Origin of the sequence: Bacillus cereus group sp. MYBK216-1 (genome assembly GCF_051916495.1) — a bacterium.
GTDB classification, from domain to species: Bacteria; Bacillota; Bacilli; order Bacillales; family Bacillaceae_G; genus Bacillus_A; species Bacillus_A thuringiensis_K.
The window spans coordinates 922,743-964,614 of the sequence record NZ_JBQAGT010000002.1 but is presented as its reverse complement, the minus strand read 5'-3'; the positions used below and the strand labels follow the sequence as shown (position 1 = coordinate 964,614).

Sequence of the window (41,872 nt, the reverse complement as noted above, 5' to 3'; positions counted from 1 at the left end):
TACCATCTAAATATCGTTTCACCGCTTGGATTTTTTCTTTTGAAGAAAATTTAGCCATAAAAAATGCACCTCCAATTGTTAGACTGTGTCTAACAATTGGGGTGCACTTCATATTGGATGTGGCTTTTAAATTTTAAACAGTATAAATTTTAAACAGTATAAATTTGAAAAGATTATATTAAGATAAAGAATTAAAATATGATGATACAAAATACTTATAAAATTATTCGTGTTATTGAAAAATGATAAGAAAAAGGTGTTTAAAATAGAACCATTTTCATTAATAGTTCAAGTTTTGAAGAATAGTGCATACAATATAAAGTGTTTTCCTTTCTTCATTTAAGTTTTACGTATATAATTTAAAAGTACTATTTTTATTTTATTATTTTATATTTATAACAGAATAGAGGTTTAAAAATGAGTGTTAAAATCATTACGGATAGTGCGGCGGATTTACCAGTAGAATTGCTGCAAGCATATGATATTGATTTAATTCCACTCCGTGTATATGATGAAGCAGAAACAGAGTATTTAGATGGAGTAACATTAGAGTCAGTTACATTATTGCAAAAAATGAGAGAAGGCGCTGTTTATAGAACGTCATTGCCTTCACTTGAAACTTTCCAAGAAAAATTTGTTTCTTATGCAAAAGAAGGTAATCCTTGTATATATTTAGCTTTTTCATCTGAACTGTCTGGTACATATCAATCATCAGTTGTCATTAAAGAGGAAGTAAAAGAAACATATGCAGATTTAGATTTAGAAATTATTGATACGAAATGTGCTTCGCTTGGTCAAGGTCTTGTCGTTTTAGAAGCTGCTAAAATGGCAAAAGACGGCGCATCAAAAGAAGATATTTTAAACCGTGTCGCTTTTCTAATGAACCATATGGAGCACATCTTCACTGTAGCTGACTTACAGTACCTTGTTAGAGGTGGACGTTTAAGTAAAGTAGCTGGTTTTATCGGTGGTTTACTAAACATTAAGCCTATCTTAAACGTGGAAGAAGGAAAACTTGTACCACTTGAAAAGGTAAGAGGGAAAAAGAAAGTATTAAGCCGAATTGTTGATATTATGGAAGAGCGTGGTAAAGACCTTAAAGGTCAAACAATCGGTATAACTCATGGTGATGACATAGAAACAGCTGAAGCATTAAAATCATTAATTACGGAAAGATTCGGCTGTGAAGTATTTATCGTAAATACAATTGGTGCAGCAATCGGTGCACATACAGGACCTGGCGTTATAACGTTATTTTTCTTAAATGAAGTAGAGTAAAGGATTGATCATTTGATCAGTCCTTTTTTCTTTAATCTGTGATTACCGGTCGATATGGTATTGGTAAAGATAAAATCTTTGAAGTTTTCCTATATCAATTGCTCTCTTGTAGAGGGAGTATTTTTTATATGTGGAATGATACTTAATGGTAGAAGAAAAGAGTATAAATAAGAATGTATTTATAGGAATTTAAATATTTGAAGATAACAAAATTTTGCCATTTCATATATAATTGTGTAGGAAGAAATATCTGTAACTATTTGTAAAAATAGGAGGCGGCTATAAAAATGCATGAAATTGCTAGATGGGATTTAAATCGCTTGTATTTGAATGAGGATATTCTATTTCCAATTTTGGAGTTGAAAGAGCAATATTTTGTAACAAAAGATGTAGAGGTTCTTTCAAAGCTTATACAAGCTATTGAAAAAGCAGAATACTATTTGTACTGTAGATCAGTTGAAGAAAGTGTACCACCTGATCTTACTAAATTGACCGTGAAAGTGAAGGAACTAAAAAATGAATTACAGCAAGTAATAAAACATAATGAAGTGGGAACTTCAGATAATACTAAGTTTATAAAAAATGAACTTAGTGCGTGGGAAAATATGTACATACAATTACGGGATAGGATCGAAATAGAGCACAATAATAAACAATTATCCTTTGGACAAGCAAATACTATTGCAATGAATAGTGATAATGAAAAGGAAAGATTAGAAGTATTCGAGTTACTTACAAGTACTTTACATAAGGAAAAAGAAATCTTTGCTACTGTATTAAATCAAATAGGGAGATTGCGTAATGCAAAGAGTAATGAAATAGAAGATAGAGAGATTTTAACACAATCTTTTCATGCGAATGGCATTTCAGAAGCTGTATTATTCCAAATGTGGAATGCGACAGAAGAAAACCTTGATAAATTAGTAAGTGCTTTAAACGTGTATAAGAAGGGAAAAGAGTCAATTACATGGCATGAACTTATGACAGTAAAGGAAAGTAATGAGGTTATAATTCCTTTTTCAGTAGCAGTACAAAACGTTTATGATGCATGTAAGAATATTGATGAAGAATTAGCAGAATTTGCACGTAATGCGATAGAAAGTGGATGGGTAGATGCTGAACCGAGAGAGAATAAACCACCAGGTGGGTTTTGTGCTCCATTTTTCAGTGAGAAAGAATCACGAATTTCAATGCGCTATGATGGGAGTATAGATAGTGTAAGAGTGCTCGCTCATGAATTAGGACACGCTTGGCATTTTTATAATATGAGTTTCGAACAATCTATATCTTTTTTAGATGATAATTTGCCAATGAGTACGGCTGAATCAGCATCTATTTTCTTTGAAACGGTACTCTTAAATTATCTAATTGAAACAACGGATAGTAAAGATATGAAAAAGTCATTACTTAGCTGGAAAATAAGAAATAGTTTTAATTATGTAATGGCAATACGAGCATCGTATCAGTTTGAAAAAACATTTTATGAAAAATGTAAAGAGGGTCCTTTAAGTGCTGATGAAATTGAGAAATTATCTATAATTGCACAAAAAGAAGCATATGGAAATGCTTTAAGTGAATACCAGCCGTTTGTATGGATGAAATATATTCAATTTTATATAGCAGATGTTCCTTTTTACAATTATCCATACACATTTGGATATTTAGTAAGTTTTAGTTTATTAGAAATAGTTCAAGAAGGTAAAAGTACTTTTCATTCGAAATATAAAGAGTTTTTACGAGAAACAGGAAAGGCTCCAGTAGATGAGCTTATGAAAAAACATTTTGAAATAGATATAAGAAATTATGAATTTTGGAATAAAGCTTTTATTCAAATTTCTAAAGACATTGATGAATATTTGCAGTTTATGTAAGGAGAGAGTATAGTGGATCAGCAGTTTATAAAAGGTATACCTTTTTCAACTTTAGAATATGCAAAAGCTATAAGTTTATTAAAAGGTTGGCTACATGAACAACAAGAGAAACCAAGGTTTGTAGTAACTGCCAATCCTGAAATTGTTATGTCTGCAAAGGAAAATACGGAAAAATCAAAACAGTTTAAAAAGATGTTACTATCTGCGGATTTAATAACAGCAGATGGGATTGGTATCATAATTGGCTCGAAAATATTAAAAGGAACTTTGAAAGAACGTGTTACTGGGGCGGATTTAACTCACGATTTAATAAAATATTGTAACGACAATGAATATCGTGTCTTTCTGTTTGGAGCTGCGCCAGAAAGTAATAAAAAGGCATTAAAAAAATTAAATGAGCAGTTTCCAGGAGCACATTTTAAAGGACAGCATGGATTTGTAAATGGTGAAGAAATAGAAGAAATAAAAATGAAAATTAAGCAGTTCAAGCCACATTTACTACTCGTAGGACTAGGTTCACCAAAACAAGAAGAGTTCATCTATGAAAACATACAAACATTAAACGTCCCGCTATCTATTGGTATCGGAGGCATGATTGATATAATATCTGGTACTGTAAAAAGAGCACCAAAAATAATGAGGGATACTGGAACTGAATGGCTGTATAGGTTACTCTCACAGCCGAAAAGATTAAAGCGACAACTTGTACTTCCGAAATTTTTATTATCGGTTATGTCTGAGAGGATTAAAGGGATTAATTAATAAAGGGGACTAACCTGAGCATGGAGAGAGAAAAAATGATAACACTCCTTGCAAAGTACAGTTTTGTGTTAATGAGTTATCTATAATTATGAACTACGCAAAAGATCATTGGAAAGAAATAAACGTGTTTGCATGTAGTATGGGATTGGACTTGAAAGATATACATATTCAAAAAATAGAAAATTTAATGGAGTATGAATTCAGTCATCTCGTTCAAGACAGTGAAGAAGAAGGTTTTAATTTCCTTATAAGACTAATAAATGAATATAAAAACAAAATAAATGTATTCAATAAAACTGGAGAATGTTTATATGGTGTTTTCCAAGGTGATATGTTAATTGGAGTTGGAGGTTTAAATGAGGATCCGTACACAAAAGACAATAAGATTGTGCGGTTAAGGAGATTTTATATTTCAAGGGATTATCGGCGTATAGGGTTAGGGAATTTATTATTAAATCAACTATTATGTCATGCGGAAAAGTATTTTGAAGTGATTGTTTTACATGCTGACACGAAGCAAGGGGATGTGTTTTATACTTCAAATGGATTTGTAAAAGGGGGATTATATAAGGGATCGAGTCACTACAAACTATTATAGAGTTTGCTATCCAAAGAATAGCTACGGAAAGGTATTTTCGTTGATAAATCGATATATCTTAAAAAATCGCTGATATATATGAAGGTGCTACCCTTATATTAGAAACAACTTTTATAATTTCATTTACCAAATTGTTATTATAAAAAAGAGCACCTTAGCTTTTAAAATTTAGCTTATAAGGTGACTCCTTTTCAGTCAATTACGTTTTAACCTTCATTTGTTTCAATAATAATCCTGGTTTACCTTTTACATAATAAAAATGCGGATTATTTTCATCATCATAAAGCATAATATAAGGCTTATCTTTTAGTGGGAGTAGTATAAGTACTTCGTCTATTGTAGTGTGTAACCATTGATTAGTAATAGAAACCGGCTTAGATAAAGGGATTTTTATCATATAGCCATCTTTTGGAACGACATTTAAGTTTTTAAATGGACCAGTAATTGATTTAGCGTATTGAACTGCTTCTTTTTGGATTACTGGATCTAAAGATTGTTTTTGAATGACCATTTCTTTTTGACAATCAAATACTTCAATTTGTTGATTTGTATTTGCGAACGCATTTGTTGATAATAGAAATAGAAGAAGAGAAATGACCCCGATTTTTTTTATCATAGTACAACACCTCACCATTACTATCCCCTCAAAAGCTTTAAATATTTTTCTGTCACATTCATGTAACAAAGATGTTGTATGATACAATTGGTTTTTGTTTAAAAGCAATGGAGGAAAAAATATGAAAGTTTTAATTGCAGATGACGAACAAGATATGTTAAGGATTTTAAAAGCTTATTTTGAAAAAGAAGGCTTTGAAGTATTATTAGCGAAAGACGGAGAGGAAGCACTTCAAATATTTTATGATGAAAAAATTGATTTAGCTATTTTGGATTGGATGATGCCGAAACATAGTGGTATTACTGTCTGTCAGGAAATAAAAAAGAATTCAAGCGTAAAAGTATTAATGCTTACGGCGAAAAGTGAAAGTGAAGATGAATTAGCAGCGCTTCAAAGTGGGGCAGATGAGTACGTAAAAAAACCATTTCATCCAGGAGTACTAATTACACGAGCGAAAAAACTTATTCAGCATGATGATATTATTCAAGTACAAGATGTAAAGATAAATTTCGCCAAAAATAAAGTATATAAAAATGATATAGAGTTAGAAATTACAAAAACAGAGCTCGAATTAATAAAATGCTTTTTAAATCATAAAGGAACTATTTTAACTCGTAAAAAATTGTTAGACATTGTATGGGGATTTGACTATTTTGGAGAAGAGAGAACGGTTGATACACATGTAAGAAGGCTGCGTAAAAAAATTGGAGAAAATATTATTAAGACGCATCGTGGGCTGGGTTATAGTTTGGAGGAACAAAGTGAATAAACTTGGGAAAAAGCTATTTCTCAGCATTTCTTTAACCGTTATTCTTATATTTACAATTTCTTTATTGTTAATTAACTATCTCCTGCCGAAATATAATATTTATAAAACACGTGAGAACTTAAATGAATTTACAACTCAAATACAAAATGCGCCAGTCAATGACTTAGAAGATGTTATCCATATAATTGAAAGTGAAAATAACGTTACAATTGCGTATACGCCAATTAATCAGTCAGAAGATGCTATGAACGACGCGTTACGCATGCAACTTACGAAAAAGAAAGTAACGTTAAATAAGCTTTGGATTACGAAAGACGAAGTCATGAAAGTGAAAACGGAAGGGCAATCGAATAAACTGTACGATCAAGGAAAGGTAAAAGCGAGTTTTTTTGCTAAATATATTGCGAAAGATGATACGATAATTTTAATTGGTACTTCCATTGCGAATTCAAATGAAATTATAAATACGTTAAATACATTTTACTTATACATCGTATGTTTCTCGCTGCTTCTTATTATTTTACTTGTGTGGATACTTTCAAAAATAATAACGACGCCACTGAAAGAGCTAAGTGATGTAGCTCAGGATATTTCACATTTACAGTTTAAAAGAACGAAAGTGAAAACGAATGATGAAATAGGAGAGTTGGCCAATAGTATTAATATCATGAGCGAAAAACTACATGAAGCACATCAAGATTTAACTGATCGTAATGAACATTTAAAACGATTTATGGGTGATGTAACGCATGAATTAAAGACACCGATCGCATTAGTAAAAGCATACTCTATGGGGATTAAAGATGGATTAGATGATGGGACTTATGTAGATACAATTATTAAACAAACAGATCAAATATCAAACTTAATTGAAGAACTATTACGATTTTCTAAACTAGAAAGAGATATTTTACAAAAAGAAGAATTCCCCATTGAACCACTGGTCCAGAGTATATTAGATAAGCATCAGATTGAACTGGATTCGAAAGAAATTAACTTGCAAGTAAATTGTAATGCGGGCGATACAATCGTTTATGCAGATTTAAATAAAATGAGAATGGTGTTTCAAAATTTAATTTCTAATGCGATAAAATATACAGCAAATCAAAACATAATAATTACATTAGAAGATAGAAATAAAAGTATATATTTCCAAATAAAAAATGGCATTCCTACGGATAAAATTAAGGATATCGAGAAAATTTGGGAGCCTTTTTATGTACTAGAATCTTCTCGTAGTAAAGAAAAATCAGGTACAGGATTAGGTTTAGCGATAGTGAAAAGTATTTTAGAAAGGCATGGTTTTGAATATGGAGTTTCCTCTATAGATGGAGAAATTCAATTTTATATAAATGTGAAAAAGGACTAATGAAAATATTAGTCCTTTTTGCAGCTTTAGAGATTAGCGATACAGGATGAATCACCATAATGTTCAAAATTGATGTATTAAATGGAGAATTAGCAAATGTTCTACTTTCATTAAATTCACGTGAAGTTCACAGGAAAACGTTATATTTAAATGGTTATATTTGAATTTAATGAAGTGAGGTATTCAGATTTGAAAAGAAAGAAATTAGTAATTGGTAGCATTTTAATGGGTATGACGTTATCTTTATCTGCATGTGGTTCATCAGATAATATTGTAACGACAAAATCAGGAAGCATTTCAGAAAGTGATTTTAACAAAAAATTAAAAGAAAACTACGGTAAACAGAATTTATCTGAAATGGTAGTAGAAAAAGTATTAAATGATAAATATAAAGTTACGGATGAAGAGGTAACGAAACAACTAAAAGAATTAAAAGACAAGATGGGCGATAATTTTAATACATATATGGAATCCAATGGTGTGAAAAATGAAGATCAGTTGAAAGAGAAATTAAAGCTTACTTTTGCTTTTGAAAAAGCTATTAAAGCAACCGTAACGGAAAAAGATATTAAAGATCATTATAAGCCAAAGCTTCAAGTTAGCCATATTTTAGTAAAAGATGAAAAGACAGCAAAAGAAATTAAAGAAAAATTAAATAGTGGCGAAGATTTCGCGGCATTGGCTAAACAATATTCAGAGGATCCAGGTTCTAAAGAAAAAGGTGGGGAACTATCTGAATTTGGACCTGGTATGATGGTGAAAGAATTTGAGGATGCTGCGTATAAGTTAGAAGTTGGTCAATTGAGTGAACCTGTTAAATCTTCTTTCGGATATCATATTATTAAGCTAACGGATAAAAAAGAGCTTAAACCGTATGAGGAAGAGAAAGAGAATATTCGTAAAGAATTAGAACAGCAACGTATACAAGATCCTCAATTCCATCAACAAGTTACTAGAGAACTGCTTAAAAATGCAGATATAAAGGTATCTGATAAAGACTTGAAAGATACCTTTAAAGAGTTAGAAAAATAATAAATGGAATGTAAGGCAAGCGATAGAAATATCGGTTGTCTTTTTCTCTATTTATCCCGCTATTTGCCGGGCAGTAAGACCTCACCTCAAAATTCAGCGAAAGCAAAGAAGTGGCCCTGCTGATCGTAAACGCCCAATTGGTGAGGGCTGATTAAAGTTTCACTTTATAAAGAAGGAGGAAGTGGGAAAATACTTTCATACCTGCATTAAATTTTACTTAATAAGAAATCTTTGAGTTTCTCAACTTTTATATAAAATAAAACTGAATTTTCAGTTATTTTGTTATATAGTAAAAGAGAACGAATAAGGGGAGGGAACATTTTGAGTAAAAAGAAAATGGCAATTACACTGTCAGCAATGCTATCTGCAACAATTATACCTAGCTTTACTATGGATGTGCATGCAGAGAAGAAGGAAGAGACTAAAAGTACGAAAATTGAATTAGAAAATGGGATGACAAAACCGATTTATTCTCTCGATGAAGCTATTATCGAAAATTTATATGTAGAGACAGAAGTTGATAGTGATCGAGACGGTAAGAAAGACAGAGTATCGATAAAAGTTATGCGTCCAAAGACAGATCCGAATGTGAAAGTTCCTGTTATTTATGAAATGAGTCCATATCGATCTGGATTAAAAGATGTTCCTGTATATAATGTAGATGAAGAATTGTATGCGTATGAAGGAAAACCGTATGGAGCGGTTAATCTTGGTTCGTATGGGAACTATTACGTGCCAAGAGGTTATGCAGTTATTCTAGGCGAAAGTATTGGTACTGGAAAATCAGATGGATGCCCTACAACTGGAGATGAACAAGAGATACTCGGGACAAAATCTGTTATTGATTGGGTAAACGGTCGCGCGAAAGCATTTACAGAACAGGGTGAGGAAGTTCAGGCAAATTGGTCTACAGGAAATGTAGGTATGACTGGAGTTTCCTATAATGGTACATTACCAAATGCTGTTGCGACTACTGGAGTTGAAGGTTTAAAAACAATTATTCCAATCGCAGCAATTAGTAGTTGGTATGATTATTATCGTGCAAATGGTGCAGTCATTGCTCCAGGCGGATATCAAGGGGAAGATACAGATAATATGGCAGAAACAGTACTGACAAGGGAAAACCCTGAAGTTTGCCGACAAGTTATAAAAGAGTTAACGGCTGGACAAGACCGAAAAACAGGTAATTATAATGATTTTTGGGATAAACGTAATTATGTAAAAGATGCTAAAAATGTAAAAGCGAGTGTATTTGTTGTTCATGGTTTAAACGATTGGAATGTTAAAACAAAACAGTTCGCGCAATGGTGGGAAGCACTTGGAGAAAATAGTGTTCCGCGTAAAATGTGGCTACACCAAGGTGGTCATGGTGGGACATCAAGTAATAACTGGCAGCAAACACAAAATAAATGGTTAGATTATTGGTTGTACGGAATTGAAAATGGAATTATGGATGAACCAATGGTTGATGTGCAAAGAGAAAATAAAACGTGGCAAAAGATAAAAAATTGGCCAGATCCATCAGCTGTACCTTCAAAAATCCGTATGTATTTAAGTAATAAATCAGTCAATTTACCATTAAGTATGGGATCGGCTAATAAAGTTTTCTCATTCTTAGATGATGCACAAATGAAATCAAACCAATTAGTAGCAAATCCAGAATTAGAAGTAGCAAATCGATTAGTATATACAATGCCTGTACTGCAAAAAGATACGCGTATAAGTGGTACACCAAAGATTTCAATTACAGGAAATATTGATCGATCTGTATCAAATTTAACAGCATTACTTGTTGACTATGGAGGAGCGAAGCCGGAAATCGTAACGAGAGGCTGGATGGATCCACAAAACTTAAAGAGTATAGGAAATTCAACAGCGATTCAACCGGGCAAAGATTATACATTTACATGGGACATGCAGCCAGATGATTATGTATTTAAAGCGGGGCATCAAATCGGAGTTGTTTTAATTGCAAGTGATTATGATTATACAATTAGACCGAAAGCTGGCACGAAACTTACAGTGAAATTAAGTGAAGTGACATTGCCGATTGTGAAATAAATACTTTTTCTGAAGAGCCTACTAAAGTAAGCTCTTTAATTTGTAGTCTGAATTTTTAATTTTTACATTTCAAATTGGAAGGTTATGTAATACAATATCATTATATTCTATGGAAAGTGAGTGATATATTATGACAGTCAGCTCTTTCGAAATCTCATTAAAATTAGAGGTACAGGAAGATTAGTTGAATTGAAATCTTCCGTACGTAAAAACGGAGGAGAAAATAAATGTTTAGCTTTTATAGTACACTTTGTACGGAACTGTATGATTACACAAAACCAGTCGGTTATTCTTTAAATGGTGATATTGAGTATTACAAAGAACGTTTAAAAGATTGTAGAGGAAGAATCCTCGAAGCCGCAGTAGGTTCAGGGCGTATCATCATTCCGCTTCTAGAGGCTGGTTTTAAAGTGGATGGGATAGATTATTCACCTGAAATGCTAGATTCTTGTCGTAAGCGCTGTAAAGAGAGAGGCTTACATCCTAATTTATATGAAGGAAGCTTGCAACAATTTTCACTTCCGTATAAATATGACGCAATTATCATTCCTACTGGATCTTTTTGTTTAATTGAAAATCGTGTGGATTCTATAAATGCATTGAAATGTTTTTATGAACATCTTAATCCAGATGGACGATTAATCGTAGATATTATGCTTCCGCATGACTGGAAGACTGGGGAAATTCATACATCGACTTTCTCTTTGCCGAGTGGAGACGGAATCACATTAGAAAATAAATCAATTGAAATAGATTGGCTGAACCAAGTTACTGTATCATATTTGAAATATGAAAAGTGGAGTAAAGGACAGTTAGTACAAACAGAACTACAACGCTTTGCACTGCGTTGGTATGGAATAGAAGAGTTTAAACTTCTGTTAGAAAGTATAGGTTTCTCTAACATTACTTGCTCTGCTGAATATGATTATGAAAAAGAACCGTCAAATGCAAATCAAATGATTACTTTTGAAGCTATGCGAAAAGAATAGAACTAAAAATATGAATAAAAAATAAGGCAATCGATTTAAAATCGGCTGCCTTATTTTTAATTTTATGTAATGGTTTATAGAGAAAGATTGGAGGGAAATAAATGAAACTTATATTAATATTTGGCCCACAAGCAGTTGGAAAAATGACAGTGGGGCAAGAATTAGCAACATTAACCGGTTTAAAACTTTTTCATAACCACATGACAATTGATTTAGTAAGTCCAATTTTTGATTACAGTACGAAAGAAGCAAAAAGACTAGTAAGTTTATTTCGTAATGAAATATTTGAAGAAGTATCTAAAAGTGATTTATCTGGAATGATTTTTACGTATATATGGGCATTTGACCTCCAAGCGGATTGGGATTATATACATAATGTAGAAAGTATTTTTGAATCAAAAGGTGGGACAGTGTATTTTGTAGAGCTGGAAGCGGAATTAGATGAAAGATTAGAACGAAATAAAAGCCCGAATAGATTAGAACATAAACCGAAAAAAAGAGATATTGAGTGGTCTGAAAATAATTTGAAAGAAACGATGAAAAAGCATAGATTAAACTCTCTTCATGGTGAAATTGAAAAAGAAGAGTATATAAAAATTAATAACACGTATTTGAGTGCAAAAGAAGTGGCGGAAATGATTAAAGAGAAGTTTCAATTGTGAAATTTTTGAAGTCTATTTCGTTTTCGTTGTCCAAGCATTCTCCTACTAATTACATATACTATTTATGTTAAAGTCGGCTACTATTTAATATAGGGCTGTTATTTTCCTATAAATGCTATTTTAGTGAAGTGGGAGGAATCAATTTGGAAAACGTAGAACAAGATAGAATTGAAAATCAAGTGTATTCAAATCGTGTAGTAAGATCAGAATTTGATTCGAATTGGGAAACTTGTATATCAAAGAGTGGTTATGTAATTTATGTAGCAACAAGTAATAATGCTGAAGTAATAGTGCTTCTTGCAGATGGTTCAAGTAAATTATTAATTTTCGAAAAAGGTGGTAAAGTAGTAGTTGGTGGCGGTGGAACAAGTCATTACAGTAAGCCGCATATTGCAAGAAATATTTAAGATAGAACATGTTAATTAAGAAGAAGCTGGAAAACGGTTGTCATTCATGTTTAGGGCATGATAGACGAACCGTTTTTTATTTGTTTATAAATTTAGAAGAACTTCATTGATTACAAATACATCAGGATGAGCAGCGAAATTAGAAGAAAACTTGGCGGGTAATGGTACAAAATATTATGTACGTTTGCAAGAATCTTACAGCGATATAAAAAAGCATTTCCTATTTGGGGAAACACTACTTCTATGTTATAGTATAATAGTGTTTTTAGATGGTGCTATTTTAATATATCTATAGTTTTGTTATGTATTATTTTTATATTAAATTAGCACCTAAAGTATTTTTTTTATAAGGAGTAGTAATTAGAGAAATGAAAAATATAGACTTTATACTAGAAAGTGACGAGGCATTAAAACCGTCTGAACGATTAGTACTATTATTATTAGAGAAGCATAGAATGTTATATACAAACGATCTATTGGCATTATCAAATTTATCATATAAAACATTAACAGATTCATTAACGGCGCTAGTTTTAAAATCGTATGTGTTAAAGGAAACAGGTAAGGGAAGAAGACAGAATTGCTATAGATTAGTATGATAAGGCAGCTGTTTTAGAAACTTTTACGTATGTTTTTTCAATTGTAAGGTGAAATTGTATTTTTGTTTTCAAACGAAAAACTTACTATAAGAGGGGCTAAGATAGTAGCGTTTCATTTTTGTAAATGTAATTATTCCATCATTGAAAATACAAAAATAAAATAAACCGCATAAAACAGAAATAAAAAAACAATCCATTTTAAAAATGGATTGTTTTTTTATTGGAATAATATTATTTGATATGTTGAAAGCATAAATAGCAGAATAAACATTACCTGTTTTATTTCATGCAACTGAACAAATATGATGAAAACTATGAGTATAGTTTTTTGCTTGCTTTTTCAGTAACTCTAATGAAATCATGGTCTTCATTGTTTAAAGGCAGTATTTTTAACATTATTGCTATTCAGCATTAAGCACAAAAAGGGATATATAATATTATTATGTAAACTTAAGGTTTTAAAAGGAAAATATAATAATTAATAGAACATGTAGAAGGAGATGCTTAAATAGTTTGAAGGATGGGAGATTATTATGGAGCATTTACAATCAATAGCACAAGCTGTTATAAGTGGTCATAAGGGAAAAGTAGTGAAGTTTATAAAGGCGAGTCCAAGTATTGTTAACGAATGTAGTGAAGATGGCTGGACACCACTTCATTTAGCAGCTTATTTTGGACAAAAAGAAATAGCGAGTTTTCTTTTAGAAAGCGGTGCAGATATACATAGTAGAGCGAAAAACGAAAATGAAAATACGCCTTTGCAAGCAGCAATCGCGAACAAGCAAAGTGAACTTGTTGCTTTCTTAATTGAAAAAGGATCAAATGTAAATATTATGCAAAGTGGTGGCTGGACAGGACTTCACGAAGCGGCATTATTAGGAAATGAAGAAATAATTATGCTACTCCTTAAAAATGGAGCTAATAAGATGATAAAGAAAAATGATGGGAAAACAGCGTATGATATTGCATTAGAAAAAGGATATGATCACCTTTTACATCATTTGAAACAGGAAGTGAACTTATGATGAATAAATGGAGTGTTGGTATATTTTTATTTAATGAAGTAGAAGTGTTAGATTTTGCAGGACCATTTGAAGTTTTTTCTGTAACTGAGGTGAATGAAGAAAAACCATTTACTGTTTATACAGTTAGCGAGAATGGAGAAATGATTACAGCAAGGAATGGATTGAAGGTACAGCCAGATTATAGTATTGAAAATTTACCACCAGTGGATATTTTAATAATTCCGGGTGGGCTAGGTGCTAGAAAATATGAAATAAAAAATGAAATAGTAATAAAATGGATTCGCCAACAAATGAAAGAAGTAAAGCTGATGACTTCAGTTTGTACAGGAGCGTTATTACTGGCGAAAGCAGGTTTACTGGAAGGGTTAAAAGCAACAACACATTGGGCTAGTATTGAAAAGTTTAAAAATGAGTTTCAAAATGTTGAAGTTATAGAAAATGTAAAGTTTGTAGATGAAGGACATATTATAACATCTGCCGGAATTTCAGCTGGAATTAATATGGCATTTCATATTGTGAAAAACTTGTTAGGTGTGCATGTTGCGGAGGACACAGCGAAGCGAATGGAGTATGATATTAGTTTGCCAAATTAAAAAGCCCGGATTGGGCTTTTTATATTGAATGAATATAGTTAAGCTCTTCATCACTCAAAATAGGGCGAACAGATGCATTTGCATTTTCTTGTGCTTGCGTTCCTGACTTCGCACCAGGAATTACAACACTTACTGCCGGATGAGAGAGTACATAGCGAAGTGCAAGTTGCCCTAGGGTCTGATTTTTATTTGAGAGCAACCGAAGTTTCTCTACGGTTTGTAAGTCTTCTTGAAACCAAGTTTCATTTGGCCAATCTTTGCGTAAATCTCCATCTGGAAAAATTGTTTTATTTGTAAATTTTCCAGTTAAAATGCCCATTTTTAATGGACCACGAATAACAGCCCCTAGATTTTTCTCTTGTAAGAATGGTAATATATCTTTTTCTGGTTTTCGATTTAATATATTGTAATCAAGTTGTACGATATCAATTTCGTTGTTGTTATTGAAATGATGAATGTATTGTAAATCATGAGTCGAAACACCGACTGCTCTTACTTTGCCATCACGTTTTAATATGTCAAATGCACGTAGAAATGCTTCTGTTTCTCTACGATTATGCCACCAAATATGACAAAAATAAAGATCAATATAATCTGTTTGAAGACGTTGTAAACTTGTTTCAAATACGGCGATGATTTTTTCAGGAGTATCATATACAGGAACGCCATTAGGGTCGTAGTGATGTCCGATTAAACCACCTTTCGTTGATAGTATAATATCATTACGATGTCCTTTAATCGCGGTAGCCACCAACTTTTCACTATGTCCTAAACCATACACATCCGCAGTATCAATAAAATTCACACCACACTCAATGGCTTTTTTTATAGCAGTTATAGATTGTTTATCGTTAACAGGTCCCCATTCATCACCACCGATTGCCCATGCCCCAAAACCTATTTCAGAAACAGTTATTCCAGTGTTACCTAATGTGCGGTAATGCATATTTCCCCTCCTTGTAAGCATGTTATAACATGGATATGTAGGGAAGGAATTTTGTGTGTGAAAAAACTCTTCTACAATAGTAGAAAAAGAATTACAGAAACTACTATTTTATAGCAGCATGTATAAAAAAAATCGGTGTAAATATGGAAATGTCGTCGAATGCTATCTTTAATTGGTTAATTTATGGGATATTTTTGTGAAGGAGTTTATTTTATAAGAATAGAATTTAGTTTAGTAAGAAAACGTGCCGATGGTAGTGAAAAATATGGGTTAGGGGGATTTGAATGAGGAAACTCAAACGAGTAAATGTTCCTAATATACCAGAGCAGTTATCACAACCTAGTGACAAGCGTAGGATAAATAAAAAGAAGTTAAGGCGACTTATTTTAATGGTCCTTTTTATTGCAGCAACTACTCTGTACGTTCAATATATTTTAACGAAACAACAAGAAGTAATTGATAAGAAGAAAGGTACGATTACGGATCAAAAGGAACAATTAGTATCTTTAAAGAAAGATAAAGATTCTTTAAAGACTAACATAGAAAATTTAACAGACGATGAGGAAGAAATTTTGAAGTTTGCGAGAAAAGAGTATCAATTTTCTAAGTCAAATGAAACTATATTTGTGATGCCCAAGTAATGAAAAAAATAGTTAGCCGTCGCTAACTGTTTTTTTATGTATGAATGTAATGGTACAAGGAATAATCACATATTGTAAAAATGAAGAGTTTAAGCTATTTTCATAGATATGGAATATGCACTAAAATAAATGTTGTTAAAATTTTGTCAATTATATTATAATACAAGGTAAGTGGATACATTTTTTAATCAACGTTGAGTTCCTCGCTCATACGACTATTAAGAAACCCGTTATCCTCGTATACGAAAGGAAGATAGCTGTGTACGCTTCAAATACAATTTATATCGTAGGGGATGCGAAAGCACCTCAAAATAATCCCATTACTGAAAAGTTTAAAAGCTATTTCGTAGCATTTGTACTTGTTAAGGATACAGGGGAAATTGTAGATGCAGACTGCTCAGCGACAATTGCATTAACATCTCAATTTGTTAAATATTTATTTCTACATAAAAATATAAATGACCCGGCATTAGTAATGGAAGTAAAGAACCGATATTTCGGTTCTTCTCAAAAAGCGTTACTTGTAGCGCTAAAAGATGCACAGAAAAAATATAATCAGATTGCTGCTTTGTCTACTCAATCATAGACAAAATCCAGCCGTAAGAATCATTCTTATGGCTGGATTTTTTTATTTCACATTATCGTTCTACATCAAAAGTAAACGAAAACAAAGTAGAGTGATAGAAGAGTAAATGTCCAATGGGTTTACCTAATAATTCGTGGGTATAAATCTCCGGTGGATTAAGATTTCACTTCATTGGGGAACGAAAGGATGAACAAAATGAAAATTACAGATGTAAAAGTAAATCGTAGACGTGTAAAACTGCATACACCGTTTAAAACCGCACTTCGTACTGTAACAGAAATTGAAAGTATAGATGTTTATATTCATACAGACGAAGGAGTGATTGGTAAGGGGGCTGCAGCCGCAACGCCAGTTATTACGGGGGATTTCACCAGCGGAATGGAAGAAGCGATTTTAGGACCGATGCGTTCATGTTTAATTGGTCAAAATATCATTCAGTTTCAGCAGTTACTACAGGGCATTCAAATGAGTTGTATTGGAAATTCAAGTTCGAAAGCAGCGGTAGATATCGCTTTATATGATGTATATTGCCAATATCAAAATGTGCCGTTATATGCATTGTTAGGCGGGAAGAAAGAAATTCATACCGATATTACAGTGAGTGTAGATGAGCCTGTATTAATGGCAAAAGAAGCGAAGAAACATATAGAAAAAGGATTTCAAACATTGAAGATTAAAGTGGGTAAAGAGGCGCATTTAGATTTGGAACGTATTGAGGCAATTCGAAATGTGGTACCAAGAAATACGACATTACGTTTAGATGCGAATCAAGGTTGGAGTCCAAAAGAAGCGGTCTCTATCATTCAAGAGATGGAAAATCGTAATTTAAATATAGAATTTATTGAACAACCAGTACACGCGAAAGATTGGGATGGGTTAAAGTACGTCAAAGATCGTGTGCAAACGCCAATTATGGCCGATGAAAGTATATTTTCAGCAAGTGACGCATTAAAGCTCGTTCAAGGAAGATATGCAGACTTCATTAATATTAAATTAATGAAATGTGGTGGCATACGTGAAGCATGGCGTATTGCAGATATCGCAGAAACAGCTGGTGTGAAGTGTATGGTGGGCAGCATGATGGAGTCTTCACTTTCCGTTAGTGCTGTTGCGCATTTAGCGGCAGCGCATCCTAATATTCATTATTTTGATCTTGATGCACCGCTTTGGTTAATGGAAGAGCCAGAAGGAATGACTTATTCTGGATCAAAGATAAACCTTCAATCGACAGTGAATAGTAAGTTTTAGGAGAAGAGACTAGTAAACTATCTTTTAAGGGGGATAAATATGAAAAAAGTAGGAACTGCATTTTTAACAACTTTATTTATATTTTCATCGTTTACATCGGCAAATGCTGAAGAAAAGAAGGATAATAAAGCATTTATAGATGTATCTGCTGCAACGTTATGGACAGTACCTGATTCATTAAGGCCAATCGATACACCGAGTGCAACAAATCCAGTGGATCTATGGAAATGGACGAAATCAATGACACTTGACGAGAAACTATGGTTAACAAATGCAAATAAATTAGAAACACAAGCGTTACTCGGTCAAGAAGTAACTGTTATTGATAAGAAAGGTGAATGGGTGAAGGTATTAGTGCATGGACAGCCAACGCCACGAAATGAAGAAGGTTATCCGGGCTGGATGCCTGAAAAGCAATTAACATATAATCAAGAATTTGCAGATAAAACAAATGACCCTTTTGTGTTAATAACAAAGCCAACAGCGATTTTATATATAAATCCTTCTGAAAAACATAAATCACTTGAAGTCAGTTATAATACAAGACTGCCGCTATTAAGTGAAGACACAATTTCATACCGTGTATTGTTGCCAAATGGTCAGAAAGCTTGGCTACGAAAAAATGATGGAACGGTTTACCGTTCTCAAAATGATATTCCAACCCCGGCGGCCGATGATTTAATAAACACAGGGAAAATGTTTTTAGGTTTACCGTATATATGGGCTGGTACAAGTGGTTTTGGATTTGATTGCTCTGGCTTCACGCATACGATCTATAAATCGCACGGCATTACAATTCCGCGAGATTCTGGACCACAATCAAGAGCAGGAGTTGCAGTTGATAAAGAAAATCTACAAAAAGGAGATTTAATTTTCTTTGCACATGATCAAGGGAAAGGTAGTGTCCATCACGTCGCAATGTATATTGGTGATGGCAATATGATTCACTCACCAAGAGCTGAAAGATCGGTAGAGATTATACCGCTAAATACACCAGGATATATAGAAGAATACGCTGGTGCTCGTCGTTACTTACCTTAAAAATAGAGGAGGTTTTTAAATGAAAAAAGTTGTTCGTTACTCATTAGTTAGTATTCTATTCGTTTCTTCATTTTTAGTTGGTTGCGAAAAAGAAAAAACAACGACAAAGCCGAAAGATGACAAGAAAGTATTACAGTTACTAGAAACGGGTGAAATTCCGTCGTTAAACTCAGTGAAAGTCACAGATGCAATCTCGTTTAACGTTTTGAATAACGTAATGGAAGGACTATTCCGTCTATCGAAAAATGATGAAGTAATTGAGGCAGGCGCACAAAAATATGAAGTGAGTAAAGATGGAAAGACATATACATTCCAATTGCGTGATGCGAAATGGTCTAACGGAGATCCAGTAACCGCCCATGATTACGTATACGCTTGGAAGCAATTGATTAATCCAGATACAGCTTCTCAATATGCATACATTGCGTACGATGTAAAAAATGCTGAGAAGATAAATAAAAAACAACTAGGTCTAGATGAATTAGGAGTAAAAGCGAAGGATGATAAAACATTCGTCGTAGAGCTAGAACATCCTGTACCGTATTTTACGAAATTATTAATTTTACCATCCTTCTATCCAATTAAAGAAAAATATGCGAAAGAGCAAGGTGATAAATATGGATTAGAAGCAAATAAAGCGGTATATAATGGACCGTTTACATTATCAGAGTGGAAGCATGAAGCTAGCTTTACAATGAAGAAAAACGATAAGTATTGGGATAAAAAAGAAGTGAAGTTAGATGAAGTAAACTATCAAATTGTAAAAGAAATTTCAACTGCGGTAAATTTATATGAAACAGATAAAGTTGATAGAGCTGTTATTTCTACAGAATTCGTAGATAAATATAAAAATAATAAAGAGCTAAAACAATATACAGATCCAGTTATGTACTTCTTCCGATTTAATGAAAATGTACCGATTCTTAAAAATAAAAATGCACGTCTTGCGCTAAGTACAGTTTTTGATAAGAAGGGACTCGCAGATTCATTTTTAAATGATGGGTCGGTTGCAGCAAACTATTACGTACCAAAAGGATTCTTAAAGGGCCCAGATAAGAAAGATTTTAGAAGTACGGCAGGTGAGTTTAATAAAACTGATGTAAAAAAAGCGAAAGAATATTGGGAGAAAGCAAAACAAGAGACAGGTACAAATGAAGTGACGTTAGAACTATTAAATTATGACTTAGAAAACTTTAAAAAAGTTGGAGAGTACATTAAAGAGCAGCTTGAGAAAAACTTACCAGGCTTAAAAGTGAATGTGAAATTACAGCCACATACGCAAAAATTAGCACTTGAGAAGAAGAAAGAATATGAAATGTCGTTATCACGCTGGTTACCGGATTATCCAGATCCAATGACTTATTTAGAAGTATTTCTTTCTGGAAGCAGTGTTAATAATACAGAATATGCAAACCCAGAATATGATGCGTTAATTAAGAAGATTAAAACAGAATTAGGTAATGATGAAAAGGCTCGCTGGAAAGCAATGCAAGATGCTGAAAAAATGCTACTTGATGATGCAGTAATTGCACCGGTATTCCAGCGCGGATTATCTTACTTACAAAAACCATATGTGAAAGATTTATATGTACATCAATTTGGTCCAGCTACAAGTTTAAAATGGGCAGATGTACAAAAATAAAAGAATGGGGAAACAGACTTCACGTATGTGATAGTCTGTTTTTTTGTACAGTTCCGAATGAAATATAGACATTTCATATGTTTTTTTACGACTTAAAAATAAAATTATTACTAAAATTCCAGTGTGAAATTTATGTAGAATCTTGTATAATTAACGTGTTTCTATGGAAACATTTTCTTGCGCTATTTCTATAGGATTTAATAGAACAAGGAAGGAAATACATACATGTATATAATAGACAAATAGAATGGAACATGTATAGAGAAAAAGGAGAGAAAAGATGGCGTGTCAAAGACAAGGGTTACAAGTTAATAACGATAGAAAGAGGGACAGAAGATGAAAATGAAGCATGCTTTTGGTCCTATAATTTTAGCGTGTGTGCTTTTTTTCATTATCATTCTAATCCCATCGAAAAGTTTAGTATCGCTTATTAGTGATAAGAAGGTAGAAGATGCGGCTACTTCTTTACAAAAAGAGAAATTACAAAGTGTTTTCTTACAGCAAAAAATGTTAGAGAATTCACAGTATTTACCGATGTACGGTTCATCAGAATTTTTACGAATGGATGCATATCATCCGTCTAATTATTTCAAAGTAAATCCAGCTGGTTTTACACCGTTTTTAATTGGAACTGGCGGTACACAAAGTTTAGCTCATATTTTAAATATGACATCTACTATGGATGAATTAGAAGGTAAAAAAGTAGTCTTTGTTCTTTCACCACAATGGTTTACAAAGACTGGTGTATCACAAGGGGATTTCACTAATAATTTCTCCAAACAACAAGCATATCATTTTATTTTTAATGATGAGATAAATCCAGAAATGAAGAAGCAAATCGCGAAACGGCTATTAGATTATAAAGTTGTTCAAGAAGATGATATATTAAAAAATTCATTAGAAGGTATTGTATATAATGATACGAAACATAACATAAAAGCAGGTTTAGTTAAACCACTTGCTTATATGCATCGAAATATTTTAGATCATAGAGATTTATTTAACTCTTTATTTAAAATCGAACCGATGAGAGAGAAAACAAATATCGGACTTCGTTCAATTTCTTGGGAAGACGCACGTAAACACGCAGAACAAGAAGGGAAAGCAGAGTCTACTACAAATACATTCGGAATTGAAAATCCGTATTATCATAAGAATAATCTGAAGAAAAAACTAAAAGGTTTAAAAAACTTTAGAGCAAATGAAACATATGATGAATCACCAGAATACGATGATTTACAAATTATTTTAGATTTATTTAAAGAGAAAAATGTCAAACCACTCTTTATTTCTGTACCTGTCAATGGGCCTTGGTATGATTATACTGGATTCCCGAAAGAACGCCGTGAAGTGTATTATAAAAAAGTTCGAGAACAGGTTGAGAAAGCAGGATATCCAGTAGTTGATTTCTCTGGTCATGAATATGATAAGTATTTCTTAAAAGATACGATTCATTTGGGCTGGAAAGGTTGGATTTATTTTGATGAAGCAGTGCAGAAATTTAATTCTGAGAAATAAAGTATAGAAATCGGAATGGCTATGAGCCGGTCCGATTTTTTTAGTATAGAGGATTTTGGTGAGGACAATTTGGGAATGCATGTATATCTTGAATCTGTCTATAATCATAATGTTTCATTGCGAACTGGGCTTGATAAAGGTATTCATACACATATAATTGACCATCATGAGCTGAACATAATACACCAGAAGTTCCTTGCCCATTTATGAAGGAAATACCGATAGGGCGTCCGATTAAGTATAGTATTTTTTGCTGCCAATGCATAGGGGAATCACTCCTTTTTGAGATAATATACGAAAGAAATGATCAAACGGTTGCTTATCCATGTAAATGTAGATGGAAAGGTGTTATATAATTCTTGAAGATTAATTCATATATAAATAAAAAACCGCTATAACTCCGAATGAATTTATAGCGGTTTTTATTATATTCTTAAGCAAGATTTTTGCGCTTTTTTGTCCATTTTTTTATAACGAAGTATAAAAGTATAAGTACGACGCCACCAATTGCAAATGATTTCACATACGGACCAGCAATATCGTTTATATTCTCCCAATTTTCACCTAGTTTTTCACCTAAATAAATGAAAATAATAGACCAAGGGATAATCGCAAGTGCTGTTAATGTAGTGAAACGTAGTAAAGGCATTTTTGTAATACCAGCAGGAATTGAAATCGCATGACGCACTACTGGAATGAAGCGTGCTGTAAAAATGACGCCAGTTCCGTAACGATTAAACCAATCTTCTGCAGCATCTATTTGTTTTTTATGTATGAAAATATATTTTCCGTAACGTTCTAATATAGGGCGTCCGCCGTATCGTCCAAGCCAATAAATAAAGATTTGGGCAATAACACCGCCAATTGTACCGAATACAACTGCGCCTATAAATGAGATACTTCCATTGAATACTAAGTATCCTGCATAAGCAAGGACAATTTCACTTGGGATAATTTCAATCATAAGTCCAAGCATAATGCCCCAATAACCTAATCCTTCAAAAAACGTTAATACTGAATGAATAAAACTACTTAACATTGTTGCACCTTCTAGTTTATGAATTTTTGAGTATAAGAACCTTTTATTTAATTACATAAAAGGTTCACTATATGTAGATTATACCTTATTTACATAGGGGATTGCTATTTCAATTCTTTTATGTCTCTCATAAGTATTATAGTAAAGTATATAAGCTACGTTTTCATGAAGGGTTAATGAAAAGATTATTAAAAATTTCTCATATATCAATGATAATAGACTGAAAATTAAGTATAATGTTATAGATCTTTCATTTACAAAAATAGGAGGAGAACGTATGTATATTACAGATCCGATTTATGGACCAATCTCTATTCGTGATAGAGATATCCTTCGATTGATAGATACAAAAGCATTTCAAAGGTTGGCGAATATTAAACAACAAGGACATACTTATTTTTTACATGAGAACGCAATACATACGAGGAAAGAACATTCGATAGGTGTATATGTGCTAGTAAATAAAGTGATAGAACATCTTACTGAGATTGGTGACATACATTTATCGAAATATGAACGAAAGCTAGTATCTACTGTAGCCCTTCTACATGATGTTGGACATGGGCCATATTCACATTGTTTTCAGCAAATATCGGGTGAAGATCATAGTGAGTGGACGGTACGAATCATTCAAGAGGACGAAGAAATACGTACGATTTTAAATCAAACACCTAGATTATTAGATGATGTAACGAAAGCTTTAACAGAAGATGGAGTTTTTCCAATTATAGATGAGCTCTTATTTAATTCATTAGGAATGGATCAATTAGATTTTTGGAATAGAGATTTATATTACTCGTCGCTTGAATTAGAAGGTTTACAGATAGAAGAATTGATTGCTAACATGCGTTTAATTGACGGTAAACTTGTTATTGAAGAATCGGGAATCCCCTTCATCGAACAATTAATGAAAATGAAAGAAGGGCTTTACAATAATGGATTTGGCCACCCGTTTGTGATAGGAAAAGACGTATTGCTGCAAACAATTTTTAAAATGATAGAGGAGAAAAATCTTTCGTTCTATACTCCTGAACTTCAAAACTTCTTTCATAAAGGAGAGAAGTTAGAAGTAGAAGACTTTCTTCCGTTACAAGATGAAATGATTTTAAATGAAATACAGTGCTTTGCAAAATCAGATGATGTTGAAATAGTATCTTTAATTCAACTTTATGTTTCACCAACTAAAAGTTTATCATTTCAAAAAGGAGTGGAGGGTGATTTTAAAAAGGAAAATAACAATTTAGCGATAATAACTGAGAAAAAGGCGTACAGTTCATATGCAGGTGGTATTTACGTCCATAGTGAGGGGCAGTTAGAGGACATTTTAGAGAAATCAAATTTCATTCAAGAGATAGTAAAATTGCCTAAAAAAGAATATGCCTATTCTTTTTAAAGTGGTTTGAAAACATAAAATAGATGGGGTGGAAATGTGAACTGGAAAGAACGTCTTCTAGAATTAGATGATTTATCAATTATATTAGAATGGTATAACGATGAAGAATTACATAACATAGCAGATGTGAAACCATTTAAGCGATATACAATAGAAGAACTTCGGGAGTATTGGACTGAAAAATTAGCGCGGTCTTATGCAAGTTATCATGTAATAATAGTGAGAGATGAAGTAATAGGAAGAGTCGGATTAAAAAAGACGAAATATGATGATACCTATGTGATGGAATACTCTATTCTTATTGGCGTTTCGAATTTATATTCAAAAGGACTTGGAACAGAAATTACAAAGTATTTCATAAGTAAATCGTTTTTAGATTCCGATATACAAGCAGTTGTATTACAGGTAAGAGAAGACAACAAAAGGGCAATTCGTTGTTATGAGAAAGCTGGATTTAAAAAAGTAAAATCATATATAGAGAATGAAGTGAAAGTGTATGATATGCATAGAATTAAGAATGAGAAAATAGCACGGTAAAAAACAGTTAATTCTGAATGTAATGAGGGTTAGGGGGATATATGGAACCTTAAATGACACTACTTATAGATATGCGTAATACTACGGTTTTATATGAAACTTAAATTTAAATAAATCAAGCAAGCATTTGTTGTATATTTGGAACAGATGGTTGCTTGTTTTCGTTGTAAAAAAATAGAAGCATTTCTGCTCCTATTTTTTAAGGCTTCACATCTAAGTTCTGTAAAAATAAAGTTGCTGTTACGTAACGCTTTGCTAACATTTGTACATAAGCGGTATGTACAGAAAGGGTCGCAATAATAATAGCGTTACGAATTGCTTCGCGTTGTTCGTTATTAATTTGATCGAACTTACTTGCGATTTTATCAGCTTTTTCTTTTACGATGTTTTCAATTGTATGAACGGTATCTGTTGCATTTAATTGTAAGCAATTCCCTTGATTGAGTTCTTCAAATAAAGAAGAGTATGCTACATATAAATGAACAGGATTGATTAAATCATCACTTCGATCAGCTGGATCATTTACAATAAGGCGTAATAGCTTACGAATGGATTCAAAATCAAGTGCTGTTTTTAAATCTTCGACAATAAATAGTAAGGCTGCTTGTTCAATTGAATATTTTTTCCCTTTTTGAGGAGAGCCAATCATTTCTTTTATATCTCGTTTCACCCAGTTTTGCATAGCAGTTACAGAGAAACTTGTGTTTTCAATCTGATTGCCAAGCGCAACTATTTCATTTAAAGAAAAACCGACATCAGTATCGTCAATTTTAATCAGCTTTTCAAAAATAGGTGAAAGTGCGGTAGTAATAAAAGCTGTAACGCTTTGTCCGCTTTCAATATCTTTTTTATGTGACTTTGCCCAAGCTTCTTGTAAAATACCGAGAGGCTTTTTCGTATTCCATCCTCTTAGTGATAGAAGAAGGGTAGCCATTTCGTTTCGTGTGAGATGAAATGTTTCCATCTTTTCACCTCCAAAATAATAAAAAGTTCTTATGAACTTATAATATGTTTTGTTTCATTTAAAGTCAATTCTGTTTTGCTTAATTTTTCCTTTGTGACCAAACTGTTGAAAGTAAATAATACTTGCATATTTCGACAAAAGTTCATATAATAAGTTCATAAGAACCTTTAAAATGTTCTTAAAAACAAATCTATCATTCTGAATTTACTAGAAAGATAGATTTCACATATATCTATATAAAAGGAGAATGGATATAATATGTTGAAAAAACTTGTAGCAGTAATGACAGCATTCATGGTTATCTTTGGGGCTAGCAGCTTTATGTTCGTAGATCATGCAGCAGCGAAAAGTTACAAATCTGGTAAAAAATCATTTACACCAAGTTCAGGTCAAAAGTCAAAAGTTGATTTAAACAAAAAAGACTCAAATGTAAATTCCCAAAAAACGACTCCAGATTCAAAAACGAAAGCAACAAACACGGCACCAAAAAGTAATAAAGGAAGCTTTATGAAAGGTTTATTACTAGGTGGTCTTGGTGGTTTACTAATGGGTAGCTTATTTGCAAATATGGGAGCTCTTGGTTCTGTATTAGCGTTTATGGTAAATATGTTAGTAATGGCTGGTATCGTAATGTTAGCAGTTCGTGCATTTAAATACTTCAAAGACCAACGTAAGAAGAAGGCAGATGAAGTAGCATGGAAACAATAAAAATTTCTGAACAAGAGCTTATAAATGCGCTTTGTATATATATCGCTGAAAAAAGACAAGTGGGTCCAGAAGAAGTATTAGTTGAACTCATGTATGATGACGACTACGGTTTCTCTGCGGAAGTAGAGGTAAATGGTCGCCAGCAAATTTTAATTCAAGCAAACTTAATCGAAGCTTTACGCTTATTGCTTGACAGAGAATATAATGTCAATTCATTCGCAGCGAGATTACAACTTGAATTAGATGACGAAGAAGGTATTTACGCATTAGCGAAATTTAATAACTCAGATGAGTAGAGAAGAGAGCTGTTGAGAATAATCTCAGCAGCTCTTTTTAGTATGTGCATATGTAGATGAGTAATCACGCCAAATTTCATTCATTTTTCGTCTACCGATATCTACCATCGGATTAAACTGAATTGCAGATTTCTGACGAACAAAGTGAACGTTTTGAATGGCGTGAGATAATTGTTGGTCGACTATATCACGTTTTTTGCTTGCATATTTAGCAATAGATAGACCTGCAACTGTTCCTTGCGCCATCGCAATTTTTCCGCTTTCAATGCCTGTAATATTGCCGGCTACTAATAAACCGGGAAGAGGGGTTTCCATTGTTTCGGAATGGAGAGGAACGTGTCCGCCTAATTCTGAAATGTAATGGAAGGGACAACCAGCTACAGCTGCAAGTTCGGCAAGTGGGTATAATCCCCCGGCAATACATACAAAATCTGCTTCATATATTTTCTCTGTTCCATTGATAACCTTTCCTTTAGAGTCAATATTAGCAATACGTACACCTTCAACTTGATCTGTTCCGATAATTTCAAGAGCTGCTTTCCGAAGGTGAAGTGGCGTTCCGTTTATTTTCATTCCGTTGTTTGGATAGAATGTTAATCCAGCTTTTCGAATCCAATCAAATTTCATAAAGTGACTACCTATTCGTAAGAAAGCAGAAGGAGCGAGGTGAGCTACATTTAAAAGAGAGTTTAAAACTTCTTCAGGTTCACCAGCTTTTTGACTTAACTCGCTTTTCTCAGGGAGTACAATATGATCTACTGTAATTCCCGCTAATTGCAATTCACTTAAAATGGCGAAAGACAAAATGTTAGCACCAATAATAATTCCTTTTTTTCCAACTTGCACGCGATGAACATTTGTCATAACTTGAGCTGCTCCAATTGACATCACTCCTGGAAGTGTCCAGCCAGGAAGGGGAATAGAATATTCCGCAGCTCCAGTAGCAAGTAGTACGAAAGGTGCTTCTAACGTACCGATATTAGTATGTACAAACCAATTGTTTTCATCTCTATCTAAATTATAGACCGAAACACCGCACCTGATATGTACTGAAAGTGATTCTGCTTCTTCATGAAGTCGCTTCGATTCTTTTATTCCGTTCCACCATTCTCCAGTAGGCTCTTGATGCAACTGTCCTAACAATCTCCCGCCCGGCTTCATAAATTCATCAATAACGAGCACTTTTAGTCCGAAACGAGCACAAGAAATAGAAGCAGATAATCCCGCTGGCCCTGCACCAATAATAATTACATCACTCATCGTTTTTTCACCATCTCTCTCACGATATTCGGATGCTGTTTCCCGCTTTCAACAACCATGTTTTCTTCTACAACAGTTAAGCATGCGCGTACATTTGTTTGATTATTTACTGTCATGCGGCATTCGGAACAGTGCCCGATATTACAATAAATACCTCGCGGTGTTCCGCTATCTTCATGAACTCTTAATGTCCTTATTCCATTTGCTAACAGGGCAGCAGCTATCGTTTCATGTTCATATGCTCCGTATTGATGACCGTTAAATTGAAAGGTAATACGCTCACTACTTTGTAAAGTACCTAAAATAGGGTGATGTGTAATTCTACTCATTTACTTTCACCTACCGATCCAAAAGTAACTGCACGTATTGGTGGTTGATATTTTAACGGTAGTTCATTAAGAGTTACGTCAGGATTCGCATTTTCAATCATTCGATCTATCATTATTCTGCATGTGCGACCACCGCAAAATCCCATGCCAGCACGTGTTCTTAGTTTTAATTCTCTTGCCGAGCAGTTATATTCAGCAATTGTCGATTGAAGTTGCCCATATGTAACCTCTTCACAACGACAAACGATTAAGTTGTTTTTATTTGTCATATGTATTCCTCCTCTAGTTCGGTTTTCATAAATTATATATGCAAAAATCATGCCAATATAGAGGAGGGAGAGAGGGCTACCTGTAAACGCCTGATCGGTGCATACTGATTCTTTATTGAAGTCCAAGTTTCTTTAAACGGTTATATAAAGTAGCCCTTGTTACACCAAGTTGTTTTGCGCATTCTAATTTATTCCCATTTAAAATTCGTAAAGCCCTTTCAATAACTTTTTTCTCATGCTCATCCATCTCTTCTTGTAAAGAAAGGATTGTATTATTGTTGCTGAGTAATAGGGAATGGGCTGTATGGTTGTCTAAAGTTTCAGTCGTATGAAATGGTAAATATTCTTGTTTTATAATTCCGTCTGTTGCGAATACCACAAGCCGCTCAACAACGTTTCGAAGTTCGCGAATATTACCTGGCCAATTGTAATGAAGCAGTTCATGCATAATGCTTGAAGGTAAGTCACGAATTGGTCTGTTATAGTTGATTGAAAAATCGTTTAAGAAAGAATAGGTTAATTCAATAATATCCTCGCGTCTTTCGCGCAGCGGTGGAATCTGCAAGCTAACTACATTTAAGCGGTAATATAAATCTTCTCGGAAAGTTCCTTTTATCATTTCTTCTTGTAAATCACGATTTGTAGCAGCGATAATACGGAAATCAATATTAATTTCTTTTTCACCACCAACTCGGTAATACTTTCGCTCTTGCAGTACACGTAACAGTTTTACTTGCATATCAAGTGGCATTTCACCTATTTCATCAAGAAATAAAGTACCGCCTTGCGCGAGTTCAATTTTACCTTTTTTTCCTTTACTATTTGCTCCAGAAAACGCCCCACGCTCGTAACCGAATAATTCACTTTCAAATAATGCTTCTGGAATTGCCCCGCAGTTAATCGAAATGAAAGGCGCCTTCGCTGCTTCACTTGCTTCATGAATTGCTTTCGCAAATACTTCTTTTCCAACTCCGCTTTCCCCAAGTATTAAAACAGTTGATTTCACCGAACAAACTTTTCTAGCTAATTGTATCGTTCTTTGTATAACAGGACTTTTTCCATTCATCGCAAGGAATGGATCGGATTCATCTTTATACTTTGCCACTTCTTGTTCTAAACGGTGCATTTCATGTGACATATTAAATAGTTTTTCATTTAAAGCGACTTGATTTGTAACATCTGTTTCTGAAACGACTGCTCCTATAATTTCATCATTACAATAAACTGGATTTGAATTAATTAATACGAATAAATCGGGGCGAGGCTGATGGAACTGAGCGACTATGCTTTTTCCATCATGTAAAGATTGTAAAATTTCCAAGTCTTTATAATCAAAAAAACGAGTAATCGGTTGCCCAATAATCTCATTATGGTTGACTGAAAATATTTTTTCAGCACCATCTGTCCAAGTTCGAACGCATTCTTTACTATCAATTACTGTAACAGAAGAGTCAGTTGTTTGTATTACAGTGTCATAAAATGACTGTAGTTCATTGTAGGACTTATAAAGAAATGGAATCATTTGCTGAGAAGTTATACAGCATATCGGCTCATCGTTTTCGTTAAGGATGATAACAGCTAATTCATAAGAAAAAGCGTCAATTAATGCATTGAATGAGTCATCTACATAAATAATTGCGCAATTATATTCTTCTGTAGTAGAAGGGAGATAATAAAACCTTTCGTTTATTTTCTTAATGCGATCAAGGCAACATGTATGATTGATTAAAACGCTTTCCAAAAATTCTTGTATAGTCGGAAATGAAAATTCCATAATGTCCTCCTGTTATGTATAAAAATTTTGACAGTGATAAAAAAATAATACACCTATTTACTATAAATTTAAAATATTTTTACAAATAAAAATATTATTTATAAAAATTGTATATGTACAGAATTGGCACGTCAATTGCATGAAAAGAAAGTGAGAGGGCTAGGAAAGGAGGAGTATATTGTGAGGCACTGCGACGTTTTAATTATAGGTGGTGGAATAATAGGGTGTTCTATCGCTTATTACACTTCAAAATACGGAAGAGACGTAACAATCATTGAAAAAGGGGAATTTGTCAGCGGGACGTCTTCACGGTGTGATGGGAATATTTTGGCCATTGATAAAGACCCGGGATTTGATAGTCAAATGTCTTTAGTAAGTCAAAAATTAGTAACTGATTTAAGTGAAGAATTAGAGCATTCATTTGAATATAGGGCACCAGGAAGTATTCTCGTATGTGAGTCAGACGAAGAGATGGAAGCTGCGCAGCAATGGGTAAATCGGCAAAAAGAAGCTGGATTACCGTTTCGAATGCTTGATAGGCAAGATATAAGGGAAGAGTCGCCTTTTTTTGCTGATGATTTATTAGGTGGTTTAGAATGTGCGACGGATTCAACTGTGAATCCATATCTCCTTGCTTTCTCGCTTGTGTCAGAGGCACAAAAGTTTGGCGCAAAAGCTTTTAAGCAGACGGAAGTAAAGAGTATGGAAATAGAGACGGATGGTTCATTTGTTGTAGAAACTACGAATGGAACTTTTACAGCACAACAAGTTGTAAATGCAGCCGGTGTGTGGGCTCCTAAGATTGGTCAGATGTTAAATATAAATATACCAATTGAACCGAGAAAAGGGCATATTATTGTAGCTTCAAGGCAACAACACGTAGGATGCCGTAAAGTAATGGAATTCGGTTATTTAATTTCTAAATTTGGCGGAAAACGAAAAGTGGATGCTTTAACTGAAAAATACGGGGTTGCGCTCGTATTTGAGCCTACTGAAAGTCAAAATTTCTTAATTGGTAGTAGTCGTGAATTTGTAGGATTTCATACGAGGATAAATAATGAAGTCATTAAATGTATCGCAAATAGAGCAATTCGTTTTTATCCCAAAATGGCAGATATGATGGTAATTCGTTCTTACGCTGGTTTACGTCCGTGGACGGAAGATCATTTACCGATTATTTCACGAGTGGAACATATTCCGAATTATTTCATTGCCGCTGGACATGAAGGTGATGGGATTAGTCTTGCAGCAGTTACTGGAAAAGTAATTGAAGAGTTATTAAATGAAAAAGAGACAATTATTCCTATTGAACCACTTCGTTTGAGTCGTTTTACAGAAAGGGTGTTAAACGGATGAGGTCACAAAGAGCCTTTACGACGATTGATACACACACAGGTGGGAATCCAACGAGGACATTAATTAGTGGACTTCCAAAGTTGATTGGAGAGACGATGGTAGAGAAGATGTTACATATGAAAAAGGAGTATGATTGGATTCGAAAATTGTTAATGAATGAACCGCGTGGTCATGATGTAATGTCAGGAGCATTATTAACAGACCCGTGTCATCCTGAGGCTGATATAGGTGTTATATACATAGAGACAGGTGGATATTTACCGATGTGTGGTCACGATACAATCGGTGTATGTACAGCGTTAGTTGAATCAGGTTTAATTCCGGTAGTTGAACCGATTACTTCTTTAAAACTAGATACACCGGCTGGCTTAGTTGAAGTAGATATTGCTGTTCAAGATGGAAAAGCAAAAGAAGTATCTTTCTGTAACATACCAGCTTTTTTATTGAAAAATATTACTGTACAAGTGAAAGACATTGGAACTATAGAGGCTGATATTGCGTATGGAGGGAATTTTTATGCCATTATTGATGCGAAATCAGTAGATCTACAATTAGTACCAGAAAATGCATCTACAATCATCGATAAGGCGATTCATATAAGGAACACAATTAATGAGAAGTTTGAAATCACTCATCCAGAGTATTCGTTTATAAGAGGATTAACACATGTTGAATTTTATACAGATCCTACTCATGAATGTGCGCATGTGAAAAATACAGTTGTTGTACCACCAGGCGGAATAGATCGATCTCCATGCGGTACAGGAACATCTGCGAAGCTAGCTGTATTATACGCTCAGAAAGAAATCGAAATTGGTGAAGAGTTCATTCATGAGAGTATCGTTGGTTCTTTATTTAAAGGATATGTCATGAATACGACACATGTTGAAAATATTGAAGCTGTCATAACGAAAATTACGGGATCAGCTTGGCTTATGGGTATGCATAGATTTTTTTACAATGAAATGGATCCACTTAAAGAAGGATTTTTGCTAATTCCGCCGATGGAACATGAAACGGAGGATATAAAATGAACATTCAAAAAATGTATACAGCAGTAGACGTACATGTAAATGGCGAGGCATTTCGTGTAATGAAAGACGTACCATGCAAATACTACTACAGTTTGGAGCAATTAAATGAACAATTTTCAGGTGAATTAGCAGAAGAGATGAAGCTTTTATTAAATGAACCACGTGGTTTTATCGGTTTGAATGGGTGTATTGTCGTTCCATCTATCTATAATGAAGTGGATGCAGCTGTATTATTTTTTAATCATGAAGGTTCGATTCCGCTTCATTATGGAGGCATTGTTGCAGTAATAACGATGTTACTCGAAAGTGGGTATTTAAAAAAGAGAGAGTCCAATCAATACAAAATTGAAACGTTATGTGGAATATTTTTAGTTCATGCGTATGTAGAGAATGATGAAGTTATATCGGTTTCGTTTGAAAGCAAACTATGCTATATGATTGAGAAAAATTTACAGGTTGGTAATGTAAGTTATTCTCTTATACAAGCAGATAAAGTATATGCAGTTGTAGAAAAAGGTGCGTATTCGCCAGAAATTCGCATGGAAAACATTTCTGAATTGAAAAGATGGGGAGAAGCTACACTGCAGGCTATACAAAAACAGTCGCTAATAAAAAGGCTTATTTTAGTAGATCCTTCGCAAAAAGAAAAGAACCATATAAAATCGATTACATTTCATGAAGATAACTTTATCGTACGTTCGCCAGGTTTTGTTTCTACTATTGTTTCCTATGTTCATGCGTTATTTAAAAATGATTATATGGCGGATAAACCTTTTAAAAATGAAAGTATATTTAATAGTTTTATAACTGTGGAGAAAGTGAAGAAGGAGGAACTAGGATACATTTTCCGTTTTGAAAGTAGAGGGTTTATTACAGGGATGCAGACGTTTCTATTAGACCCTACGGATCCGTTTCCGGCAGGTTTCTTATTAAAATAAAATGTGATAGGGAGAGATAAATATGCAAAAAATTAAAGGGGCATTTCCAGTATTAATAACACCGATGGATGAATTTCAGGAAATTAATTGGGATGGGGTAAAGCAAAATGTAAATTACTTTATCGAACAAAACGTTGCAGGTATCATCATTAATGGAAGTACAGGAGAATTTGTAAGTTTATCAAAAGAAGAACGATTTAAAATGGTAGCAACCGTGTTGAAAGAAATTGATGGCCGTATTCCAGTTATTGTTGGAACTGCAGCAGAGACGACGAAAGAAACAATTGAATATACGAAACATGCAGAAGCGCACGGAGCGGATTGTGTATTAATTATAAACTCTTACTATTGTAAACCGAAGGAAGAGGAGATTTATTTTCATTTTAAAGAAATCTCAAACTCTGTAAATATACCAATTATGTTATACAATAATCCATTTACTTCTGGTGTTGATATGAGTACAGAGCTAATGCTCCGTATTGGAAAAGAGTGTGAAAATGTTACACATATTAAAGAATCTAGCGGAGATATTCGAAAAGCGAGAGATTTAGTAAGACAAAGTGAAGGGGCTTTCCAAGTCTTCTGTGGTTCTGAAGATTTAGTTATGGAATCATATTTAGTTGGTGCCTCGGGATGGGTTTCAGTAGCAGGAAATATCGTTCCCGGTCTCGTTACAAAAATGTATGAGCATTTTCAAAATGGTGAATTAGAAAAGGCGTGGGAAATAAACGATGCTATTTTACCACTTTGCGAGTTTCTTGAAGGATCAGGGAAATATGTTCAAATCGTTAAACGTTCTATGGAATTACATGGGCAAGCGGGAGGACCTTCTCGCTATCCAAGACTAGGGTTAACTGTAGAAGAAGATCAAAAGCTTCAAACGATTTTATCAAATATTGCAGCTCATGCAGCTGTTTAAATAAGGAGGAGAACATAATGTTAAAGACAAATATTGAGCTGAAACCAAAAGTGGAAGCGTTTTTAAATGAAGAAATTAAAATGTTTATTAATGGCGAATTTGTTTCTGCTATTGGCGGAAAGACGTTTGAAACGTACAATCCAGCAACAGAAGAGGTTCTAGCAGTCGTATGTGAAGCGCAAGAAGAGGATATTGATGCTGCAGTAAAAGCGGCAAGATCTGCATTTGAATCTGGCCCGTGGGCAGAAATGACTACTGCTGAAAGAGCGCATCTTATTTATAAATTAGCAGATTTAATTGAAGAACATAGAGAAGAATTAGCGCAACTAGAAGCTTTAGATAATGGAAAGCCATATCAAGTAGCACTTGATGATGATATTTCAGCGACTGTAGAAAATTATCGTTATTACGCAGGATGGGCTACAAAAATTATTGGGCAAACAATCCCGATTTCTAAAGATTACTTGAATTATACGAGACATGAACCTGTTGGTGTTGTAGGACAAATTATTCCGTGGAATTTTCCGCTTGTTATGTCTTCTTGGAAAATGGGAGCTGCACTGGCGACAGGTTGTACGATTGTATTAAAGCCAGCAGAGCAAACGCCTTTATCTTTACTATATACAGCGAAACTCTTTAAAGAGGCTGGATTTCCAAACGGCGTTGTAAACTTTGTATCAGGCTTTGGTCCTGAAGCAGGGGCTGCAATTGTAAATCATCATGACATTGATAAAGTTGCTTTTACAGGATCTACTGTTACAGGAAAGTATATTATGCGTCAATCTGCAGAAATGATTAAGCATGTAACGTTAGAGCTTGGCGGAAAATCACCAAATATCATTTTAGAAGATGCGGACTTGGAAGAAGCGATAAATGGTGCATTCCAAGGTATTATGTATAACCACGGTCAAAATTGTAGCGCAGGATCACGTGTATTTGTTCATCGTAAACATTATGAAACTGTAGTAGATGCACTTGTGAAAATGGCGAACAACGTAAAACTTGGAGCAGGTATGGAGAAAGGAACGGAAATGGGTCCACTCGTATCTAAGAAACAACAAGAGCGTGTGTTAAATTATATTGAGCAAGGGAAGAAAGAAGGTGCTACAGTTGCGGCTGGTGGCGAACGTGCGCTTGAAAAAGGTTATTTCGTTAAGCCAACTATATTCACAGATGTTACAGACAATATGACAATCGTTAAGGAAGAAATATTTGGACCAGTTGTTGTCGTACTTCCATTTGATTCGACAGAAGAAGTAATTGAACGAGCGAACAACTCATCCTATGGCCTTGCTGCGGGTGTATGGACGCAAAATATCAAAACGGGTCATCAAGTAGCAAATAAATTAAAAGCAGGAACAGTGTGGATTAATGATTATAACTTAGAAAATGCAGCTACACCATTTGGTGGATATAAACAATCTGGTATTGGCCGCGAATTAGGTTCATATGCGCTTGATAATTATACAGAAGTGAAAAGTGTTTGGGTAAATATAAAGTAATAGGGCGTTTTACTGATAAAAATTGAGGGATGAAATAATGAAAGATGCGGACAACTAGAAAGTTTGATAATAGTTGTCCGTTTTTTTTATATACAAAATTGCTTTTCCAAAGAATGATAAGGGGGATTTGGATGGAGAATTTAGTAGAATGGTTAGTAGGGCAAGTGTGGGGTATCGGTTTAGTTGTTTTTGCATTAGGGGCAGGCGTATATTTCACGATTGCAACACGCTTTTTGCAAATCCGTTATTTTAAAGAGATGATTAAACTATTATTTGAAGGAAAGAGTTCAGAGACGGGAATATCATCTTTTCAGGCATTTTGTTTAGCCTTATCAGGAAGAGTTGGAATTGGTAATATTGCAGGGGTAGCGACAGCAATTGCTTTCGGCGGTCCTGGAGCTGTATTTTGGATGTGGGTAATGGCTTTGTTAGGGGCAGCGAGCGCGTTTGTAGAATCAACATTATCTCAAGTATACAAAAGTAAAGTAGGGAATGAATATCGCGGCGGTACTCCATATTTCATTGAGAAAGGTTTGAAAATGAAATGGTTTGCAGTCATTGTAGCAGTAGTTGTAACACTTTCATATGGCGTGTTATTAGCAGGTATTCAATCTAGTAGTATCGCAGTTGGATTTGAAAACTCTAATGGTATTAGCAAATATATAACTGGTATATTTTTAGTCGTGTTACTAGCAGCAATTATTTTTGGTGGTGTAAAGAGAATTGCTGGCGTTTCTCAAATGCTTGTTCCATTTATGGCAATTGGTTATGTAATTGTTACATGTATCATATTAATTGCGAATGTAACGGAGATTCCAAGTATGTTTGCTTTAATTTTCTCTAGCGCATTTGGTGTAAATGAAATGTTTGGTGGAATTGTTGGTGCAGCTATTGCATGGGGCGTAAAACGCGCTGTATTTTCAAACGTTGCTGGTGTCGGAGAAGCGACGTATAGTTCGGCGGCTGCTGAAGTATCGCATCCCGCAAAACAAGGATTAGTTCAAGCGTTTTCCGTATATATCGATACAATTGTCGTATGTACAGCGACAGCTCTTATGATTTTAATAACAGGTATGTATAATGTTATACCTGAAGGGAAAACCGCCATTGTACAAAACATAGGAAATGTGGAAGCTGGTCCAATTTATACACAACAAGCAGTTGAAACTGTGATAACAGGGTTTGGTCCAATATTTATTTCAATTGCGATTTTCTTTTTTGCATTTACAACGTTACTCGCTTATTACTATATCGCTGAAACGACACTTACTTATTTAGATCGTCAACTGAAGTATGGCTGGTTAAAACCAGTTTTAAAATTTGGATTTTTAATTATGGTTTACATCGGTAGCGTTGAATCAGCGTCGCTTTTATGGAATCTTGGAGATTTAGGAATCGGTAGTATGGCATGGTTAAACTTAATCGCAATCTTACTTTTAAGTAAAACCGCATTAAAAGTGTTAAAAGATTATGAAACGCAGAAAAAAGAAGGGAAAGATCCAGTATTTAATCCTAAAAATGTGGGGATTGAAGGATTAACATTTTGGGAAGAAAGAAGTAAAGAGGTTGAAAGAAAAAGTTCTAGAGAAAAAGTTATTGTCGATGATAATTTAAAATTATAACTAAAATTAATTGAAAATTCTTAATTTAAAAGAAGGTATATTGCCTCCATTTCATCACATACTACAATAAGTATGGATAATATGACTGGAGGGAATAAGATGGAACATGAGCAACATAGTTCGATAAATGATATTCTACATCATTATAAAGAAGGTATAGGTAGTTTTACAAATCAAATTCCTGAAATCGCTGAGACATATAATGCGTTCACGCAAGCTTGTTTTCAAGAGGGTTCTTTAACAAAAAGAGAAAAACAACTTATTGCATTAGGAATTAGTTTAGCAACGCAAGATGAGTATTGTACAATTTATCATACAAAAGGTTGTCTTGATCAAGGATGTTCGGATAAAGAGATTCTAGAAGCATGTGGTGTTTCAGCAGCATTTGCTGGCGGAGCTGCGATGAGTCAAGCGGTAACTTTAGTGCAAGAGTGTTTAACAGAATTGAAAAATCAAAAGCATTGAATAAAAAAACGTTTTAAACTTTATGTTTAAAACGTTTTTTATGTGAAATTAAATTTGAGTATAAAAATTATCTAGGATGGGTTCAATTTATGGTTATACAATAATGGGAGAATTTTAAATTTAGTAGGAATGAGAAATAACAACTATTTATTTAATTTTAAGGTTTTGTAAAAAGCTTCAATTGCTTCATATAATCAATGGCTTTTGTTTTATTTTTCTGTTTAGAAACATAATGTGCCTCATTAAAATCTCTATAGTAACTGTTAACTACTTCTTCAGAAAGAGCACCGTCAGAGATAGCTCTTTTAACCGCGCAGTTTGGTTCGTTTGTATGTGAACAGTTAGAAAATTTACATCTTATAGAAATCTTTTTTATATCTTCATATCCAAATTCAAAATTCCCCTCAAGGTTTATCAAGTCAAATCCTATTTTACTAATAAGAAATCCCTCCATTTTTGAAAGAGTCTTTTAGAAACATACATACAAAGTTTATCGTTTTCAATTTGTATTTACTTTAATATTCTATATCTTCATAAATAGATTTTTCTACATCAGGAAGAACTGTGTATATACTCTTACCGATTAAAGCTTCTAATTCTTTCTTAATCGCATAAAACCCTTTCCAATGTAAAGATGTATGAGATGTTGTACCATGACGCAAACCAACAGAAATTAATCTTCTTTCCAGCGTAGTAAAGCCATCCGCATCAGCAAGAGCGTCAAAAAGAGTAATTACTTTATTGTATAAGTCGTAGTTACAATGTTCATTTAATATTTCAACTAACCGGCTTCTCATATGGTCAGGAACGAGACTCCATTCCGCTGCGATATCTATATGTTCATTTTTGCATGGGAATGAGTGTGTCACACAAATAACAGCGTTTCCTGTATACCCTAAATCATTCATATACATATAACCATCATAGGAATGAATGACCGATTTGGTAAAACCTTTGTATCTTCCGATATCATGCAAAAGGGCAGCGTTATATGCTATGTCAGCATCTAGCTTGTACCCTTTTTTTATAAGTTCTATAATTATGTTTTCAGTTGCATGAGCAACATGTAGTGAATGTTCAAACCAAGGGCCCGGGTTTTGTTCATATGCCCATTCGAGTAATTCTTTTGCGTACGTTCTATCTAATATATATTTCATATCGTTATCCTTTCACAAAAAATCATATCTTAACTATAAATTCCTCTTATTATTTCATTATTCCTTCTTTAAAAATTGTTACAATGAAACAAAAGGGGGAAAAGTAATGCGGAATTTAGTAATTGAAGAAATTAAGAAACTAGAAAATGATATAGAAGAACTTTCGAAACTTTTGAAAATGGTTGTAAATGATGGGGCATCAATTGGTTTTTTGCCTCCACTGGAACAAAAAGATGCAACAAAGTATTGGCAAACAGTATTAGCGCCAGAAGTGATATTGTATGTGGCTAAAATAAACAACGAAGTAGCAGGGAGTATTCAATTACAATTAGTTACTAAGCCTAACGGAATTCATAGAGCCGAGATTTGCAAATTAATGACTCATCCAAACTTTAGACGAAACGGTATTGGACGATCGCTTATGCAAAAAGCAGAGGAACGAGCAAAGCAAGAAAACAGGTCTCTTTTAGTATTAGATACAAGAGAAGGAGATCCTTCCAATAAATTGTACAAATCACTAGACTACCAAGAAGTTGGAACAATACCAGGGTATGCAATTTCTACGAATGGAAAGTTAGATGCTACGGTTCTTTATTATAAAAACATTTAAGTTATAATCAAACGGGGAGAGTGCTTAATTATTAGTAAGTGAATAATAAACGACTATTTTTAACACCGTCTATATTTTTCTGGCGGTGTTAAAATAGTTAATTATAATCTAATTAACGCACTAAATGAATTTGAGAAAGTTTTTAGAGGGTTCTTTTAGTAATGATTCTCGTCTTATAATAAATGTAGAGAAGATGACTAGCCAACTATAGTTATTTTCGCTTTATTATGGGAAGGGGATGAAAGAATGAAAAAGAATAGTTTACAAAAGATGAAGAAAGTTATTTTAAGTGGTGGCGTATTACTTACGGGATTATTAACATTTGGATTTTCAGAAAAGGCTTCAGCTCATGGATATGTAGAATCACCAGCGAGCCGATCTTATTTATGTAAGCAAGGGGTAAATGTAAATTGTGGACCGATTCAATATGAACCTCAAAGCGTAGAAGGAATAGGTGGATTTCCGCAACTAGGACCTTCTGATGGACAAATTGCAGGGGCTGGTCATTTTCCCACTTTAGATGTTCAAACTGTAGATAGGTGGAAGAAAGTTACGTTAAATGGCGGGACGAATACATTCAAGTGGAAACTAACGGCTCCTCATAGTACGAAAGAGTGGAAATACTATATTACGAAAAAAGGTTGGAATCCCAATAAACCTTTGACGCGATCAGATTTAGATTTAGTGCCATTCTATGTGAAAAATGACGGTGGAGCTAGACCAGGGACAACAGTAACGCACGAAGCGAATGTACCAACTGACCGTAGTGGATACCATCTTATTTTAGCTGTTTGGGAAATTGCAGACACTGGAAATGCGTTTTATCAAGTTATAGATGTAAACCTTTTGAATAATGGCTTATCCTCAAATTTCGCTTTTAACAATGTAGTGCAAGCTCCTACATTATTTTAATTGAAACATACATTTCGATCATCTAATTCATTTTAGATGATTTTTTTTATGAAAATGATGAAAAATATAGAAGAAAGTGCAATTATTTATAAAAAAATATGCTTTAAATATTGTCATATTTGCTTCTTTAAGATATCCTTTTCATGAAGAGGTGGAAAACATGGAAAAAGTACTAGTTTTCGGGCATAAAAACCCAGATACAGATGCAATTTGTTCTGCAATTGCTTATGCAGAATTGAAAAAAGAATTAGGAATGAATGCTGAGCCTGTACGTTTAGGCGAAATCAGCGGTGAAACTCAATTTGCGTTAGACTATTTTAAAGTAGAAGGACCGCGTTTTGTTGAGACAGTAGCAAGCGAAGTGGACAACGTTATTTTAGTTGACCATAACGAGCGTCAACAAAGTGCTAACGATATCGAATCAGTTCGTGTGTTAGAAGTTATTGACCATCACCGTATTGCTAACTTTGAAACAAGCGATCCTATATACTATCGTTGTGAGCCAGTTGGCTGTACAGCTACAATCTTAAACAAA

At 33.8% G+C, this 41,872-nt stretch carries 45 protein-coding genes (1 of these 45 running past the window's edge); 34 read left to right on the top strand and 11 right to left on the bottom strand.

Annotated elements, in window-relative coordinates:
* Positions 1-417: 417 nt before the first annotated feature.
* The 4 genes from ACTFRH_RS10445 to ACTFRH_RS10430 all read left to right on the top strand — a co-directional run bounded on the left by ACTFRH_RS10445 (position 418) and on the right by ACTFRH_RS10430 (position 4,509).
* Positions 418-1,278, top strand: a complete 861-nt coding sequence (locus tag ACTFRH_RS10445; protein WP_000111644.1) for a DegV family protein — start codon at positions 418-420, stop codon at positions 1,276-1,278.
* 287 nt (positions 1,279-1,565) lie between these two features.
* Positions 1,566-3,149, top strand: a complete 1,584-nt coding sequence (locus tag ACTFRH_RS10440; protein WP_000544336.1) for a M3 family metallopeptidase — start codon at positions 1,566-1,568, stop codon at positions 3,147-3,149.
* 12 nt (positions 3,150-3,161) lie between these two features.
* Entirely contained in the window at positions 3,162-3,911 is a 750-nt protein-coding gene (locus ACTFRH_RS10435; protein ID WP_000372658.1) for a WecB/TagA/CpsF family glycosyltransferase, read from the top strand.
* 139 nt (positions 3,912-4,050) lie between these two features.
* Positions 4,051-4,509 (top strand): GNAT family N-acetyltransferase, encoded by a 459-nt coding sequence (locus tag ACTFRH_RS10430; protein WP_420042254.1) that lies wholly within the window; start codon positions 4,051-4,053, stop codon positions 4,507-4,509.
* Positions 4,510-4,708: 199 nt separating this feature from the next.
* Here ACTFRH_RS10430 and ACTFRH_RS10425 read toward each other — a convergent pair whose 3' ends face one another.
* The gene (locus ACTFRH_RS10425) at positions 4,709-5,125 is read right to left on the bottom strand and encodes a hypothetical protein (protein WP_000591768.1); all 417 of its coding nucleotides are present in this window, start codon (positions 5,123-5,125) and stop codon (positions 4,709-4,711) included.
* Positions 5,126-5,246: 121 nt separating this feature from the next.
* Here ACTFRH_RS10425 and ACTFRH_RS10420 point away from each other — a divergent pair, with 121 nt between their 5' ends.
* The 10 genes from ACTFRH_RS10420 to ACTFRH_RS10375 all read left to right on the top strand — a co-directional run bounded on the left by ACTFRH_RS10420 (position 5,247) and on the right by ACTFRH_RS10375 (position 14,631).
* A complete protein-coding gene (locus ACTFRH_RS10420) occupies positions 5,247-5,894 on the top strand; it encodes a response regulator transcription factor (protein ID WP_000865979.1) in 648 nt (215 codons plus the stop codon).
* A complete protein-coding gene (locus ACTFRH_RS10415) occupies positions 5,887-7,263 on the top strand; it encodes a sensor histidine kinase (protein WP_001037265.1) in 1,377 nt (458 codons plus the stop codon). The genes ACTFRH_RS10420 and ACTFRH_RS10415 overlap by 8 nt, the downstream gene beginning before the upstream one ends.
* A 189-nt stretch (positions 7,264-7,452) precedes the next feature.
* Positions 7,453-8,295: a peptidylprolyl isomerase PrsA gene (locus ACTFRH_RS10410; RefSeq protein ID WP_002103226.1), complete on the top strand. Its 843-nt coding sequence runs from the start codon at positions 7,453-7,455 to the stop codon at positions 8,293-8,295.
* Between the two features lie 321 nt (positions 8,296-8,616).
* Positions 8,617-10,356 carry a Xaa-Pro dipeptidyl-peptidase gene (locus ACTFRH_RS10405; RefSeq protein WP_000038308.1) on the top strand — a complete coding sequence of 580 codons (1,740 nt, stop codon included), beginning with the start codon at positions 8,617-8,619 and terminating at the stop codon, positions 10,354-10,356.
* A gap of 227 nt (positions 10,357-10,583) precedes the next feature.
* Entirely contained in the window at positions 10,584-11,345 is a 762-nt protein-coding gene (locus tag ACTFRH_RS10400) for a class I SAM-dependent methyltransferase (protein ID WP_000490903.1), read from the top strand.
* 101 nt (positions 11,346-11,446) lie between these two features.
* On the top strand, positions 11,447-12,007 hold the full coding sequence (locus tag ACTFRH_RS10395) for an AAA family ATPase (protein ID WP_000767063.1): 561 nt from the start codon (positions 11,447-11,449) through the stop codon (positions 12,005-12,007).
* Between the two features lie 143 nt (positions 12,008-12,150).
* Entirely contained in the window at positions 12,151-12,414 is a 264-nt protein-coding gene (locus tag ACTFRH_RS10390) for a hypothetical protein (protein WP_000432429.1), read from the top strand.
* 368 nt (positions 12,415-12,782) lie between these two features.
* Positions 12,783-13,013: a hypothetical protein gene (locus ACTFRH_RS10385; RefSeq protein ID WP_000789031.1), complete on the top strand. Its 231-nt coding sequence runs from the start codon at positions 12,783-12,785 to the stop codon at positions 13,011-13,013.
* 533 nt (positions 13,014-13,546) lie between these two features.
* Positions 13,547-14,038 carry an ankyrin repeat domain-containing protein gene (locus ACTFRH_RS10380; RefSeq protein WP_000400677.1) on the top strand — a complete coding sequence of 164 codons (492 nt, stop codon included), beginning with the start codon at positions 13,547-13,549 and terminating at the stop codon, positions 14,036-14,038.
* Positions 14,035-14,631 (top strand): DJ-1/PfpI family protein, encoded by a 597-nt coding sequence (locus ACTFRH_RS10375; protein WP_000981426.1) that lies wholly within the window; start codon positions 14,035-14,037, stop codon positions 14,629-14,631. Before ACTFRH_RS10380 ends, ACTFRH_RS10375 begins: the two co-directional genes overlap by 4 nt.
* Before the next feature lie 19 nt (positions 14,632-14,650).
* On the opposite strand, the gene ACTFRH_RS10370 is transcribed toward ACTFRH_RS10375, so the two are convergent.
* Positions 14,651-15,577: an aldo/keto reductase gene (locus ACTFRH_RS10370; protein WP_000559371.1), complete on the bottom strand. Its 927-nt coding sequence runs from the start codon at positions 15,575-15,577 to the stop codon at positions 14,651-14,653.
* Between the two features lie 284 nt (positions 15,578-15,861).
* Here ACTFRH_RS10370 and ACTFRH_RS10365 point away from each other — a divergent pair, with 284 nt between their 5' ends.
* From ACTFRH_RS10365 to dltD, 6 genes are all read left to right on the top strand, one after another.
* A complete protein-coding gene (locus tag ACTFRH_RS10365) occupies positions 15,862-16,218 on the top strand; it encodes an FtsB family cell division protein (RefSeq protein WP_001228728.1) in 357 nt (118 codons plus the stop codon).
* Between the two features lie 259 nt (positions 16,219-16,477).
* Positions 16,478-16,804, top strand: a complete 327-nt coding sequence (locus tag ACTFRH_RS10360) for a DUF3870 domain-containing protein (protein WP_000271314.1) — start codon at positions 16,478-16,480, stop codon at positions 16,802-16,804.
* A gap of 186 nt (positions 16,805-16,990) precedes the next feature.
* The gene (locus tag ACTFRH_RS10355; RefSeq protein ID WP_001038461.1) at positions 16,991-18,052 is read left to right on the top strand and encodes a dipeptide epimerase; all 1,062 of its coding nucleotides are present in this window, start codon (positions 16,991-16,993) and stop codon (positions 18,050-18,052) included.
* Between the two features lie 39 nt (positions 18,053-18,091).
* Positions 18,092-19,093: a C40 family peptidase gene (locus ACTFRH_RS10350; protein WP_000755428.1), complete on the top strand. Its 1,002-nt coding sequence runs from the start codon at positions 18,092-18,094 to the stop codon at positions 19,091-19,093.
* A gap of 19 nt (positions 19,094-19,112) precedes the next feature.
* On the top strand, positions 19,113-20,735 hold the full coding sequence (locus tag ACTFRH_RS10345) for a peptide ABC transporter substrate-binding protein (RefSeq protein ID WP_000758239.1): 1,623 nt from the start codon (positions 19,113-19,115) through the stop codon (positions 20,733-20,735).
* A gap of 336 nt (positions 20,736-21,071) precedes the next feature.
* Positions 21,072-22,253, top strand: coding sequence for a D-alanyl-lipoteichoic acid biosynthesis protein DltD (dltD, locus tag ACTFRH_RS10340; RefSeq protein ID WP_000782301.1), 1,182 nt, complete (start codon positions 21,072-21,074; stop codon positions 22,251-22,253).
* A 40-nt stretch (positions 22,254-22,293) separates the two neighbouring features.
* Here dltD and ACTFRH_RS10335 read toward each other — a convergent pair whose 3' ends face one another.
* The gene (locus tag ACTFRH_RS10335; protein ID WP_000558686.1) at positions 22,294-22,518 is read right to left on the bottom strand and encodes a hypothetical protein; all 225 of its coding nucleotides are present in this window, start codon (positions 22,516-22,518) and stop codon (positions 22,294-22,296) included.
* A 168-nt stretch (positions 22,519-22,686) separates the two neighbouring features.
* Complete coding sequence (locus ACTFRH_RS10330) at positions 22,687-23,292, bottom strand: DedA family protein (RefSeq protein WP_000952913.1); 606 nt, start codon at positions 23,290-23,292, stop codon at positions 22,687-22,689.
* 277 nt (positions 23,293-23,569) lie between these two features.
* Here ACTFRH_RS10330 and ACTFRH_RS10325 point away from each other — a divergent pair, with 277 nt between their 5' ends.
* A complete protein-coding gene (locus tag ACTFRH_RS10325) occupies positions 23,570-24,685 on the top strand; it encodes an HD domain-containing protein (RefSeq protein WP_000275990.1) in 1,116 nt (371 codons plus the stop codon).
* Between the two features lie 36 nt (positions 24,686-24,721).
* Positions 24,722-25,222, top strand: coding sequence for a GNAT family N-acetyltransferase (locus tag ACTFRH_RS10320; RefSeq protein WP_001104067.1), 501 nt, complete (start codon positions 24,722-24,724; stop codon positions 25,220-25,222).
* A 199-nt stretch (positions 25,223-25,421) separates the two neighbouring features.
* On the opposite strand, the gene ACTFRH_RS10315 is transcribed toward ACTFRH_RS10320, so the two are convergent.
* On the bottom strand, positions 25,422-26,186 hold the full coding sequence (locus ACTFRH_RS10315) for a DUF1836 domain-containing protein (RefSeq protein WP_000447231.1): 765 nt from the start codon (positions 26,184-26,186) through the stop codon (positions 25,422-25,424).
* A 258-nt stretch (positions 26,187-26,444) separates the two neighbouring features.
* On the opposite strand from ACTFRH_RS10315, the gene ACTFRH_RS10310 reads away from it, so the two are divergent.
* Positions 26,445-26,894, top strand: coding sequence for a hypothetical protein (locus ACTFRH_RS10310; RefSeq protein WP_000914478.1), 450 nt, complete (start codon positions 26,445-26,447; stop codon positions 26,892-26,894).
* A complete protein-coding gene (locus tag ACTFRH_RS10305; RefSeq protein ID WP_000447750.1) occupies positions 26,882-27,190 on the top strand; it encodes a YxcD family protein in 309 nt (102 codons plus the stop codon). The genes ACTFRH_RS10310 and ACTFRH_RS10305 overlap by 13 nt, the downstream gene beginning before the upstream one ends.
* Before the next feature lie 24 nt (positions 27,191-27,214).
* Here ACTFRH_RS10305 and ACTFRH_RS10300 read toward each other — a convergent pair whose 3' ends face one another.
* The 4 genes from ACTFRH_RS10300 to ACTFRH_RS10285 form a co-directional block, all read right to left on the bottom strand.
* The gene (locus ACTFRH_RS10300) at positions 27,215-28,450 is read right to left on the bottom strand and encodes an NAD(P)/FAD-dependent oxidoreductase (protein ID WP_001286107.1); all 1,236 of its coding nucleotides are present in this window, start codon (positions 28,448-28,450) and stop codon (positions 27,215-27,217) included.
* Positions 28,447-28,779, bottom strand: a complete 333-nt coding sequence (locus ACTFRH_RS10295) for a (2Fe-2S)-binding protein (RefSeq protein ID WP_000087067.1) — start codon at positions 28,777-28,779, stop codon at positions 28,447-28,449. Before ACTFRH_RS10295 ends, ACTFRH_RS10300 begins: the two co-directional genes overlap by 4 nt.
* A complete protein-coding gene (locus tag ACTFRH_RS10290; RefSeq protein ID WP_000182619.1) occupies positions 28,776-29,048 on the bottom strand; it encodes a (2Fe-2S)-binding protein in 273 nt (90 codons plus the stop codon). Before ACTFRH_RS10290 ends, ACTFRH_RS10295 begins: the two co-directional genes overlap by 4 nt.
* A 112-nt stretch (positions 29,049-29,160) precedes the next feature.
* Positions 29,161-30,822, bottom strand: a complete 1,662-nt coding sequence (locus ACTFRH_RS10285) for a sigma-54 interaction domain-containing protein (protein WP_000395820.1) — start codon at positions 30,820-30,822, stop codon at positions 29,161-29,163.
* A 180-nt stretch (positions 30,823-31,002) separates the two neighbouring features.
* Between ACTFRH_RS10285 and ACTFRH_RS10280 the strand changes: the two genes are divergently transcribed.
* The 7 genes from ACTFRH_RS10280 to ACTFRH_RS10250 all read left to right on the top strand — a co-directional run bounded on the left by ACTFRH_RS10280 (position 31,003) and on the right by ACTFRH_RS10250 (position 38,658).
* Positions 31,003-32,178 carry an NAD(P)/FAD-dependent oxidoreductase gene (locus ACTFRH_RS10280; protein WP_001215263.1) on the top strand — a complete coding sequence of 392 codons (1,176 nt, stop codon included), beginning with the start codon at positions 31,003-31,005 and terminating at the stop codon, positions 32,176-32,178.
* A complete protein-coding gene (locus ACTFRH_RS10275) occupies positions 32,175-33,212 on the top strand; it encodes a proline racemase family protein (protein WP_001257518.1) in 1,038 nt (345 codons plus the stop codon). The genes ACTFRH_RS10280 and ACTFRH_RS10275 overlap by 4 nt, the downstream gene beginning before the upstream one ends.
* Positions 33,209-34,150, top strand: coding sequence for a proline racemase family protein (locus ACTFRH_RS10270; RefSeq protein ID WP_001025571.1), 942 nt, complete (start codon positions 33,209-33,211; stop codon positions 34,148-34,150). The genes ACTFRH_RS10275 and ACTFRH_RS10270 overlap by 4 nt, the downstream gene beginning before the upstream one ends.
* A gap of 22 nt (positions 34,151-34,172) precedes the next feature.
* Complete coding sequence (dapA, locus tag ACTFRH_RS10265; protein ID WP_001169462.1) at positions 34,173-35,069, top strand: 4-hydroxy-tetrahydrodipicolinate synthase; 897 nt, start codon at positions 34,173-34,175, stop codon at positions 35,067-35,069.
* A 17-nt stretch (positions 35,070-35,086) separates the two neighbouring features.
* A complete protein-coding gene (locus ACTFRH_RS10260; protein ID WP_000920987.1) occupies positions 35,087-36,571 on the top strand; it encodes an aldehyde dehydrogenase family protein in 1,485 nt (494 codons plus the stop codon).
* 131 nt (positions 36,572-36,702) lie between these two features.
* Positions 36,703-38,193 carry an alanine/glycine:cation symporter family protein gene (locus ACTFRH_RS10255; protein WP_000429509.1) on the top strand — a complete coding sequence of 497 codons (1,491 nt, stop codon included), beginning with the start codon at positions 36,703-36,705 and terminating at the stop codon, positions 38,191-38,193.
* A 72-nt stretch (positions 38,194-38,265) separates the two neighbouring features.
* Positions 38,266-38,658 carry a carboxymuconolactone decarboxylase family protein gene (locus ACTFRH_RS10250; RefSeq protein WP_002005224.1) on the top strand — a complete coding sequence of 131 codons (393 nt, stop codon included), beginning with the start codon at positions 38,266-38,268 and terminating at the stop codon, positions 38,656-38,658.
* Positions 38,659-38,815: 157 nt separating this feature from the next.
* Here the strand turns inward: ACTFRH_RS10250 and ACTFRH_RS10245 are convergent, their stop codons facing one another.
* Both ACTFRH_RS10245 and ACTFRH_RS10240 read right to left on the bottom strand, forming a co-directional pair.
* Positions 38,816-39,112, bottom strand: a complete 297-nt coding sequence (locus ACTFRH_RS10245; RefSeq protein WP_000398279.1) for a hypothetical protein — start codon at positions 39,110-39,112, stop codon at positions 38,816-38,818.
* A 61-nt stretch (positions 39,113-39,173) separates the two neighbouring features.
* Complete coding sequence (locus tag ACTFRH_RS10240) at positions 39,174-39,815, bottom strand: HD domain-containing protein (protein WP_000874110.1); 642 nt, start codon at positions 39,813-39,815, stop codon at positions 39,174-39,176.
* Positions 39,816-39,921: 106 nt separating this feature from the next.
* On the opposite strand from ACTFRH_RS10240, the gene ACTFRH_RS10235 reads away from it, so the two are divergent.
* The 3 genes from ACTFRH_RS10235 to ppaC form a co-directional block, all read left to right on the top strand.
* Positions 39,922-40,425 carry a GNAT family N-acetyltransferase gene (locus ACTFRH_RS10235; RefSeq protein WP_001245253.1) on the top strand — a complete coding sequence of 168 codons (504 nt, stop codon included), beginning with the start codon at positions 39,922-39,924 and terminating at the stop codon, positions 40,423-40,425.
* Positions 40,426-40,671: 246 nt separating this feature from the next.
* Complete coding sequence (locus ACTFRH_RS10230) at positions 40,672-41,337, top strand: lytic polysaccharide monooxygenase (protein WP_000742283.1); 666 nt, start codon at positions 40,672-40,674, stop codon at positions 41,335-41,337.
* A gap of 160 nt (positions 41,338-41,497) precedes the next feature.
* On the top strand, positions 41,498-41,872 hold the start of the coding sequence (gene ppaC / locus ACTFRH_RS10225; RefSeq protein ID WP_000416865.1) for a manganese-dependent inorganic pyrophosphatase. It continues 555 nt past the right edge of the window; 375 of the gene's 930 nt are visible here — the first part of the coding sequence; it begins with the start codon at positions 41,498-41,500; its stop codon lies beyond the right edge, outside the window.

Excerpts from the sequence above, each read along its gene's own strand:
- ACTFRH_RS10310 (WP_000914478.1), top strand. The coding sequence starts at position 26,445 with ATGTTGAAAAAACTTGTAGCAGTAATGACAGCATTCATGGTTATCTTT.
- dltD (WP_000782301.1), top strand. The coding sequence starts at position 21,072 with ATGAAAATGAAGCATGCTTTTGGTCCTATAATTTTAGCGTGTGTGCTT.
- ACTFRH_RS10440 (WP_000544336.1), top strand. The coding sequence starts at position 1,566 with ATGCATGAAATTGCTAGATGGGATTTAAATCGCTTGTATTTGAATGAG.
- ACTFRH_RS10385 (WP_000789031.1), top strand. The coding sequence starts at position 12,783 with ATGAAAAATATAGACTTTATACTAGAAAGTGACGAGGCATTAAAACCG.
- ACTFRH_RS10235 (WP_001245253.1), top strand. The coding sequence starts at position 39,922 with ATGCGGAATTTAGTAATTGAAGAAATTAAGAAACTAGAAAATGATATA.
- ACTFRH_RS10300 (WP_001286107.1), bottom strand. The coding sequence starts at position 28,450 with ATGAGTGATGTAATTATTATTGGTGCAGGGCCAGCGGGATTATCTGCT.
- ACTFRH_RS10335 (WP_000558686.1), bottom strand. The coding sequence starts at position 22,518 with ATGCATTGGCAGCAAAAAATACTATACTTAATCGGACGCCCTATCGGT.
- ACTFRH_RS10395 (WP_000767063.1), top strand. The coding sequence starts at position 11,447 with ATGAAACTTATATTAATATTTGGCCCACAAGCAGTTGGAAAAATGACA.
- ACTFRH_RS10275 (WP_001257518.1), top strand. The coding sequence starts at position 32,175 with ATGAGGTCACAAAGAGCCTTTACGACGATTGATACACACACAGGTGGG.
- ACTFRH_RS10345 (WP_000758239.1), top strand. The coding sequence starts at position 19,113 with ATGAAAAAAGTTGTTCGTTACTCATTAGTTAGTATTCTATTCGTTTCT.
- ACTFRH_RS10290 (WP_000182619.1), bottom strand. The coding sequence starts at position 29,048 with ATGACAAATAAAAACAACTTAATCGTTTGTCGTTGTGAAGAGGTTACA.
- ACTFRH_RS10445 (WP_000111644.1), top strand. The coding sequence starts at position 418 with ATGAGTGTTAAAATCATTACGGATAGTGCGGCGGATTTACCAGTAGAA.
- ACTFRH_RS10260 (WP_000920987.1), top strand. The coding sequence starts at position 35,087 with ATGTTAAAGACAAATATTGAGCTGAAACCAAAAGTGGAAGCGTTTTTA.
- ACTFRH_RS10350 (WP_000755428.1), top strand. The coding sequence starts at position 18,092 with ATGAAAAAAGTAGGAACTGCATTTTTAACAACTTTATTTATATTTTCA.
- ACTFRH_RS10315 (WP_000447231.1), bottom strand. The coding sequence starts at position 26,186 with ATGGAAACATTTCATCTCACACGAAACGAAATGGCTACCCTTCTTCTA.
- ACTFRH_RS10330 (WP_000952913.1), bottom strand. The coding sequence starts at position 23,292 with ATGTTAAGTAGTTTTATTCATTCAGTATTAACGTTTTTTGAAGGATTA.
- ACTFRH_RS10250 (WP_002005224.1), top strand. The coding sequence starts at position 38,266 with ATGGATAATATGACTGGAGGGAATAAGATGGAACATGAGCAACATAGT.
- ACTFRH_RS10285 (WP_000395820.1), bottom strand. The coding sequence starts at position 30,822 with ATGGAATTTTCATTTCCGACTATACAAGAATTTTTGGAAAGCGTTTTA.
- ACTFRH_RS10355 (WP_001038461.1), top strand. The coding sequence starts at position 16,991 with ATGAACAAAATGAAAATTACAGATGTAAAAGTAAATCGTAGACGTGTA.
- ACTFRH_RS10375 (WP_000981426.1), top strand. The coding sequence starts at position 14,035 with ATGATGAATAAATGGAGTGTTGGTATATTTTTATTTAATGAAGTAGAA.
- ACTFRH_RS10425 (WP_000591768.1), bottom strand. The coding sequence starts at position 5,125 with ATGATAAAAAAAATCGGGGTCATTTCTCTTCTTCTATTTCTATTATCA.
- ACTFRH_RS10400 (WP_000490903.1), top strand. The coding sequence starts at position 10,584 with ATGTTTAGCTTTTATAGTACACTTTGTACGGAACTGTATGATTACACA.
- ACTFRH_RS10420 (WP_000865979.1), top strand. The coding sequence starts at position 5,247 with ATGAAAGTTTTAATTGCAGATGACGAACAAGATATGTTAAGGATTTTA.
- ACTFRH_RS10255 (WP_000429509.1), top strand. The coding sequence starts at position 36,703 with ATGGAGAATTTAGTAGAATGGTTAGTAGGGCAAGTGTGGGGTATCGGT.
- ACTFRH_RS10380 (WP_000400677.1), top strand. The coding sequence starts at position 13,547 with ATGGAGCATTTACAATCAATAGCACAAGCTGTTATAAGTGGTCATAAG.
- dapA (WP_001169462.1), top strand. The coding sequence starts at position 34,173 with ATGCAAAAAATTAAAGGGGCATTTCCAGTATTAATAACACCGATGGAT.
- ACTFRH_RS10365 (WP_001228728.1), top strand. The coding sequence starts at position 15,862 with ATGAGGAAACTCAAACGAGTAAATGTTCCTAATATACCAGAGCAGTTA.
- ACTFRH_RS10325 (WP_000275990.1), top strand. The coding sequence starts at position 23,570 with ATGTATATTACAGATCCGATTTATGGACCAATCTCTATTCGTGATAGA.
- ACTFRH_RS10230 (WP_000742283.1), top strand. The coding sequence starts at position 40,672 with ATGAAAAAGAATAGTTTACAAAAGATGAAGAAAGTTATTTTAAGTGGT.
- ACTFRH_RS10240 (WP_000874110.1), bottom strand. The coding sequence starts at position 39,815 with ATGAAATATATATTAGATAGAACGTACGCAAAAGAATTACTCGAATGG.
- ACTFRH_RS10305 (WP_000447750.1), top strand. The coding sequence starts at position 26,882 with ATGGAAACAATAAAAATTTCTGAACAAGAGCTTATAAATGCGCTTTGT.
- ACTFRH_RS10245 (WP_000398279.1), bottom strand. The coding sequence starts at position 39,112 with ATGGAGGGATTTCTTATTAGTAAAATAGGATTTGACTTGATAAACCTT.
- ACTFRH_RS10430 (WP_420042254.1), top strand. The coding sequence starts at position 4,051 with ATGGGATTGGACTTGAAAGATATACATATTCAAAAAATAGAAAATTTA.
- ACTFRH_RS10370 (WP_000559371.1), bottom strand. The coding sequence starts at position 15,577 with ATGCATTACCGCACATTAGGTAACACTGGAATAACTGTTTCTGAAATA.
- ACTFRH_RS10270 (WP_001025571.1), top strand. The coding sequence starts at position 33,209 with ATGAACATTCAAAAAATGTATACAGCAGTAGACGTACATGTAAATGGC.
- ACTFRH_RS10295 (WP_000087067.1), bottom strand. The coding sequence starts at position 28,779 with ATGAGTAGAATTACACATCACCCTATTTTAGGTACTTTACAAAGTAGT.